Genomic DNA, 43,758 nt, shown 5'->3' with positions numbered 1-43,758 from the left:
ACGGACGAGATCTGCATTACGAGGCCCCCACCTTGCTCCCGAAGGACCGGGATCGCCGCTTTGGAGACGTGGTAGACGCCCCAGAAGTTGGTCTCGAACTGGGCGCGGAAGTCTTCGTCGTCGGTGGTCTCGATCGGTGAGACGTTGGCGTAGCCGGCGTTGTTGACGATGACGTCCAGGCGGCCGAAGTGGCGGCGGGCGTCCGCGATCGCTGAACGGGCGGCTGGGGCGTCGGTGACATCCAGGCCGATCGTGCGGATGCGGTCGCCGTATTCCGCGAGGAGGTCCTCGAGCTGGGCTGGCTGGCGGGCGGTGGCGGCGACGAGGTCGCCGGCGTCGAGGGCGGCTCGGACGAGGGCGCGGCCTAGGCCACGTGAGGAGCCGGTGATGAACCAGGTCTGTTCCATGCCCTCCAGTACAACACCGTTCTCATATTCTCCACGCCGTGGGCCGCCAGATCAGGCCAGTTCGGCCCTCGGGCTCGTTGTAGTACCAGACGATCATCAAAGGGAGCGCTACGAGCTCGCTCCTACAACAAGTCAAGGCGCCCGGATAGGTCCCCAGTGGTTGCCGAGGTGGTTCAAACTGGAGCCGATCCAGCGACTCCAGGCCCAGCGTTCCCTAGATCGACTCCCATGTGAGGTGGTACATGACCGCGAAGCAAGAGCTGCCGACCGAGGGCGCCCTCGCTCGCTATGAGCGGAGCGTGATCGAACGCGTCAGGGACTTCAACGACCCGCGCCAGGAATGGCGACGGCTGTTCTCCGAGCTGCTGGGCACGTTCTTCCTGGTGCTGGTGGCGGCCGGCGCGGGCATGATGTCCCGCGCCTTTCCGGCGACGATCAGCCGCCAGGCAGCCGTGGTGGCACCCGGTCTGATGGTCATGGCCATCATCTTGTTCATGGGAAGGCTCTCAGGGGCGCACCTCAACCCAGCGGTGAGCATCGCCTTCGCCCTGCGCCGTGACTTCCCGTGGCGGCGGGTTCCTGGCTACATCCTGGTCCAGCTCGTCGGGGCAACTCTGGCGGCTCTTTTCCTCCGTGCGGTGATCAACGTCTCGGCCATCTACGGGTCCAACTACCCCGCCCACGGCTACTCGAACATGGCCGCCTTCTGGATGGAGGTGTTCTTGACCATAGGGCTGGTCAGCGTGATCCTGGGCACGGCTTCGGGCGCACAGAGCATCGGCGTCTTCGCTGCCTTCGGGGTGGGGGCCTACATCGCCCTCGCCGGGCTGTGGGGCAGTCCGATCTCGGGAGCTTCGATGAACCCGGCCCGCACCTTCGGGCCTGACCTGGTAGGCACGACCTTTACTGGTTACTGGGTCTACGTTGCGGGGCCGGCTGTCGGTGCGGTGCTCGCCGTTGGCATCGCCTACGTCCTGCGGGGCCGCGGCGGCGGCAAGTCCGGCGCTGGTGCAGCACAGGGCGATCTCTTCACCGAGGTGTACGAGTCGGGCAAGTCTTGACCGTCGGGCTCGACGCAGCCTCCGCCGTCAGCTGAACGTCTGCCGGTACCGGGTCGCACTTGTGCCCGTAGGCGAGCCCCCAAGAGGCCACTCCCGTGCCGGCGTCGATAATCCCTTGGGTCGTTTCACCGGCGGCGTCGGCTACCCGTCTTTCGCGGTCGGCTCGGAGCTCGGCGAGCTGTTGAACGTGTCGGCGTGGGCCCGGCCTGCGGTGTCGACGACGACCACTTGATCTCCATCTCCAGCTCCGTTTTCCCGTCCTCGAGCTCGATCTCCAGCTCAAACGTGACCTCATTCGCCACGTCCAGCTGAAGCTTCTCCCCGCCCCCTTGCAGCTCGAAGTCACCGCTGGATCCGAGCGCCTCAGCCACCTCCAAGAGCCGCGCCGCCGCCTCTTTGCGCGAGAGCAGCTCCTTCCTCTCGAACTTCATCTCCGCCATCGCATCTCCGTTCTCGTCGATTCGTCCTTCAGCTGCACCAACCGCCCAAGATCATGGCAACGTTCGAGAGAACTCGCTCGTGGGCACCCGCTCCTCAGGTCTCGGCTCCGGCAGTCTGTTGACCAGCATCGGCCGGTAGGAAGATCGAGACAACGAGGCCGCCGAGGCCGATCACGGCCAGAACGCCCATGGCGATCCCATAGGCCTGATGCCCTGACCCGAGATCGGCCACCAGAATCGTTCCGGCGATGGCCGTGCCGAAGGCGGACCCGAGGTTCGACACGCTCCGTGACAGTCCCGAGATCTCACCCTGTCGCTCCTCGGGGAAGCTGGACTGGACGACGTTTACCGACGGGGTCAGCATCACCCCGACCCCGAGGCCGATGAACAGGAGACCGGGCGTGAAGGCGTAGGCGCTCGGCGAGCCCTTGACCATCGCCACCAGGAAGAAGATCCCGATCACCGTGGTCGTGAAGCCGACCAGGATCAGGGTGCGCTGGGAGAACCTGTTGGCCAGCCGCTCCGCTGCCAGCGACGAGACCAGGATGCCGGCCGTGGCGGCGGTGAAGATGACGCCGGTCTGGATGGCGTCGTAGCCCCGCACGACCTGGAGATAGGCAGATACGACGAAGGCCGAGCCCAGCAGCACCGCCCACTGGACATTCTGGGTGATGAGGGCGAGGTTCGAGGTGTGGTTTCGGAAGAGGCCGGTCGACAGCAGCGGCTCTCTGCCGGCTGACTCGAGAGCCCGGACATGGTGGAAGAACCAGGCGAGGACCAGGGCGCCGACGACCAGCAGGACAGCCGTGATGACGAGGTGGTTCTCCGCCTCCAGGATGCCCATGACCAGGAGAACCAAGCCAGTGGCTGACAGGATCGCTCCGACGATGTCAAAGGGCCTGGTCGGGTCCGGCGCCACGGGATCTTCCATCCGGCGGCTCAGGATGACGATCACCACGATCACCGCAGCCTGGAAGATGAAGGCAGCTCGCCACGTGATTCCCGTGGTGATCACACCTCCGATCAATGGGCCCGCGGCCGCCCCCACGCCCCCCATACCGCTGATGACACCGAATGCGCGGGCACGGGACCGGAGATCCGTGAAGAACATCGTCGCCAGGATGTACACGGGAGGGATCAGGAGGGCCGTTCCGACACCCTCGAAGATCGAGTTGCCGAGGATGAGGGTGCCGAGTCCGGGCGAGAAGGCGCTGAGCAGAGCGCCAACTGCGTAGATGCTGAGGCCGAGGGTGAAGCACCGCTTGCGCCCCCACCGGTCGGTCAGTTTTCCACCCGGGATCATCAGGGCGGCCATGACCAGCAAGAAGACAGTGATCGCCGTCTGCACGCCCTTGACGGTCGTTCCCAGGTCCGAGCTGATGTCGTTGATCATCACGTTCATGTTGGAGCCGGCGAAGCTGCAGATGAACTGAGCCAAGGCCAGAGGAAGGAGGACTCCCTGCGCAGAACGAGACGTCCGTGCGGCGGCGATATCTTCACCCACCGCACACCTGCCGAGATGGGTGACCTCGGGGGCTCACGACCGATTCAGCCAATGCTCAATCGACTGTGAGCTGATCGTCCTCAGCCGCTCACCACCTTGGACTTGAGCTGGTCGAACTCTGCATCCGAGATGACCCCTCGCCTCTTCAGGTCCTCCAACTTGGCCAGTTCGTCCGCCGGCTCGGGACCATCGCCCTCGGTCACGGCGGTCTCCTTCACGTACTGGCGGAAGGCTGCGTCTTGAGCTTGCGCCGCCGCCAAGGCGCGCTCGTGCATCTTTCCGCCCCGGAAAATCAGGTACAGGAACACTCCGAGGTACGGCAGGATCAGGAGTCCCAAGGCCCAAGCCGCCTTGGCCCACCCGGAGAGGTCGGCGCTGCGGAAGAGATCGCTGAACACCACGATCAGCAACCAGATCCAGATGATCCAGAAGAAGAAGACCAGGAACGCCCAGAAGACCTGGCCGTCACCAAAGGTCGCCAACATCGCTCCCCCTTTAGTCGTGGCCACGGCCTCACCTCGAGGCACGACTGCCACTGCCACAAGATTGCCATAGATCTTGACGCCCGGCGGGGGGTCAAGGTCTATGTCAGACCCCGCCTCGGACGCCTCGGATCACGACGTCACTCTGGGCGTTCAGTTCGCGGCCGGATACCGTCGTTCCGGCGTCGGCTTAGGACGCCCAGCGTCCGGCCACCACTTGGGCGAGCTCGGCAATCGTGGAACGAGAGAAGACGTGGACCGCTCGTGCCGCTGGCGATAGGCCGAGCGCCTGACGTGGAAGCCGCACGCGCAGCGCCCCGGGTCTGGACTCGAACACCAGCGGCGGATCCATCTTCATTGCCTCGCCGTCCACCCCGATCTCGACCGGTCCGCCGGAGTCCACCTGGAACCGCGGAGTGGTCCACTCGAACCAGCCCGGAAACCTCCGGACCTGCCCCGCTGCCTCGAGGGCCACGAAGCGGCTCGCGTCGCGGGCGTCCGAGATCCGAGCGGCGACGACTCCAAGTGCGCCGAGGTCCATCCGCTCTCTCGTCCCCCGGCCCGCCAAGCTCGCGAGCTGGTACGGATTGTTGGAGACGAGGATCATGTGGGCGCTCGGGTAGCTCGTGCCGTCAGGCCCCGTGAAACGCAGATCCAGAGGCTCGGCGCTTGTCCCCAGCATCTCGGGGAGCATGGCCGCCGCCGTCTGCCGCTTGGCGTCGCGGTATTCGGGGGACTGCACAATCTTCGCATACAACCCCAGCGAGGCATTGTTCACGAAGATCCGACCGTTGACCACGGCCAGGTCGATGCGTTCCTCGACGCCGTCGGTGTAGGCATCCAGAGCCCCGATCACGTCGTTGCGGTCGAGGCCGAGGTCGAGCGCGAAGTGATTCCTGGTGCCTGCGGGGATGACGACGTGGGGAACGTCGTGGCGGATGGCGATGGTGGCCACGAGAGCTTGAGAGCCGTCCCCTCCCGCCATGCCTATTACGTCTGCACCTCGGGCAATCGCATCTTCAGCCAGCTGAATGAGGTCGTCGCCTCTCCCGAGAACGATCGGTTCGATCCCCCGCCGCTGGCACTCCTTCACCACATCGAACTTCTCCACCTTTCCCCCACCGGACCATGGATTCATGATCAGGACAGGGTGCCGCGGGGACGGAACCGGGCTCCTCGAAAGCGCGCGCTCGCGCATCGCCCTCGTGCTCCGGTGGAGGGCCACACGCGCCGTCGCTACCGAGACAAGGGCGAGGACTGCAACCGAGATCCAAGTGATGAGACTGAGATCCGCGACGATGAAGCCAGCGATGAGGAGGCCCGTGCCCGCAAGCCCTATCACCATGCCAACGGACCGGCTGACACCGCGCCGTGACACGATGTACCAGCCCGCCACGACGATGGACAGCAGCCCGATGAGGGTGATGACAACGCCTTGCCAGTTGGCCGCCGCTGCCACTGCAACGATCACGACCGCCGCCGTCAGGGCAATGAGGGCCAGGAGAGCGGCGAGGCGTTCTACCGGCTCAGCCCGTTCAAGATTTGCATCGCCCATGGTGACCTCCCCTGTGGGCCAGGTTACGGCTCCGGTAGTTGACCGGCTCAGGCAAGCCGGTCGAGCACTCGATTGCACGACGTCCGCCAATCCGGTCTTACGAGGGCGGCCGCGAGTGGGGGCCAAGAGGGTCACGACGCCGATTCGGACGGTCCCGACGAGGGTCACCGGAGTACGAGAAAGTCCCGCTGAGCAGGCACTTTCTCTAGCAGCCCCAACGGGATTCGAACCCGTGTCTCCACCTTGAGAGGTGGGAGCAGGCCAGCTCGCGGCATAGGCGATTCTGTCGTTTGCGCTGGTCAAGGGCCATTTCCATTTGACCGAGAGTGACTGTGAAAACCCGTTCGTGTCCACTCGTTAGGACACGCTCGGGACACAGCGACTGACTGCGTAGCTGCACTCATAGGTGCACTCGCCCATAACACCGCCGACAGTCCGCCTGAGACTCCCTACGTGTGTTTGGGTATCTGAAGCCAGCGGCGAAGCCCGGCGGCCTATGCCTGGCGGTCCATCGGATCTCTCACTTCGGCACCTCCAAGCGTTCCTTCAACCTCTGCAGGTTCGCCGGCATCTCGCTTTTCGCCTGGCGACGCACGATTAGTGGAACGAGCAGTTTGCCGATGCCATGTCCGGTGAAGTCGAGCTCGATCCTGACCCGCGCCGTTCGGCGCTCGTCGAGCGGCTCCACCGCCACATCGACGGTCGCCCTGACAGGGCCGTCGATCGCTCTCACACCCCATGTCCTCGGCGCGTCGAGGTGCGTGATCTCGGAGGTGACTGGCCGCTCGGCAAACCCGATCCGGCGAGTTGTGAGGCACCTTTGTCCGACGCCGTGGGGCGGCTCGCCCTCCATGTGACCGTCGACCACGTTGGCCTGCCACTCAGCGAAACGGGAGGGGTCGGTGACGTAGGCGAAGACTTCCTCCGGCGGGCGAGCGACCTCGATGCTTGTCGAGAGCGGGGCCAATCAGACCACCCCCGCGACCTGCTCGGCGAACCGCCCGAGGTAGAGCGGCCAACCCTGATCGCCGGCAACGCCCTGCCGTAGGCCCTCCCAGCCCTCGCCGTGGCGGTCGAGGTTGCGGTGCTCAAGCTCGACCCTGGTGCGCTCTGAGGTCTCGGCGATGAAGCGCACCTCGACCTCGCTGGCCCTGCCGGGGTCGGTCTCGATCTGCCACTGCGGGCTGATGTCCCAAGTGAAGGCGATGCGCTCAGGTGGCTCATAGGCGAGCACGCGCGCCCATTGGCACTCGCTCCCGTCGACGCCACGGTCGTAGACGCGACCACCAGCGCGAGGTTCGAACACTGACTCGGCGATGTCCACCGCGAGCATGTTGTGCTCGCGGGGCTTGATCTTGTCGAACTGCTTGGTGAAGACGCGGAATGCACGCTCGATCGGCGCCTCAACCAGGACCTCTGTCCGAATCGAGGTCTGCTCTGCCTGGGTGGTCATCCATCCTCCTCTGTGGATTGCTCAACGAGTTGCTTGTAGGTCGTGAGGGCCTGGGTCCAGAAGCGGTCGAGCTGGGCGCGAAGCTCACCGAGCCCACCCGGGTCGAGCCGGTAGACCCGGCGCGCTCCCACGGGCCGGTCAACGACAAGGCCCGCGCCCTTCAAGACCTTGAGGTGCTGCGAGACCGCCGGCCGGCTGACCGGGAGCTCTTGGGCGAGCTCGCCGACGGCCTGAGGGCGGGCGGCAAGACGCTCGAAGATCGCCCGCCTGGTCGGGTCCCCAAGCGCCGCCCATTGGTCGATCTCGTAAGTTGACACTAACGGTAAGTTAATGCTTACAGCAATCGCCCGTCAAGCCAGTCGTTCACGAGAGGAGTGCACAGGGCGGGCGGCTCCGGGCGGCCGTCGGTAGGTCGCCATCGGAGCTTCGGTTGGCTCTGAGGGAACTCCTCGTTTAGCCAGCAGTTCGAAGGCCTTCCTCTCGAGCACTCTGGGCGACGTCACCTTGGCCACAACGGGAGCGGCGATGATGCCGGCTCGGGGTGATTCCTCAATGCCGCCCGACGGCGGCCCTGCGGGACTGGGCGGCAACAGCAACAGCAACAGCAAACATGATCAAACAATCGTTTGACAATTGTAGGATGGCGCCTACACTCACCCTTGTGGGTGACCGACGTGCCAAGAGCGCCATGTTCGACGCCTTCGCCGACACGGCGAAGGCCATGGCCAGTGGACGACGCGCCGAGCTCGTGGACGTCTTGGCCCAGGGTGAGCGTTCGGTGGACGAGCTGGCCGGCGAGATCGGGCAGAGCGTCGCCAACACCTCGCACCACCTGCATGTCCTCGCCGGATCTGGTCTCCTGGTAAGCCGCAGGGAGGGCACGAGGATCATCTACAGCTTGGCGAGCGAGCGGGTGAGCGAGCTGTGGGCAGCCATGCGCAATGTCGCGAGTGCCCACATGGCCGGCCTCGACCGCCTGGCGGAGTCCTACCTGGGCGACCGCGCCCAACTCGAGGCGGTGACGAGGCGAGAGCTCGCTCGTCGGCTCGAGGAAGTCGTGGTCGTCGATGTCCGGCCACCACTGGAGTACGAGGCCGGTCACATTCCGGGAGCTCGATCCGTCCCAGTGAGCGAGCTCCGCCGCCGGCTCCGGATCCTCCCCAAAGACGTCGAGGTGGTCGCATACTGCCGAGGGCGTTACTGCGTCTATGCCGACGACGCCGTACGGGCGCTCCGCCGGCGCGGCTACGACGCTCGGCGCTTGGAGGACGGCTTCCCGGAGTGGCGCAGGGCCGGTCTGCCCGTGGCCAGCGGGGCAGAGGCTGGGGGGAAAGGACGATCACGCCTATGACGGAAGATCTGCTCGTCGAACCGCAGGCCCTCAGGGCCGAGGTGCGCCACAAGTACCGGCAGGTAGCCGAGGCACCGGGCGGTAGCTACCACTTCCACACGGGCCGGAGTCTCGCCGCACGTCTCGGTTATGAGCGATCCGCGGTCGACGACCTGCCCGATTCGGCCGTCGAGTCCTTCGCGGGGGTGGGGAACCCCTTCTCCCTGCGGTCGCTGGACCCCGGAGAGCGGGTCGTCGACGTCGGCTCAGGCGCCGGCCTCGACTCGTTCGTCGCCCGCGCCCAAGTGGGGCCGGCCGGACAGGTAATTGGCGTGGACATGACGGCAGAGATGCTCGAAAAGTCCCGCCGGATAGCTGGCTCGCTCGATGTCGAGAACGTCGAGTTTCGCGAGGGCCTGGCTGAGGCCCTGCCCGTTGAGGACGGCTGGGCTGACGTCGTCATCTCCAACGGGGTGATCAACCTGTGCCCCGACAAGCGGGCCGTGTTGTCGGAGATCCAAAGGGTCCTTCGCCCCGGGGGGTTGCTGCAGTTCGCCGACATCGCTAACGGTCGGCCCGTGCCCGAGGAGGCCTTACGCAACATCGACCTGTGGACTGGCTGAATTGCCGGCGGGCTGCCCCGTGCGGGCTGGCAGAAGATGCTCGAAGACAGCGGATTCGCCGAGGTGGTGATCGGCGACGGCGTCGACACCTTCGGCGGCGCCACCGGCGAGGACAAGGCGCGGACCTACGAGGTGTACGGCTACGCGTTCCTGGCCCGCAAGCCGGGTTGACCTGAACCTGAAATGCGATTGCTCCACATCCGACCGAACCAGAGGAGGACATGATGGCTGCTGACGACAAAGTGGTCCTTGGACTTGTGCATGCGGAGGACGACCCCGAGAGCGTGTTGATCTGCTACTTGCTCGGCGTCGAGGCGCTGCGAGCGGGCAAGCAGGCGCTCATGTGGCTGACTAAGGACGGCATCAAAGTCGCGACGGATGGTTTTGCTACCACGGTGAACGTTCCGAACGCGCCGTCCATCACCGAGCTGCACGCCGAGTACGTCGAGAAAGGCGGACTTTTCTACGTCTGTCCCGTGTGCGTGAAGACTCGCGGGATGGAGGACGCCACGTGGACCAAGGGAGCTGAGATCAAGGGCGCGCCGTCGTTGTATGAGTTCACTGAGGGCGGGGCGCTGACGTTCAACTACTGAGCCTCGGCGTGACGGGGACGTCTTCGTGGGCCTGAGCCCTGACCTAAGGAGACTGATGCTTTGCCGATCGAGCGCCGATGACGGGAACCCTTCGTATGCCATGTGGCGCTGGGAGATGGCCGAGGCCGCCGACGGGACCGAGGTGGGCGTCTCCTGCGACCTCCACCCCGTGACGTTCTGGCGCCGGCATCTCCTGGCCAAGGTCCACTCTCGCCAGCTCCGCCAGACTGAGGTTCAGGCGTCGCGTCTCTCGGATAGCTGGTATTGCAGCCAGCCGAACCTGAGCGAATGGCGTTCGAGACATGTCTGTCAGTAAGGACGCCGTGCAAATAACCCCGGTCGTTGACGAGGGCCTGGGCAATGCCTCCTACGTGGTCGATCTCGGAGACGGAAGAGCGCTGGTGGTCGACCCGTCGCGTGACCCTGGGCCATATCTCGGCGTGGCGACGGATCGCAGGCTCGTCGTCGCCTACGCCCTAGAGACTCATCTGCACGCCGACTTCGTGTCCGGCAGCCGCGAGCTGGCCGCCCGGGGTGCCCAGGTGCTCGTCCCCGCCGCTGGCGGGATCGAGTTCCCTCACCGCGGCCTCGGTGACGACGCCAAGCTCGATGTCGGGGGACTAACGGTGTCGGCGTTGTCCACTCCTGGGCACACGCCGGAGCACCTCTCCTACCTGGTCCTGGCCGGCGGCCAACCACTGGCGTTGTTCTCCGGAGGATCGCTTCTGGTGGGGGCGGTGGCCCGCACCGACCTGATAGCCCCTGAGTGCACGGAGGAGTTGGCCCGGAAGCTGTGGCGCTCGCTGCACGAGCGGATCCTCAGCCTGCCCGACGACCTTCCCGTCTACCCAACCCATGGGGCGGGGTCGTTCTGTTCGGCGCCGGCCGGCGCCGAGCGCACCACCACCATCGGCCGGGAGAAGGCGGCCAACCCGCTGCTCGCCGCCTCCGACGAGGATGCCTTCGTGAACCTGCTCCTCGGCGGGTTCGGCAGCTACCCGCCGTACTTCCTGAGATTGCGGGAGGTCAACCGCGCCGGCCCCACGGTCTACGGCGCCGAGCCGCCGGCGCTGGCCCGTCTGGACGTGAGCGACGTTCGCCGCCTGACCGACGACGGGGCCGTGATCGTCGACGTCCGCCCGGTAACCGCCTTCGCTGGCGGGCATGTCCCCGGGTCGTTGTCCATCCCCCTGCGCGACCAGTTCGCCACGTGGCTCGGTTGGCTGGTCGAGCCCGGTCGGCCACTCGTCTTCGTTCTCGACCAGGACCAGGATCGCGCCGAGGTCCTTCGCCAGGCTCTCAAGGTGGGCTACGAGCACTTCTCGGGCGAGCTGGCCGGAGGCATCGACGCGTGGGAGGCCGCTGACCTGCCGGTGGGCCGCATCCGGCTCGTGCCCGCCTCCGGAGTCACCGGCGCCGTCCTCGATGTCCGCCAGGATGCCGAGTACGCGACCGGGCACCTCCCCAGCGCCATCCACGTGGAGCTCGGCTCTCTATCCGGTACAGCCTTGTCGAAGGCGGGGCCGGTCACAGTGATGTGCGGGCACGGAGAGCGAGCCATGACTGCTGCCAGCATCCTCGCCGCCAACGGACGCCAGGGGCTGGCCGTGGCCCTGGGCGGACCGGACGACTGGGCCGAAGGTCCGGGTCGCCGCCTCGAGACCTCTCAATGAGAGCGGGGATGTCGGGGCCGGTGCGCCTCGGCCTCCGCGCCAACCTGGCCCAGTTCTCGCTCTTGGTCGGGGTGAACGCCCTGGTCGGTGGGATGATCGGCCAGGAACGCACGGTGCTGCCGCTCATCGGCACCCGGGTGTTCCATCTACACGCCTTCACCGCCGCGCTCACCTACATCGTCGCCTTCGGGGTGGTGAAGGCGGCCACTAACTTCGTCGCCGGCACCTTGTCGGACCGCACGGGGCGCAGGCCGGTCCTCATCGCCGGGTGGGTGGCTGCGCTCCCAGTGCCGTTCCTGTTGGCCTTCGGCCCGGGCTGGAGCTGGATCATCGTCGCCAACGTGCTCCTTGGGATCAACCAAGGACTGACGTGGTCGACCACGGTCATCATGAAGATCGACCTCGTCGGACCGAAGCAGCGCGGGCTGGCCATGGGTCTGAACGAGGCCGCCGGGTACGGGGCCGTGGCCGTCACCGCCCTCGCCACGGGGTTCATCGCCGCCCGCGCCGGACTGCGACCCGACCCATTCTTCCTAGGCATGGCATTCGCCGGGCTCGGCCTCGGCTTTTCCAGCCTCTTCGTCCGAGAGACCCATGCTTTCGCCCGCGCCGAGGCCCGCACGCATGTCGACACCTCCGCCCAGGCTCACGCCGGCCTGTCGACCAAGGAGGTGTTCTGGCTCACCAGCATCAAGGAAAAGGCGCTGTCGGCCGCGAGCCAAGCCGGGATGGTCAACAACCTGAACGACGGGCTCGCATGGGGAATCTTCCCGATCTTCTTCGCCCGAGGGGGCCTCACCATCGGCCGAATTGGCATCCTGGCCGCGCTCTACCCGGCGGTGTGGGGAGCGGGCCAGCTCGTCACCGGGGCCTTGTCAGATCGCTGCGGCCGCAAGTGGCTGATCGCGTCGGGCATGTGGGTCCAGGCGGCGGCCATAGGGTTCATCGCCGCTGTTCACGGCTTCTTGCCCTGGGCCGTGGGCGCCGTCCTCTTGGGCGTTGGCACCGCCATGGTCTACCCGACGCTGCTCGCGGCCATCGGTGACGTGGCCCATCCCAGCTGGCGAGCCTCGTCGGTGGGCGTCTACCGGCTGTGGCGCGACGCCGGCTTTGCCGTCGGCGCTCTCCTTGCCGGGGTCGTGGCTGACATGTTCGGGCTCGTCGCCTCGATCTGGGTGGTGGCCGCAATCACCGCGGTCTCGGGACTTGTTGTTGCGCTGCGGATGTACGAGACCTTGGCGGGCCGCCGCCGACCCGTTGGCTCCATGGCGGCATCGCCTTCGAGCGGCGCTGCGTCAATCAAATGACCGACGCGATAGCGAGGGAGCGCTCCCCTCATCGAAGGAGCTTGCTCAGCCCGAGCCGCCGCCGGCATTGCACACACAGAACTCGTTGCCCTCGGGGTCAGCCATCACCAGCCACCGGGTGCCGTGTTCCTGTCGGGCATCGCCCTCGAGCCGACGGGCGCCTAGACGCTCGAGGCGGGCAGCCTCGCTCTCGACATCGGGAGTCTCTATATCGAAGTGCACCCGGTTCTTGGTCACTTTGGCCTCGGGCACGGCCTGCAGCAAGAGCTTGGGAGGTCCAGGATCGCCCGGCATCAACAGCACATAGTTGCCGGCCGCTCCGATGTTCGTGTAGCCGAGGGCGGGTGCCCAGAACTCCGCAAGCTTGTCGGGATCTGCGCAGTCGAGCACGAGGCCAAGCGCGGTCTCTGCCATCGATCATCCCCATTCTGCTGGCGAGCGGTACGGAAACTCATCATGGCAGATCGTCGCCGTTCAGGGGCTTGGTTCCTCCATCGTTACCTCGCTCAGACACGGCGAAGTCAAGCTTAGAGAAGCGTTTCGGAGCGCCGCCTCCGCCGTCGTCGATCCGTGGCTCCGCGAGGCTGGTGAGCCCTGTATAGCTCTGCAGACAGTGTTGTCATCGTGGCTTCACGGAAACGCTGGTCGCCAACGAGAGGCGTGTGGCGAAGGCTCCGCCTGACACAAGCCAAGGATGACCCTGCCGAGCCTCGACGACGCCGTCGTTAACCCAGCCTGCTACCTCGACGAGTGCCCGCAGGCAGACGGCGGCCTGGTACCAGCGCTGCTCGTCGATGTTGATTGTCACATTGCTGTGCTGCTCATACAGGCGCACGAACCGTCGGGCGAGGCGACGGCCTGTGGCGCGGACCAAGGGACGCAACGGGCCGGAGACCGCTATCGGGGGCTCGGAGAGCAGGAGTGAAGTGAAGGCGACGTCGTACGTCCGCGGCGCGAGTACCGCTGCGCTCCAGTCGAGCACGGCCGGTTCGGCGTCGCCCTCAGCAAGGAGGTTGAACGGGTGGAGATCGCCGTGACAGACCACGTCCGGCGCCAATGGCGGCGGGTGATTGATGAGCCACCCGGCGGCGTCAGCGAGGTCGACGCGGCGGCAACGACCGGCCCACGTCCGCAGCCCGTGGAGCAGGCCAAGAACGGACGTGGCGACGTCAGGGACGTCGCGAAGCTGGTCGCGAACCGGCTCGGGGTCCAATGCGTGCAGCCGCGCCATCGAGATCGCCAGCGCGTCGGGAATTCGCCGCACCAACCGGGGCATGGCGGCGACGACCCCGATGCCGCCCAGACCGGACAACAATGGCGCCCCCCTCGCACGGTCCATGATCATGAACGCTCGGCCCACCCGGCTAACGGGGCCACTCCAGCCACGCACGGCTGGCGTGGGGAAGCCTTCCGCGGCTACCGCGGCCTGAACGATCGTCTCCTTGCGAGCCAGCCCGGCGTCGGGCATGACCCGGGCGACGAGGTCGCCGTCCCAGCCCGTCGGCGGGTTGAGCAGCGAGAAGGCAAGGAGTTCGGCCCAGAACCCGCCGCTCAGCCATTCGGGCGGGTTCGCATAGGCGAGCGTCGGCACGCCGGTCATCGCCTGAAGATCGGCCAACAACAGACCAGGGAGCTTAGGGTCACTAATAACGGTATTTACCGTAACGGTTATCCCCGGTAATGTCTAGGGTGATGCCTACCGCCGCCCCCGCCGGAGAGCTGACCATTGACGACCTCGCCCGCCAGGCCCAGCTGCCGGTGCGCACTATCCGCGAGTACCACACGATTCGCCTGCTGCCGCCGCCCCGCCGAGCCGGGCGCGTCGGGATCTACGGCCAAGACCATGCCCACCGGCTCGAACTCATCGCCCGCCTTCAGCGCCGTGGCTACTCCCTCGCTGGCATCCGAGACCTCCTCGAGGCGTGGGACGCCGGCACCAACCTGCCCGCCGTGCTGGGCGTCGAACCTGGGACCGCCGCGCTCGACGAGACACCGCTACGGCTCACACGTGCCGAGCTGTTTGCGCGGCTCCCGGGACTCACGACAGCGTCTGTACGCCGCGCGTGCTCGGTCGGGCTCGCCCAACCCGACGGGCCAGACCATTTCTTCGTCCGCAGTCCCGCGCTGCTCGTTCTGGCCGCCGACGCCGTTCACACCGGCCTCCAGCTCAGCGAAATATTCGACCTGATCGGTGTCCTCGGGGACGAGCTGACCACCCTCGCCGAAGCCATCGCCGATCTCCTGGTGAACGGCATCTGGCAGCCCCTCGTCGACGATGGGCGTCTCGAGGAGGTGGAGCAGTTCCTCCAGCGTGGACGGGTTCTGCTGCTCCAAGGGGTCGCTAGCACGCTGGCTGACCGACTCGGGTCGGCACTCCTCCATCGAGCCGGCGAAGCCCCGAGCGGTGACGCGCTCCGGGCGACCATCGAGCACATCCGCATCGGGGCCATCACTGACTCGGCCGGCAACATTCGACGCATCAATCAGACTGGCAGCCAGATCAAGATGGGCTCCGGAGCCTAACCATGAACTCGGCCGCTCGATCGAGGAGGCAATGAGGTGGCGAACCGCATCTCGCATCCCATCTTCGCCCGCTTCTATGCGCTGATCTCGGCAGGAGCCGAGAAGGCTGGCGCAGCCGAGCACCGCCGCGACGCGCTCGCCGGGCTGCGGGGGCGGGTGATCGAGGTCGGAGCAGGCAACGGACTCAACCTCGCGCATTACCCGCCCGAGGTGACTGAGGTGGTCGCCGTCGAGCCCGAGCCGTACCTGCGGCAACGGGCGGTCGAGGAGGCAGCTCAGGCTCCAGTGGCAGTCTCGGTCCTCGAGGGAGACAGCGACCACCTGCCGGCCGATGACGAGAGCTTCGATGCCGCAGTTGCATCGCTTGTCCTGTGCTCCGTTCCGGACCAGGCTCGTGCCGTTGCCGAGCTCTACCGAGTCGTCCGCCCGGGCGGGGAGCTGCGCTTCTACGAGCACATCCGGGCCGATTCCCCGGAGAGGGCCGGACTACAGGACCGCGTCGATCGGATCTGGTCGCTCTTCGGCGGCGGATGTCATCCCAATCGTGACACCGTATCGGTGATCGAGCGGGGTGGCTTTGACATAGAACGTCAACAGCGGTTCCTGTTCCAGCCCTGTTTCATCGCTAGACCCGTAGCTCCCCACGTCATCGGACTGGCCCGACGGCGTTGACGCTGAGCGCTCGCGTGATCGGTCGCGCGATCCATTCGGCTTAAGCCCAGCGCGATCTACGACCGCCGATAAGGCGATCGATGAGGGCTCTCGACACCGAAGAGCCACCGAGCTCAGCGTCCGATGCCGCGACCGAGGTCATGGCCGATACCGTGGCCGTCATCCACGCCGCCGCGAAGATGTACGAGCGACCTGGATGGTCTCCTGGCTACTGCTTGGCGTTCGATTCCGTCGAGGCGGTCTCGCTGGGCCTCGATGTCCAGTCGGAGGTCGTCGAGCCTTCGGCCCGAGCTCCGCTTGCGCTCTTGCGAATCTGAGAGGCTCTCGCCTCGCCGTTCCCGGCCTGCCTTCAGGTCTCCGATCGCCGTCTCACCGTCAGCGATCAGCCTGTCGAGGCGCTCGGCCTCCGGGGCGCCGTCGCGGTCCCAGCTGGCGCGTGCCTCCGCCTGCTTCTCGGACCAGGCTTCCGCCTCTTTCCGGTACGAGCGGCGCTCCCGCCACCCTCGGGCGTGCTCGGCCATCGATGATGACCACGCAGCACGGCGCTGAGTCTGGGCCAGCTCCCGGGCCGTCCGCCCAGCCTTTGTGTGCTCCCAGACACCTTCCCCGGCCCCCAGATCCCGACGAAGCTGGCGAACCTCGCGAAGGCGGGCGTTGACCGCGACGATCTCGAGCGACGGGTCCGGCGGAGCAGCGGCTTGTCGGGCCTGGTGGGTGGCCGACAGGCATGCACGGGAGAGGGCCACCGTTCGCGCGCCCTCGAGGTCGCGCCTGCCGGCCGCAGCCTCGACGGTAGGAGCGGCCACCGGGCTGGCGACGTCGGTCGCCCATCCCAATCGCCGCTCGGCAGACCACTCCCGGGCCAGGTCCTCGACGGCCTGGTCGAGGTTGTCGGCTACCAGGTAGGCGTGGGACGTCTCCTTGGCCCGGCTCATGGCCACGTAGGCCAGCTCACGGCCACCCCCGTCCACATAGAGGTGGGAGCGCTCAGTGGTCTGGCCCTGGCTGCGGTGGGCGGTGACGGCATAGCCGTGAGCCAGACGCTCAGCGGAGAGCTCCTCGCCGACGAAAGTCACTCGGCGCTCATCCTTCGTGCGAAGCGCGAGCCGTTCGCGCTCAACATCCACAGCCTGCACCGTGGCCCGCTCACTGGTTAGCACGGCCCCGTCGGCGCCGGGGGCGAGGATCACCACCTGGTCTCCCGCCCGGTAGGCACGCCCTCCGGGCGCCACCAGCTCGGTGCCTCTGAGCATGCCAGCCTCGGCCATGCGTTCCCTGGCTCTGTTGTTGAGTTCGTCAACGTTGGCGCGCCGCCAGGCCAACAACGCCGTCTCCTTGCCCTCTGCAAGGTCGGCGGCCCACGCGTCCACTGCCCGATCGAGGGCCTCGTCCGGCGATGCGGCCGCGACGACGCGCCCGTGTGTCCGATACCAGGACACCGCCTCCTCCACGTCACCAGCCCGCAGAGCGGCGAGGGCCTGGGATTCGGCGGGGTCGGTCTGGCGCAGGTTCTCATACAGGACCAGGACCTGGTCTCGGTGCCGGCTGACCAACGCCTCCAGAGCCCCGCCGGGGCCGACGCCGCCGAGCTGGCGATGGTCGCCCACCAGCACCACCTTGGCTCGGGCCGCCTCCACGTGAGCCAAGAGGCCGACCAGGTCGGGGTCGTCGGTCATGCCCACCTCGTCGAGCACGACCACGCTGTGATCGGAGAGCGACGTCCTCCCGTGCTCGAGGCGCCAGGTGAGGCTGGCCAGAGTCCTCGACTGGTCGATGCCCGCCTCGCGTCCCAAGTTGCGGGCGGCCTGCCCGGAGGTGGCGGTGCCGAGCACCTCGTAGCCGAAGGCCTCGAAGGCGTGCCGCACCATCGAGAGCATGGTGGTCTTGCCCGACCCGGCCACACCGAGGACCAGCTCCGCTCCCCGTCCCGAGGTGCAGATGGCGGTGACAGCGTCCTCCTGGGCCGCGGTGAGTTGGTAGCCCTGGCGGTGTTCGGCCGCCCGAATGGCGGTGACAGTCCGCTGGACCGAGACGGCGGGAGCATCGGACCGCGCCAGCTGGTCGGCGACCATGTCGGCGATGGCCTGCTCGGTTGCGAGGGTTGTGGCCGTAGACCACACCGGTTCCCTTGCTCCCCGCATCCCGACCAGCGGGATGGCCTCGGGGTCGGCCAGCGTCCGCTCCACCATCCGATCGAGCAGGGCAGGCTCCTGGCCGTACAAGTGGGGAGCCAGGGCCACGATCGCGTTCCGACGGGCGAAGACCTTGCGGGCGCCAAGCGCACCCTCGGGTGAGAGTGCCGCTGCCACGAGTTCCCGGATCTGGTTGGTGCTGGGAGGCGAGGTGAGCACCCGGGCGGCGGAGGCACGCTCCACGGAAGCCTCGAGCTCGGGAAGTGGAAAGCCGGCCTGCCGCAGTTCGGCTCGCCAGCGGGAGATCAACTCGCCCTCGGGCTCGTAGCGCTTGGCCCGGCGGGTGGTGCGCGCGGCCATGTTGCGGGCGCGGTAGCTGTCGTGGCCATGGGCCCTGACTTCTGCCTCGATTTCTGCCTTGCGCTTGGAGTGGACCTCCAGTACCTGCTCGGGAATCCCCGCGATGCGCCAGTGGCCCAGTCGCCCCGAGGGTCCAGGATCGGCCTCGATGCCATAGCCCAGCTCGGTAGCTACCCGAGCCGAGGCCACGCGGCCGACCATGGTCGCCGCGTGCAGGTGCTCTCTCCACGTGGTCGTGTCGGGAGCCTTGAAACCGCCGCGCTCGTCGAGCATCTCGACGACGTTGGCCAGCAGCACGTGATCGTGGGGGCAGGGATCACCGGCTCGGGACGTGGCATGACGGGAGTGGGCATAGATCAGACCCGAGGCAGGAGTCGGCATTGCTGCCCTGCCCCGCCGGCCACCCGCCTTGCGGGTCAGATCATCGAGATAGGACAGGGTGGCGTCTCGCTCGGCGTCCATGATGCGATGCATGTCGTCTGCCCTGCCCAGCACGCCCAGCTCGGCCACAGACTTGTGGGCCGAGACGACCAGCTCCATCCCAGGACGCGTCGTCCGCACCATCCGTGTCCCCGTGCTGGGGTCAGTGGCCCCGCCCGGTCCGTACATCGCCTCGTAGGCATCAGGCGTGACCGCGCCGAAGAGGCCGAGGCGATCGGCACCGGAGCCACCCCAGACAAGCGGCGTGTCGCCACGTGCCGCGTAGTAGTCGAGGGCCTGTCCGGGATGGTCGTCGGCCCTGTCCATGACCGTGGCGCGGTGGTAATCGACCGACTCGGCGCCCATCATCCGCATCCACGCCACGGCTCAGCTACCTCAACCGACCTGCCGTCGCGCAACCCTCGCGGTTGCAAACGTGTCGCTCACATCGAGGTTATGCCAGACGATAAGCACTGCTGTCTAGCAGGAATTCTCGAACGGATAGCAACGGTCATTTACGGTAACTCACGGTCACATCGGATCCAGCACCTAAGAGCACGAGTGAGTCGATCGACTTGATGCTGTGCTGACCTCATCGCTCAGGTGCCAACTGGAGTCGGCGAGAGCCGGCTCCAGGCGGCAGAAGGTGCGTCGAGGAACCTTCGCTGAGCAACCGAGCACCGGCGGCAACGCCCCCTTGGCTCGGCACCGTTCCTGAACTGGTTCCCCGCGATGGCATGCGGGCTCGGGGAGGTGTTAGGGGAACTCTGTCCTCAGGACCTCAGGCGCTGAGGTGGGCGCGTCGAAGCGCCGCCGCGTACTCGGTGGGATCACCCGGCAGCACCTCGAGATGAACCTTGGTCACCGACCCACTCGGCTCCAGATCGACCACTCGGGCCAGGAACGGGTCTTCGTCGTCCCCGGCCACAAGGATGGCCCCAGGGAGGACGATCGAGGGGTCGCGGGCATCCTCGAGCAGCGTCCACACGTGCCCTGTCTGGTCGTACTGCTGCACGTCGGCCGGCAAGTCGACGGCCACGAGCCCGCCGTTCGTGGGGGTCAAGCTCGCCCCCTGCGCTTGTGGGGATTGACGATGGGCTGGGACAGGATCGACATGAACCGGGCGGCCTCCGCTGGAGAAGCGTCCTCCAGCACCACATCGTAGTGCGGGGGGTCGAAGGTCGGGAGGAGGATGAGACCGGCCCTGAGCACGTCGGCGACAGTCGTGGTGGCGTAGGTGCTCCTGGTCGCAAGGTGCTCGGCGAGCAGGCGCTCAAGCGGCCATGCCTCCGTCACGGCCTCAACGGAGACGCAGGCCAATGGCTTGTCCCGCCAGGTGTAGACGGCCTGCTCGCGGCGGGCAGCTTGGAGGACCTTCTCGACTGTGACTGGCCCACCGCGAACAACCAACGTCGTCGACGTCGGCGGCGTCTCGTCGCGCACGTGTGGCTCGATCGGTTCCATAGCCGTCCTTCCCACTCAGAACCGGTACGCCCCTACCCTTTCTGGCCAGGCACCCACCCGACACACCCGCTACCCCGGAGGTCCGGCCGGCTCGCCGTGGCGCTTGCGGAGGTCGATCAACCCGGGAGCACCTCGGGGTACGTCTACCCTCGCCGCTCCCCTTCCCTGGTCAGCGCCACCATCGCTGACCGACACCAGCTCTCATGGACACCGGAAAATGAGCGGACCGGAGCGGAAAATATCCCTGGAGCGTAGACGCCGAGGGTAGAACCCAGGGTAGGTGGGTGGTTCACAATCACCGCCATGAAGACGAGCGGCAAAGCAACCTCACCGCAAGTCCTTCCGCCAGACAGTGATGTCGCCATGCAGTCACGCCGGCATGCGAACGCGCCCAGAGGTCAACCGGAGCGGGCAGAGCCGACAGCGGCCGGCCGTCGGCCCCAGCCGACGGACCGGGTGATCGCGGCGAGGCCGAGCGGCTCCAGCGTGACTGGCGATCCCACCTCGGCTTACAGCTGCCCTCGGCCGGACACCGGAATCGGGGGGTGTTCGCCGAGATCGACGGCGACCGAGGACACGCCTGCCCTGATGCCCCCTTCCCTGGTCACGGGCGGTCGTAGGCGTGTGGCAACCGCGTTCTCGTCCGTCTCCAGGACATGCCCGTCCTGGACAGCCTTCGGGAGGAATCGCGGTCAGGACAGGCTTGAGGGCAGGAGCCAGGGCAGGAGTTGGGGCAGGCCGGTGTGGATCATTTCGCGGAGACGAGACTCGACAACCTGAGAGGAGAGCCGATGTTCGTCTGTCTCGACGGGCCGACCAGGACGGGTCATGGTCCGTCCATTGGTCCAGAAGGTCCGGGCGTAGCCCGGCTTGTTCGTCGTGAGGTACGCCGTGGCTGCCGAGTCTGAGAGAACGGCCGCGGTCGCGCCGCTCCGCGGCGGAAAGCACCGTCATTCCCGTGGTGAGATCCGCCAGCTCGTCAAGGAGAACCGGTCGGAACGACCGATGACGCTTCCCGAGGCAGCAAGGTTTCTCAACGTCTCGGAGCGTTGGATGCGGCGCGCCGTCGCGCAGCGGTCCGTCCCCTTCATTAAGCTCGGCCGCCAGCTCCGCTTCCTACCCGAGGATCTTCGTTCCGTCCTGGAGGCGGGCAGGGTCGAGTCGGCTTCCCGTCCAGCGCGACGTTGACCCAGCGGGCGAGCCAGCCGTCGAAGCGTTGATGGACGGGCGCAGCTCGAGGATACGGAGGCGGAAGTGGGAACGAGCGGCAAGCGGAGGGGACAGCCGACCAGGCGCCGGCCGTCGGGAGCCATCAGCCAGCTTCCCTCGGGCAAGTGGCGGGCTCGCCACCTCGGACCCGATGGTCACCGGCACTCCGCGACCTTCACGACAAAGGCTGACGCAGATGCCTGGCTTGCTGCTCAACGCACGGACGAGGGGCGAGGCGCCTGGGTCGATCCCAGACTCGGCCGAGTGAGTCTCGCCGAGTGGGCGACCGATCGGCTCGAGCGTCGCAGTGACCTGCGGCCAACGACGCGGGCGAAGTATCGGCACCTGCTCGACCGCCACATCCTCCCGGTGTTGGGACGAACGGAGCTTGGCCGCCTGACGCCCTCGTCGGTCCGAAGTTGGTACATGGCCCTCCGGGCGGTGCACCAGGTGACGGCCGACGACGCCTACCGGCTCCTGCGAGCGATCCTCAACACAGCGGTGGCCGACGAGGTGATCGTCCGCAACCCATGCCAGGTCAAGGGAGCCGGGCAAGTGCATTCCCCCGAGCGACCCACCGGCACCGTGGCAGAGCTGGCCGCCGCCGTGCAGTCGGTGCCCGAGCGCTACCAGCTGGCTCTGCTGCTGACCGCCTGGTGTCAGCTGCGCCGAGGGGAAGTCCTCGGGCTACAGCGTCGGGATGTCGACCTACTTCATAGTTCGATCAGAGTGGAGCGCAGCTGGGCCGTCACGACCGAGGGAATGCAGGTGCTGGGCGACCCGAAGACAGAGAAGGGGACGCGCGTGCTGGCCGTGCCCTCACACGTGACCCCGCTACTGGCCGACCACCTGGACCGGTTGATAGACCCGAGCCCGGCTGCCTGGCTCTTTCCGGGAAGAGAGGAGCAGCCGATCACCCCGCGAACCCTCGACCGCATGTGGGAACGAGCGCGGCGAACGGTCGGGCGTCCCGACCTTCGGCTGCACGACGTCCGGCACTCCGGTCTCACGTGGGCGGCGGCGAGCGGCGCCAGCGTCGCCGAGCTGATGCACCGAGGCGGCCATGCCAGTCCCGCCGCGGCACTGCGCTACCAGCACGCCACGGCAGATCGCGATCGCGCCATCGCGGACGCCCTAGCCGCGCTGGCCGAGCCAACCGAGGCGACACCAATCGCGGCCGCCAAACGGTACGTGTCGAGATCCGTTAGGACACGTGGGGGACACGGCACCCGTTAGGGCGACCTCGACGAAGGTCGCCCGAAGGACAGAAAGGCCCCCTGACCTGGCACTTTCTCTAGCAGCCCCAACGGGATTCGAACCCGTGTCTCCACCTTGAGAGGGTGATGTCCTCGGCCTCTAGACGATGGGGCCGTGTTGGCGATCGTTGGCTCGGGGGGGAGGACTCGAACCCCCAATGGCAGGGCCAGAACCTGCAGTGTTGCCGATTACACCACCCCCGAACGGGCCGGGTTCAGGGTAGTCGATCGCAAGGGCATGGCGGCCCCGACGCCCGCCTCCTCAGGACGGGAGCCGGTCTCGAGCCGCCCGCAGGCGTTCGAGGGTGCGGTCCCGGCCGAGCAGGTGGAGCGACTCGAAGAGCGGGGGTCCCACCGTCCTGCCCGTCACCGCCACCCGGATCGGCGCCTGGGCCTTGCCCAGCTTGCGGCCGCGCTGCTCGGCGACGCCGAGGGTGGCGGCCCGGATCTCCTCGGCGGTCCACGGGCAGTCGGCATAGGCCGACAGGGCGGCGTCCAGGATGGGGCCCGCCTCGGCGTCGCGGGCGATCGCCCTGTCCCAGGACGCCTGCTCGATCGGGGGCTGCTCGAGAAAGAGGAAGTCCACCATGGCCGGCACCTCGGCGAGGGTCGCCACCCGCTCCTGGACGAGCGGCGCCATCTGCGAGAACACCACCGCGTCGAACGCCGACGGCGGCCACGGGCCAGACTCGAGCCAAGGCTGACACGCCTCGATGAAGCGCTCGACCCCCATGGCCCTGATGTACTCGCCGTTGAAGTGGGTGAGCTTGCGTACGTCGAAGAAGGCTGGCGACCGCGTCACGTCGGTCAGGCGGAAGTCGCGGACCATGACGTCCAAGCCCATGATCTCCTGACCGTCGGCTGGCCCCCACCCCAGTAGGGCCAGATAGTTGCGCATGGCGTCGGGCAGGTACCCCTGTTGCCGATAGTCCTCGAGGGCGACGGGATCGCGGCGCTTGGACAGCTTCTGGCGCTTCTCGTTCACGAGGACAGGCAGGTGGGCGAAGACCGGCAGGCGCGGTCCACCGAGCGCCTGCCACACCAGAATGGCCTTCGGCGTGTTGGGGAGGTGCTCCTCGCCACGGATCACGTGTGTCACGCCCATGTCCATGTCATCCACCGCGTTTGCCAGCACGAACAGCGGAGCCCCCGTCGACTTCACGACCACGAAATCCTCGATCGTCGCGTGCTGGAACACGACCTCGCCGCGCACCAGGTCCGAGACTGTCGTCGACCCCTCGTCGGGCGTGCGAAAGCGAAGCGCCCGCCCTGGGCCCGGACCAAGGCCCCGGTCACGGCAGAAGCCGTCGTAGCCCGGCGTGGCGCGACCCCGTGTCCGGGCCTCGACCACCTCCCGCGTGCAATCGCAGTAATAGACGTGGCCACCCGCCAACAGCTTGCCGATGGCGTCGGCGTAGAGGTGGCTGCGCTCGGACTGGAGGAACGGACCCTCGTCCCAGTCCAACCCCAGCCAGGCGAGGGCAACGGCAATCCCCTCGATCCACTCCTCCCGGTTGCGCTCGGTGTCGGTGTCCTCGATGCGCAGGATGAAGACACCGCCCTGCTGACGGGCGAAAAGCCAGTTGAACAGAGCAGTGCGTGCGCCTCCGACGTGGAAGTAGCCGGTCGGGGATGGTGCGAAGCGAACACGCGTCGGGTCGGACGTTCTGTCAGGGGTCATCTCTAACCCAACAATCTATTGGCGATCACAGCCCGCTGGATCTGATTGGTGCCCTCGTAGATCTGGGTGACTTTGGCGTCTCGCATGAAGCGCTCGACCGGAAAGTCCCGCGTATAGCCGTAGCCCCCCAGCAGCTGCACGGCGTCAGTGGTCACCGACATGGCGGTGTCAGAAGCGAAGCATTTTGCCATGGCTCCGGTCATGGAGAGCTGACCGTCCGGGTCGCCCTCGTCCACGAGCGCGCAGGCCTTGTAGACCAGACCGCGCGCCGCCTCCACCCGCGTCGCCATGTCGGCGACCATGAAGCGTAGAGCCTGCAGGTCGGCGATGGGCCGTCCGAACTGTCGCCGGTCGTGCAGGTAGCTCACAGCGTGGTCGATGGCACCCTGGGCGATACCGACCGCCTGGGCGCCGATCGTCGGCCGGCTGCGGTCGAGGGTGGCCATGGCGATGTAGAAGCCCGCACCCTCCTCGCCGACCCGGTTGGCCGCGGGGACGCGGACGTCATCGAGCGCCACCTCACCGGTCGGGCTCCCCCGCATCCCCATCTTCTCTTCCAGTCTCGGGACCTCCACGCCCAGGGCCCGCTCCACCACGAAGCAGGAGATGCCGCGGTGGCCCGCATCGGGATCGGTCTTGGCGAAGACGATGTAGAGGTCGGAGATGCCGGCGTTGGTCACCCAGAACTTGGTCCCGGTGATGACGTACGTGTCGCCATCGCGCACGGCCCGGGTGCTCATCGAAGCGACATCCGATCCGGCATCCGGCTCCGACAGGCAGTAGCTGGCCTGGGAGCGGCCCGACGCCACCTCGGGCAGATACCGGGCCTTGAGCTCCTCCGAGCCCCAGCGCATGATCGGTATCATCCCGAGCCTCGAGATGATGATCATCAGGCTCGTCGACGCGCAGACTCGAGCCAGCTCCTCGACCATGATCGCCTGGGTGACGTGGTCCGCCCCGCTGCCGCCGTGCTCGACCGGGAGCCCCAACGCCGGCAGGCCCATCCCGACGCAGTCTTCGAAGTTCTCCCACGGGAAGACCCCTCGGCGGTCGACGTCCGCCGCCCGCTTGGCGATCTTGTCCTCGCAGAACCGGCGCAGCGCGCCGCGAAACTCCTGTTGTGTACCCGAAAGGGTGATGGACTGCACGATCTCGATTCTCCCACCGGCGCCGCTCTCATGGGCGAGCGGACGGAGCTGGCCGCCCGGTTGTGGGGTCAGCGCTCGACGAGCGGCCGGCTCGTGCCGGGTCCGACCGGGGCCGGGTCTGCGTCAATGAGCTGCCGCCAGTCGTTCAGCCGGGCGGTGATCTGCGCTGGCGTCAGCCGCAGGGTGTCGTCCGGCACGCGGTCGCTCACCGCCCGCTGGGCCCAGTAGTCGTGCGCCGCAGCCTGGAACAACGGGCGCCGGTAGGCAACGAGATCGTCGGGCGCACCCCCCAGGAATCCCCACACCGCGAACGCCGCCTCCCAGTCGTGGATCACCGGAGCCCGGTCGAACAGGCTCGCCCGCCGAAGGGCGACCCCCAGGCAACCTGCCACCGCGTCCTCGAACTTCTCGCCCTCGCTCAGTACCAGCCGATCCTCGAAGCGCCCGGCGAGCATGAGCGCGTAGCCCTGATCGGGACCGGGTGTGCCCATCCACGCTCCGGACGGGTGGATCCCGCCCCGGATCTCGGCGGGGCGGTCGGCCTTCCACCGGCGGGGCGCGGGCAAGCGGAGCACCGGGCGGATTCGGTCCTCCGGCATGATCGGCACGTACTCGGGCTGCGTCATCCCGCCTCGTCCTCCGGCCGGCCTCCCGGGCCGGCTTCGTCCTCCGGCCGGCCTCCCGGGCCGGCATTGTGGACGAGACCGTAGACGATGGAGTCCACGAGGGCCTGCCAGCTGGCCTCGATGATGTTCTCCGACACCCCGATGGTCGACCAGGACCGCTCGCCGTCGGTGCTGTCGATGAGCACCCGGGTCACCGCGCCGGTGGCCTGGGCAGTGTCCAGGACCCGGACGCGATAGTCGGTCAGGTGCAATCGGGCCAGGCCGGGCAGGCGCGGGCCGATGGCATTCCGCAACGCAGCGTCGAGGGCGTGCACCGGCCCGTTCCCCTCGGCGGTGGCGACGATGCGCTCGCCGGCCACGTGCACCTTGACGGTCGCCTCGGTCGTCATGCTCTCGAAGCTCGGTGGCCCGAGATCGACCCGGTCAGCCGACCCGGCGGACGCCGTCGGCCCGGCATCCCGCTGTGCCGTCTGGTCGGGCCGGTGCTCGGTGATCACCCGGAACGACTCCACGTCGAAGAACGACTGCCGCCAGCCTGTCGCCTGGCGCATGAGCAGCTCGAGCGAGCCGTCGGCCGCCTCGAAGTGGTAGCCCTGGTGCTCCAGGCGCTTCAGGGTGTCGAGGACCTCGCCCAGTGCGACGCCGTCGAGGTTGAGGCCCAGCTCGGCCGCTTTGATGCTGAGCGTCGAGCGCCCGGCCAGCTCACTGACGACGAACCGGGTACCGTTCCCCACCGAATCGGGCGACACGTGCTCGTAAGCGTCCGATCGACGGGCGATGGCGCTGACGTGCAGGCCGGCCTTGTGCGCGAACGCCGACGCGCCCACGTAGGGCTGCTGCGGGTCGGGCGTGATGTTCACCAGCTCGGCGACGTGGTGGGACGCGGCGGTGAGTCGCTCGAGGCGATCGAGCGGGATCGTCTGCACACCCATCTTGAGGGCCAGGTTGGGAACGACGGCGCTGAGATCGGCGTTGCCGACGCGCTCGCCGTAGCCGTTGATGCAACCCTGCACCTGGGTGGCGCCCGCTCGCACCGCACCGAGCGAGTTGGCGACCGCGCAGCCACCGTCGTTGTGGACGTGGATGCCGATCTTGGCCCCGGTGCGCGAGGCGACCTCGGCGACCACGCGCTCGACGTCGTGGGGCAGAGTGCCGCCGTTGGTGTCGCAGAGGACCAGGGCCTCGGCTCCCGCCTGCTGCGCGGCCTCGATCACACCCAGGCTGAAGCCCGGATCGGCCCGGTACCCGTCGAAGAAGTGCTCCGCGTCCAGGAACACCCGCAGGCCCGCTTGCCGCAGGAGCTCGACGGAGTCGGCGGCCATGGCGATGCCCTCGTCCAGCGACGTCCGCAGCGCCTCGGTGACGTGATAGTCCCAGGCCTTGGCGACGATGCAGACCACTCCCGTCCCCGCTTCGACGAGCTGGCGCAGGGACGGATCGGTGTCCGCCCGAGCTCCCGGGCGCCGGGTGGAGCCGAACGCCACCAGGGTGCTCGTGGCCAGCCCCAGCTCGTCGGGCGCCCGGCGAAAGAACTCCTCGTCCTTGGGGTTGGCCCCCGGGTAGCCACCCTCGATGTAGTGGACGCCAAGGTGATCGAGCTGCTGGGCCACCCTCAGCTTGTCGTCCACGCTCAGCGACAAGCCCTCCTGCTGGCTGCCGTCGCGCAGCGTCGTGTCGTAGATGTCGACCGCCGCGGGCGGCACGGGCGGGCGCTCAGCCGACATGGTCGAGCCAGTCCTTGTACCGGTCGATCTCGCCTCGCACGGTGGCGAAATAGGTCTCTTGGATGCTCCGGGTCATCGGCCCGGGACGTCCGTCGCCCACGGACCGGTCGTCCACCGAGGAGATCGGGACCACCTCGGCGGCCGTCCCCGTGAGAAAGGCCTCCTCCGCGGTGTACAGGTCACTGCGATGGAGGGTACTCACCCCGACCTCATAGCCGAGGTCGCGGGCGATCGTCACCACCGAGGCCTGGGTGATGCCCTCCAGGGCGCCGTCGCTGGGCGGAGGGGTCAGGAGGCGGCCCCCTTTGACAACGAACAGGTTCTCCCCCGAGCACTCGCTGACATGTCCCCGCGGCGACAGCATGACCGCTTCGTCGTAGCCGGCCTTGAGGGCTTCGACCTTTGCCATGGACGAGTTGATGTACATGCCCGTCGCCTTGACCGCGGTGGGAATGGCGTTGGGATCGTGACGCAGCCAGGTGCTGATCTTGACCCGCACCCCCGAGGCCACGCCCTCTTCGCCCAGATAGCTGCCCCACGGCCAGACCGCGATGGCGACGTTGACCTCTGAGGGCAGCGGATTGAGACCCATCTCGCCGTAGCCGAGGTAGGCGATGGGACGGATGTAGCAGGACTCGAGCCCGTTCACCTGCACGGTCTGCTTGGTCGCGGCGACCAGCTCCTCGTGGTTGTAGGGGATGTCGATGAGGAAGACCTTGGCAGAGCCCAATAGGCGGGTGATGTGCTCGCCAAGGCGGAACACCGCGGGTCCCCTGGGCGTGGCGTAGGCGCGGATCCCCTCGAAGACACCGGATCCGTAGTGGAGGCTGTGGGTGAGGACGTGGATCTTGGCCTGATCCCAGTCGACCATCTCGCCGTCCATCCAGATCTTCTCGCTCGGTGTGATCGGCATGGCTACACCCTCTCTGCGATGGCATCGCCGATCTCGGCGGTGGTTCCCAAGGTCGCTCCTGTGGAGGCGGACTCGGACAGTTGGTCGAGCACCGCCTTGCTGATGCGGGCGGCGGCATCGGCCTCGCCCAGGTGGTCCAGCATCATCGCCGCAGAGCGGATGGCCGCCAGCGGGTTGGCCCGACCGGTGCCGGCGATGTCGTGGGCCGCGCCGTGGACCGGCTCGAACAGCGAGGGGCCGGTGCGCGCCGGGTTGAGATTGGCCGAGGCGGCCAGGCCGATCCCGCCGGCCACGGCGCCGGCGAGGTCGGTGATGATGTCGCCGAACAGGTTGTCGGTGACCACCACGTCGTAGCGTTGCGAGTCCTCCACCAGATAGATGCAGGCCGCGTCCACGTGGTTGTAGGCCGTGTCCACTCCGGGGAACTCGGCGCTCACCTCGTCGAAGGTGCGCTGCCACAGGTCGCCGGAGAAGGTGAGGACGTTGGTCTTGTGCACCAGAGTGAGGTGGTGCCGGGGCCGGCGCTGGGCCAGATCGAAAGCGAAGCGCACGCACCTCTCGGCGCCGAAGCGGGTGTTGACCGACCCCTGGGTCGCCACCTCGAGTGGTCCACCACGACGGAGGAAGCCGCCCTCTCCGGCGTAGGTGCCCTCGGTGTTCTCCCTGACCACGACGAGATCGATCGGGCCTCGAGCGGTCCCGGGCAGGCCGATGAAGGGCCGCAGGTTGACATAGAGGTCGAGCTCGAAGCGCATCCGGAGCAGCAGTCCCCGCTCGAGCGCACCCGGTGGCACGTCGCGGCTGCCCAACGGGGGCCCGACGGCGCCGAGGAAGACGGCGTCGAGGCTGCGAAGCTCGTCCAGCACGCTGTCGGGCAGGGCCTCACCCGTACGCAGGTACCGCGCTGCCCCCAGGTCGTAGTCGACCGTGTCCAGCCGCACGCCGACGGCGGACACGACCTTCATGGCCTCGGCGACGACTTCCGGCCCGATACCGTCGCCGCCTATGAGGCCCACCTTGTGTGGGGTCAACTTTGCTCCCGAGAAAATGAAAAACCGCCCACTGCGTGGACGGTCGACGAGGCACACACCGGAGGGTGTGCGCCTACGGAATGATCGATACCTGGGTGGCGGTCACAGCGAAGCAAGTGTCGCCCAGCAGCGATCACCCGTCAACCCGGTTGCCTTGGGCTGGGCTGGACGGCGGGGCTGCCCTTGCCGATAGCCTCGACCGGGTGAGCGAGACACACCTCACTCCAAAGACCTACGAGCGGCTCCAAGCCGAGCTCGACGACCTGACCAGCCGGGGCCGGGTGGAGATCGCCCGGGCTATCGAGGCGGCCCGGGCCCTGGGGGACCTGTCCGAGAACGCCGACTACCACGCGGCCAAGGACAGCCAGGGAAAGATGGAGAACCGCATCCGTCAGCTCCAGGTCCTCCTCGGCTCTGCGGTCATCGTCGACGGCTCCAGTGCCGACGGCGCTGTCACCGCCGGCGCCGTGGTAAGCCTGCGCTACGAGGGCGACGAGAGCGTCGAGCGCTACCTCGTCGGCTCCATCGAGGAACGCCGGGACGACGCCTCGGTGGTCTCGCCCGGCTCGCCCCTCGGGCAGGCTCTGATGGGGCACCGGCCGGGCGACACCGTGGAGTACAAGGCCCCGGGCGGCACCCTCAAGGTCACCATCGTCGACCTCGGCGGCTGAACAGCGCGCGGCGGCGGAGCCCCCGCCGCTCGGGGTTGGCTGCAGCGGCGGAGGGCGGGGACGAGCCCCGCCCGGGGCGGCGAAGCGGCCAGGGACAGAGCGATCGGTGACGACTGCGCCGCGCGGCCCGACCCGTATCCTCTCTGGTGGTGAACGGAGACCTCGACCCACCGCTGTTACCGCCCGGGAGACGGGTGACGCTGCCGGGGAGGGGAACGACGTTCGTCCGGGAGCTGGCGGGGCCGCCAGGCGCGCAGACGGTGATTCTGCTCCACGGCTGGACGGTGACGGCCGACCTCAACTGGTTCGCAACCTACGCCCCATTGGCGAGGCGGTTCCGCGTGCTGGCGCTCGACCAGCGGGGCCACGGCCGGGGTATCCGGTCGTGGCGACCCTTTCGCCTGGAGGACTGCGCCGACGACGTGGCGGCCCTCGCCCAGGTCACGGGGACGGATCAGGCCATCATCGTCGGCTACTCGATGGGCGGCCCGGTGGCCCAGCTGGTCTGGCGCCGACACCCCGAGCTGGTCGAAGGGTTGGTGCTGTGCGCGACCAGCGCCCGGTTCGTGCGGGACCCCGGCGAGCGCCTGCTCTTCGCCAGCATGATGGGGCTGTCGGTGGCCGCCCGCCTGGCCCCAGCCGGACTGTCCCGTCAGGTCGCCGGCTCTTTCACCCGACGCCGACTCGACGGCACGAGCCTTGGCTGGGCCGTCGCCGAGCTCGACCGCAACGACCCGGCGGCCGTGCTCCAGGCCGGCGCCGCCATCGGTAGCTACGACGCCCAGGCCTGGATCGGCTCGATCGACGTGCCCACCGCCGTCATCCTCACCACTGAGGACCGCGTCGTGGACCCCCTCCATCAGGCCTCCCTCGCCAGCGCCATCCCCGGAGCGACGGTGCATCCGGTGGTAGGCGATCACGGGGTGTGCGCCGCTCAGCCGCGGGCGTTCGTGCCCACGCTCGTCGAGGCCTGCGAGCTGGTGGCCCGTCGGGCCAGCCAGCCCACCGCCGCTCCGTAGCGGACCGACCCCTCGGGCCGCGCCCGTCACCGGGGCTACCCCATTTGGGTCGTTTTGGGTAGCCGCTAGGGGAGGATCTGGGCGACGGAGCGGCGAATCCCAAGTGTCGTGCACCGCAGCCGAGAGGCGGACGAGCCGGGTCGCGGGGTGGCCCGGACCCGGCTGACCTCGCCTCGCTCGTGATCGACTCCCCTCCGAGGTTCGTCGAGCCGGACAGAGACCGTACGGCCCACAGGGGGCGGGGTCGATCACTCACACTGGCCGAGTCACTGGAGTGGGCCCTCGAGTCCCATTCACCATCGATCCGCGTCCTCGCTCGGACGACGCTCACGGTCGACTCCTGGTCCATGTCCGTCCGGGGGCCAGTCGGCGCCGCCCGACGACGCGCCACGGCGGCGCCGCTGGCGACGCGTCCACCGGCACCCGACCCGCACTCAGGCGCCGTGCACTGGGGCATGTCCGACCTGCTCCGGCTGGCGCCGCTGCGGGCGCTGGTGGGGTGCGCGCTGGCCCTCATGGTGCTGGGAACCGCGGCGGCGATCAACCGCTTCCCGGTTGGCGCGCCAGCGGCGTATGTGGGCCGCCTCGCTCCGACCCACGTCGTCGTCGTCGACCCGCCTCCGTCACCGCCACCTCCTCCCGCGCCAGCAGCGCCACCGACCACCGCCCCCGCCCCTGCCCTGGCCGTCTCGGCCACCCCGTCGACCACCACGACCACCGTGCGACCCAAGCCCCCGGTGCTCTCCCGCGCGGCGACGGCGGGCGGCGTGTGGGCGGCGCTGCGCCAGTGCGAGTCGGGCGGCAACTACCAGGAGAACACCGGCAACGGCTTCTACGGCGCCTACCAGTTCGTCTGGTCGACGTGGTCGAGCATGGGCTATCCGGGTCGGCCCGACCAGGAGCCACCGGCGATGCAGGACCAGGCGGCGCAGCGGCTACAGGCCCGCAGCGGGTGGGGCCAGTGGCCCGCCTGCAGCCGCAAGCTCGGGCTCAGCTGACCGTCAGGACGTCCAGCCGGCCGCGTCCTCCACCTGGCGGGCGGCGTCGACGACGGCGACGCCGTACCTCCGCCCTGGCGCCCGGGTCGTCCGTTCCACCGGGCCCGACACCGAGACGGCCGCCACCACGCGCGCGCCCCGATGCACGGGCGCACTGACCGACGCCACCCCCTTCTCGCGCTCCTCGACGCTCTCGATCCAACCCCGCCGGTTGACGCGGGGATCGTCGCGCAGCACGGCCCCCGCCGAGCCGCGGTCCATCGGCAGGGCGGCGCCGACGGCCACGATGGTGCGCAGGCTGTGGGGCGATTCCAGGGAGGCGACGCAGAGTCGGGCCTCACCCGCGGCCACGTACAGCTGTGCGCTCTCGCCCGTGCGGTCCCTGAGCACCTCGAGGGCGGGCCGGGCGGTCACCGCCAGCGGTGGGCCGGCCAGGGCCGCCGCCCCCAGCTCGGTGAGACGCGGCCCCAGGCAGAAGCGACCGTCGACGTCGCGCTCCACCAGGCCGTGGCGACCCAGGGCCAGAGCCAGCCGGTGGGCCGTCGCCCGGGTCAACCCGGTGGTGTCGACCAGCTGGTTGAGCGTCGCCGGCCGAGGCTCGAGGGCGGCGAGGATGGCAACCGCCTTGTCGAGGACGCCGACGCCGCTTACACTCTCTTCCATATAGCGAGAACAATATCTCAATATATGAGACAGAGACAACGGGGGCAGCAGTGGCAAAGACGCTGAGCGAGAAGGTCTGGGACCGCCACGTGGTGCGGGCGGCCGAAGGAGAGCCCGACCTGCTGTACGTCGACCTGCACCTGGTGCACGAGGTGACGTCGCCACAGGCGTTCGACGGGCTGCGGCTCGCGGAGCGACCCGTCCGCCGCCCGGACCTGACGCTGGCGACAGCCGACCACAACGTGCCGACGCTCGACATCGACCGTCCCGTCGCCGACCCCATCTCCGCCCGTCAACTCGAGGTGCTGGCCGCCAACTGCGAGGAGTTCGGGATCACGCTGTACCCGATGGGCGACGCCAACCAGGGCATCGTCCACGTCATCGGTCCCGAGCAGGGCATCACCCAACCGGGCATGACGATCGTGTGCGGCGACAGCCACACCTCGACGCACGGCGCCTTCGGCGCGCTGGCCTTCGGCATCGGGACCAGCGAGGTCGAGCACGTGCTCGCCACCCAGACGCTCCCCCAGCCCCGCCCGGGGACCATGGCCGTGAGAGTTGAGGGCGTCCTGCCCTCCGGCGTCGTCGCCAAGGACGTCATCCTCGGCATCATCGGCCTCATCGGCACGGGGGGCGGCATCGGCCACGTCATCGAGTACCAGGGGTCGGCCATCCGCTCGCTATCGATGGAGGGGCGCATGACGGTGTGCAACATGAGCATCGAAGCGGGCGCCCGGGCGGGGATGATCGCCCCCGACGACACGACCTTCGCCTACCTGGACGGTCGCCGCCACGCGCCCGAGGGACCAGCCTGGGAGTCCGCCCTCGACGACTGGCGCAGCCTGGCCAGCGACCCCGGCGCCCCCTTCGATCGCGTGGTGGACATCGACGCCGCCTCCCTCATGCCCCACGTGTCCTGGGGGACCAACCCCGCCCAGGTGGCAGCCATCGACGGCGCCGTTCCCGACCCGCAGAGCTACTCGCGACCAGCCGAGCAGGAGTCGGCGGCTCGGGCCCTCGGCTACATGGGCCTCACGGCGGGAACCCCCCTCAGAGATATTGCCGTGGACACCGTGTTCATCGGATCGTGCACCAACGCCCGTCTCGAGGACCTACGCGCCGCCGCCTCGGTGCTGGACGGGCGCCGCGTGCGCGACGGGATGCGGGCCCTGGTCGTGCCCGGCTCCCGGCGGGTCAAGGCCGACGCCGAGGCCGAAGGCCTGGACCGGGTCTTCTCCGCCGCCGGGTTCGAGTGGCGCGAGGCGGGATGCTCGATGTGCCTGGCCATGAACCCCGACAAGCTCAGCCCGGGCGAGCGGTGCGCCTCGACGTCCAACCGCAACTTCGAGGGCCGTCAGGGTCGGGGCGGGCGCACCCATCTGGTCTCACCGGCCGTGGCCGCGGCCACGGCGGTGGCCGGCCACTTCGCCACCCCGAACGACCTCAGCTGAGCGAGAGAGAGCGAGAGAGAGGACCAGTCCCATGGAACCCGTACGCGTCGTCGCCGGTACCGCCGTCCCTCTGGCCCGGAGCGACGTCGACACCGACCAGATCATCCCCAGCGACTGGCTCAAGCGGGTCGAGCGCACGGGGTTCGGGGCGGGGCTGTTCGCCGAGTGGCGCGACGACCGCGACTTCGTGCTCAATCGGCCCGAGCACGCCGGCGCCACCATCCTCGTGGCCGGGGCCAACTTCGGTACCGGCTCGTCCCGGGAGCACGCCGTCTGGGCGCTGCAGGACTACGGGTTCCGGGCCGTGGTGTCATCCCGGTTCGCGGATATCTTTCGCAACAACTGCACCAAGGGAGGGCTGGTGCCGGCCGAGATCGATCCCGACGCCGGCCAGGCGCTGCTCGCCGCCGTCGCCGCTGACCCCGCCCTCGAGCTCACCGTCGACGTCGAGCGGCGGACCGTGTCGGCCCCCGCCGCCGGCATCGAGGCCCCCTTCGTCCTCGACGACTTCACCCGCGATCGGCTGCTGGCGGGGATGGACGACATCGACCTGACCATGCGCCACGACGACGCCATCGCCACCTACGAGGGTCGGCGCCCGGCCTGGCTGCCGCGGACGCGGACCGCCTAGGCCTAAGGGCCCGTCGGGCTGGTTGCTGCGCCGGCGCCGCTGCTGTTGGTCGTCGGCGCCTGGAGCACCGTCACTTCTCCGACCCGCCAGCCGCCGCTGACCTTGTTGAGGCTGAGGACGATCCGCAGCTCGTCGGCCTGGGGGGCGTTGAACTTGTTGTTGACGATGGTCTGGTCGACGACGGCGTACACGCTGGCGTTGTTGCCGCTGGCCGACTGGACGTAGAGCGAGCTGATCTGCCCCCGGCTGGCCGCCTTGCTGGCCTCCAGCTGCTGACGGATCTGGGGACCAAAGAACTGCTGGGCCTGCTTGGCGAAGTCGCCCGTGGCGTAGCTCGTGATCCTGGCGAAGTCGGAGTTGATGGTGCGGGAATCGAAGTTGGTGAGGGCGATCAGGAAGTTCTGCCCCGTCCGCTGGGCGGCAGCCCGATTGCCGGCCTGGACCCGCTCACCGTTCCACCAGATGCCGAACAGGATGGCGAAGGCGGTGCCGAGAACGGCGATGACGGCCAGCACCCGCACCAGCCACCGGGGCGCTCCGGTGCTGGGCCGGCGGGCGCGGTCAGCCCGGCGGCCGCGGCCAGCTCGGCGGCCGGCTCCCTCGGCGGCCTCCTCCGTGACGACGACGTAGGGATCGGTACGGGTGTCGCCGGTGGTCGTCCCGTTCGTCGGCTCCGGCTGTATCTCGGGCTCGGTGTCGGTCCACTGCGCCCCGTCCTCGAGCTCGTCGGCGTCCCGAGCCCGGCGGGATGGCCGAATCCCACCGACGGTCCGCACGCCGCGTACGCCTCGCTCGCTCATCTGGCCCTCCACCGCAGATGCGTCACGAGCACGGCACCGTGTGCCTGAGCCCGACCATCGTGCGTCGTGAGTTGTGATCCGGTCGGCTGCAGCTCACGCCGTCTGGTGTTCGCCGTACGAGCGGCAGAATCCTGCCCCCGGCCCGCCCGCGCCACTGCCATCAGGCCTCCCGGCGCCGGCGATGGCCAAGGAGACCGAACCCTGTGACCAGGAACAACGCCATCAGTGCGGGCCCGAGGATGACGAGTCCCGAGCCACCAGCCGCCGTATGGGCTGGCCTCGTGTAGGCGGCCGGCACCGCGTTCGGATCGCCCGTCTCGTTGCCCCGCACCCGGGACTCGCTCGTGGGGGGCGGAATGACGGTGCTGCCTCCAGTCGGCTGGAAGCCAGGCTGCGTTGCTGGTCCCGCCCCGGGCCCGAACTCGGTGTCGCAGCCCGCCCCTGGCTTGACGGGTGGCAGCTCATGGTGCGGGTTGTAGGAGACCGCGCTGGGCTGGGCCGGAGGAAGGATGAGGTAGGTCCGCAGCCAGTTCTGGGGGTGGTTGGGATCGCCCGGGTACAGGCCCTTGGTGGTCCCCAGGGGCGAGAGGGCGTCGACGGGGCCGAAGAACTCCTGGTTGGTGGCCAGGGCGGTGTCCAGGTTGTTCAGGTTGGCCGGCTCGGCCGTGTTGGCCGTGATCCGGCCGAAGTCGTGGAGAAGGCAGGCCAGGTTGGGCTCGTTGTTGGCGATGAGCCCGCCCAGGGTCTGTCCGAGGCGGATGCCGTTGGCGAACAGGTGGACGGTGTCGAAGCGGTGGTCGGCGAGGACCTGGCTCAGCACGACGGTGTTGGCGATGGCCTGTTGCAGCTGAGGCCCGTCGTTGCCCACCGCGTTGAGGATCGGGGGGGAATTGGCGAGCAGGGCCTGGAACTGGGACTGGTAGTTCAGGAACTCCTGGGAAAAGGCGAGACTGCTCTGGGTGAAGGTGCGGAGGTCCTGACCGCGGCCCGCCAGGGTGACCGCGAGCTCGTGGACCGCCGTGGTGAGGTCCTGCTTGGGGATGGCGTTGAACAGCGTGTCGGCGATGTTGATGATGTCGCCCACGTTGGGTGGCGTCCCGACCGCGGCCACTGGCACCGTGGCCCCGCTCGCCAGCGCAGGTGCGGTGCCCCCGCGCTGGGGGACGAAGTCGACGGACTGCTCACCGAGGGGATTGGCTCGGATGACGCTGGCGGCCACGTCGCCGGGGAGACTCTTGCCCGGGTCCAGTGACACGGCCACCGTCACCGAATGGTTGCCGGGGTTGAGCTTCACCGAATCGACCGTGCCGACCGTGACCCCGTTGCTGGTGGCCGTCAGCCCCTTGATCAGACCGGCCGTGTCCGGCAGCACGGTCTTCACGGTGGTCCGGGTGGCGAAGGGATCGCGCAGCAGGACGAACGTCCCGTAGACGGTGAGCCCCAGGCTCACGGTGAGGAAGGCGACGAGGTTGAGGATGACGCGGCGGGAGGTCATGACTGCGGAGGCCCCGGAACGTTGTGGCAGGAGGAGGCCGGGTCGTTCGGTTGCTCGCCTCCTCCGGGAACGCCACAGACGATGACGTCGTTGAGGACCTGGCCGAACTTGTTCTTGATGCCTCCAGAGACGTTGATGTTGTGCTGCGACGTGTACTGGAGCAGCTGGCCCAGGTCGAACTGTCGGTCGGCCACGGCCTGGGTGACCGAGCGTAGGGCGCTGAACTGGTTGTCGATCTGGGGCAGGTAGGTGTTGAGAATGCCGAGGCTCTGCTCCGACAGGTTGCTCAGCGAGGACAGCAGATCGGCGAACCGGTTGGCCTGGTCGTTGAGCACACCGGTGGTCTGGGCGAGGTTGGCGATGGACTGGACCTGGGACTGCGCGGCGGGGGCCTCGACGGAGCTGAACTGATCGAGGTTGTTGACCAGGGTCTGGATGGTCTGGGTCTGGCCCGCGTAGCCGGCCGTGACGTTCGTCAGGTCATCGATGAGCCGGTGCAGGGTCGGGCCCTGGCCACCAAAGGCCTGCGCACCCTCGTGGATCAACGAGGCCAACTGGTTGGCGGACAGGCCGGCGAAGACGTCGGTGCCGGACTTGATCAGCTGCTCGAGTCCGGGCACGTCGCGCGTCTGGGTGATCGTCGACCCGTCGGCCAGCAGCGGGGCGTGGGGGTCCTTGGTGTTCGGCACGAGCTGCACGATGTTCTGGCCCAGCAGCGAGTCCTGGGTCACCTCGACGGTCACATCGGCAGGCACCTTGGCCGACCGGTTGAACGTGAGCCCGAGCCGGGCTTGGCCACCCTGGACGCTGGTGGACGTGACGTGCCCGATGATGACGTCGGCCATCTCCACCGGCGTGCCGCTGGTGGTGGCCTCGATATCGGGGAAGGTCGCGCTGGCCGACACCATGTCCGAGCCGCTCGTCGCGCAGCTGCTGAGCCCGGCGGCCAGACCCAGGACGACGACGCCCGCAGCGATTTGCCGTCGGCTTCGCCTCCCCGGGCGGGGCCCCATCCCCGCCCTCCTCCGAGCGGCGGGGACCCCAACCCCGCCGCCGGCCGTGCGGCGGCCCCTTCCGCTGAGGGCGGCGGCAACGCGGCCCACCATCACAGACCCCCCAGCAGACCGCCGCTGCTGCCGGGCGCGCTCTGACGATTGGGCATCGGCGGGAGTAACGGGGGCACGGTGAGCGAGGGCGAGGCTGGCGGAGCGGAGCTGGCACCCGGTGCCGGGGAGGCGGCGGACGGGGCGGGGCCCTGCGAGGTCTGAGCGCGCTGGCCGGGAGTCAGCCCGGGGATGGCGTTGACACCGGCCCCGAACAGCGCCGCCGGCGAGCAGCCGGGCCCCGACTGCTGGTTGAGGATGCACGGGACGGCGTTCAGAATGGGGTCGAAGTAGTGCGTGCCGACCTGGCTGCAGTTGTCGAGAGTCGCGCTCCTGATGCCCTTGGCCTCCAGCCGCCGGCAAACTCCGGACAGGCGGTCGCGAATGCGCGACTCGATCAGCGACGAGGTGGTGTTGGGGTCACTCTGGGCGTTGAGCCGCAGCCAGTTGGCCTGGGGGTCGTAGGCGCGCTGGGCGGCGGCGAACAGGTTGACGGAGGCCGCGTTGGCCTGGTCGAGTGAGGAGAGGTTGCGGTCGAGGGTGCGGGCCGCCGTGGTGAGGACCCCGATGTCGTCATGTAGACCGGCCAGGTTGGGCGAGAGCAGGTCGGCGACCTGGGCGCTGGCGTTGTTGAGCTGCGTGATCGTGTCGCCGAGGGTCTGGCCGCCGTTCTGGATGAGGACGGCCGAGACGGTGTTGTAGTCCTGGATCAGCTGGGTGATGGTCTGGGTCCGCGTGTCGAGGGCGCCGGTCAGCTGGGCGAGGGAGCCGTTCAGCTGCCCCAGGTCGTTGCCCTTGTCGGCCAGCAGCTGGAGAGTGCCGGCGGCGTTGTGGATCAGGTCGTTGAGCCGGGCCCCGTTGCCACCCAGCACCTGGGCCAGGTTCGTCGTCAGGTCGGCCGCTCCGTTGGGGTTGATGGCCCCCAGGAACTTCTTGAGCCCGGCGAGGACCTCGTCGGCGGAGACGGGAACGGTCGTCCGGGACAGCGGGATGAGCGAGCCATCGGTCAGCTGAGGCCCACCCGTGTACGAGGGCGAGAACTGGACGTAGCGCTCGCCGAGCAGGGACTGACCGACGACAGCGGCGTTGGCGCCGGCCGGGATCCGGTAGGTGTCGTTCACCCGCATCGTCACGAGGACGTGGTCGGCCTGGTTCTGGACCGAGCTGACCGTGCCCACGTTCACGCCGAGCATCGTCACCGGCGAGCTGGGGTACAGATCGATTCCGTTGGAGAAGTCGGCCTTGACGATGTAGCTCGAGGTCCCCCCTGACGAGCAGGCGCTGGCCACCACGGCGAGGACGCCGAGCAGGGCGATCGCCGCCCCGCCCCGCAGAGAGCGGCGACGAAGCCTGGGGCGCACGGTGAGCCACCCGGTCCGCATCAGTGTCCTCCCGTGAGCGGGCCCACGATGTCCTGGAGGGACTGGGCGTTGGCGCTCGGACCGCTCGTGGAAGAGCCACCCGCGGCGGGAATCCCTCCCGACGGTGGCGAGGGCGGACCGGGCGGCGACGACGACGCGGGGAAGGGTCCGCCGGCGGGCACCGGGCCCGTCGCCGGCTGGGGCGTGCACTGGAACGAGCCGTTGGGGTGCTCGGCCGGGTCGGGTCCGAGGATGGCACTCAGGGCCTGGTCGAAGTCGCCACAGGAGCCGAAGACGGCGTCCTGTCCGGCGGACCCGGGTAGCTGGGTGAAGATGTTGGCCCAGTTCGGGTTGTTGGCACTGTTGGCGCCGGAGACGCCGATCGAGCTGTAAGCCTGCACCGTGTCACCGAGGTCGGCCACCGCCTCTGCCAGGTCGTTCTGGTGGCTGCCGACGATGCCGAGGTCGGTGTGGAGCTCGGCCAGGATCGAGTCGAGCTTGCCGCGGTTGGCGCCCACGAGCGCTGAAGTCTGGATCGCCATCTGCTCGCTCTGGTTCAACAGGTTGGAAAGGGCGTCCTTGCGTTGAGCCAGTCCGTTGACGACGATGCCCAGGTTGTCGACGATCGACACCAGCTGCTGGTCACGGTTGGCGAGCGTGCCGGTCACCGTCTTGGCCGAGTCGATGAGATTGCTCACGGTGCCCGAGCGCTGGTTGACCGTGCCGAGAAAGCGGTTGAGCCCGTCGGCGATCGTGGCGACCTCGCCCTGCTTGCCCTGGGTCACGCTGGCCAGGTCCTGGATCAGCTTGTTGAGCGAGGTGGCGTCGCTCTGCTCGAGCACGGGAGCGGACTCGTTCTGCAGGTCGAGCAGCTGGGTCGGGGTGGTCGTCTTGCTGATCAGGCCACCTGAAGCCATCAGGTGGGCCCAGTCGTGGCCGGGGTCGATGCGGATGTCCTTCTTGCCCAGCAGGGTCTCGACATAGACGTCGGCTGAGGAGTCCGTCGGGATCTGCACGCCGTGGTTGATCTGCATCTTCACGTCGGCCGCGTTGCCGGCCAGCTTGACCGAGTCGACCTCGCCCACCACCACTCCGGCCAGGAGGACGCTGTCGCCGGACTGCATGCCTGCGGTATCGGCGAAGCGGGCGGAGATCGGATAGCGGTCCTTCACGATGTCTGAGTTGAGGCCGATGGCGGCGGCGGTCACGGCCAGGATCACCACGATGGCGATGGCGCCGATGACCTTGGGGTTGCGCTCGGTGAAGGACTTGGGGCCCCGCCGCAGATTGAGGTTGCGCCAGAACGGTTCCTTGACGAAGGCCATCAGCCCGCCCTGCCGGATGCAGCGAAGCCAGTGATGTTGGACACACTCGGTCCGCCCGCCGATGTGCTCCCCGTCGGCGCGGCCGGTGCCCCCGCCGAGCCGCCTGCGGACGAGGGCAGGGGGTTTCCAGAGGTGGGTTGGGACGGGTTGCTGATCTGGGGCTGCTCGTAGCCGCAGTCGGAGGGTGTGCCCGGGCCACCCTCGTTGGCCAGGCAGCTGTAGATCACCCGCACCGCGAACCACTGGCCGTAGGAGGCGATGTTCGAGTAGCCCTGGAGGCCGGCGGGGAGGGTGGTGAGGTCCTTCTCGAGATCGGTGTGGTGCTGAGACAGCACGTCGGCGATGCCCTGGAGGTTGTTGACGGCCTGGTCGATGCTGCCGCGGTTGGTGGAGAGCAGGTTCTTGAACTGGGCGGCCAGCTGTGAGAACTCGACCACCGCGGTGTCCAGGTCGGAGTTGCGGGCCACGAGGCTCTGGGACAGCGCGTTCAGGTTGTTGACCAGCGCGCCGAGGTCTCCGCTCCGTTGGGCCAGCGCCGTGAGGACCGTGTTGAAGTTGTCGATCACGGCACCGACCTGCTGGTTGAGGTTGCCCAGGGTGTCCGAGACGGTCGCCGTGTTGCCGAGCAACTGGGTGACCTGGTCCTGGTTGCCCTCAAGGGCGCTGACCATGGCCTGCACGAACAGGTTTCCCTCTTGAGGGTTGATCGCCCTGACGAACGGGCCCAGGGCGTTGAGGAAGGCGTCGATGTCGGCATCCGATACGGCCTGGTTCAGCGGGATCGTGGAGCCGGACCGCATCATGGGCCCCGTCGACCCTGGATAGACGTAGAGGTACTTCTCCCCGAGGACGTTGCGGTAGCGGAGGCCAACCTGGGTGCTCGACCGCAGGGGTGTCGTCTTGTCGACGCTGAAGGTCACCACCGCATGCCCATGGTCGGTGGTGACCTTGCTCACCTGTCCGACCTTGACGCCCGCCACCTTCACGTCGTCGGTGGGGAACAGCCCCGTGACGTCGGGAAGGTTGGCCCTGTAGCTGACCTGGTGGGAGAAGAAGCTCAGGTTCCCCACCTCCTTGGCCAGGATGGCGAGCAGGACGACGCAGATGGCGGCGAAGATGCCCACCTTGATCGCGACTCTGGTCAGGGAGCCCCGCAGCTTGAGCCTCATCGCCCGATCACCCCGTTGACGACGCTCCCCACGCTGGCCCGCTGAGGCACCTGGGGCTGGGCCAGGCCGGAGATGGCGGACGTGGCCATCTGACCGGCGACGGGCGACGCCGAGGGCGCCCCGGCCGAGGTCGAGCCGGTCGCGCTGGCGCCAGGAGAGCAGTCGAACTGCGGTCCGAGCGCAGCTTGGAGAGGCTGCAGCTGCTGCTGGAGCTGGGGTGGGGTCCCGGCGGGAGCGACAAGGCTGCAGACCAACTTGTCGATGTCGCTGAAGCTGGTGAAGACCTTGAAGTAGGCGAACCTGCTCCCATCGGCGAGCTGCTCGGAGCTGGCACCCTTGGCGAACTTGAGCGTGTAGCGGTAGAGGCCGTGGATGAGGTCGGAGATGTCGGACTGGCGGGCCAGCAGCACCCGCACCACGTTGTCGCCCTGGCCGAGGAGGATGTTGATGTCGGGCCGGTAGACCGACAGCAGCTGGGCCAGGTTGTCGGCGAGGGGCTTCAAGGTGGTGAGGAAGGCCTGGTAGGTGCCCTCGGCCTGGTTGAACACGGGCAGGCCCACGTTGTTGTTGGCGGCGATGGCGTTCAGGTTCGACGCCGTGGGGGTGAAGGCGGCCTGGAAGCGGCTGAAGGCGTCCAGGGCGGTCACCTGGGCGTTGATGGTGGTGGAGAACAGGTCGGCCAGCTGGGTGCCGGTGTCGATGCTCTGGGCGATGGTCTCGCCCAGGTTCTGCGAGGCCACGGTCAGCTCGGAGATGATGGTCTGCACGTCGGCGGGGTCGATGGCGTTGAACAGCGGCACCGTGGCGTTGATGAAGTCCTGCACCTGGTCGGTGGTGGCGGTGTGGGTGATCTGGCCCCCCGAGCTCAGGTAGGGCCCGGCCTGGCCGTTGGGGAAGTCGAGGTTCATGATCTCCGAGCCGAACACGCTCTGGGGCTCGAGGGTGGCGCTGGCGTCGGCGGGGACCTTGAAGCCGGGGTTGATCGAGAAGCGCACCTTCACCTGGCGGTCGACGAGGGACCAGTCCTTGATCTTGCCCACCTGCACCCCCCGGTAGTCCACCTCCGAGCCGGGGTGCACGTTCTGGCCCAGGTGGGAGAAGGTGGCGCTGAGCGGATAGGCGCTCGAGAAGAAGTCGTAGGCCCCGCCCACCGCCCGGTACACCACCGCCAGGGTGGCCACGATGACGGCGATCACGAGCACCAGCCGCGGACCCGGCCTCATCTTCCGGTTCACCCGATCCCTGCGCCCGGAGTCCGCGGCCATAGATCAGACCTGGATACCCGCAGCCTCCAACGACCAACACGTCATCGACGTGCCTCTTGTCACAGTGAGGTGTGACCGAGCGGAAGCGAGGCGGGCCGGTCCCAGCAGGTTCCTCTGATCTCCCGACCTCCCTCGATCCGCTCGGGATCGACGACAGAGGCTCAATCCTGGCCGACGAGTCGAACCGCGGCGGCGCGGCTGTCGACGTTGAGCTTCCTGA

General features: G+C 68.3%; 42 protein-coding genes and 2 tRNA genes. 15 read left to right on the top strand and 29 right to left on the bottom strand.

What is annotated here, in order from left to right:
• On the bottom strand, window positions 1-407 hold a 407-nt coding region (locus tag VGF64_01935), incomplete at its 3' end, for an SDR family NAD(P)-dependent oxidoreductase (GenBank protein HEY1633488.1).
• Between the two features lie 242 nt (window positions 408-649).
• On the opposite strand from VGF64_01935, the gene VGF64_01930 reads away from it, so the two are divergent.
• Complete coding sequence (locus tag VGF64_01930) at window positions 650-1,468, top strand: aquaporin (GenBank protein ID HEY1633487.1); 819 nt, start codon at window positions 650-652, stop codon at window positions 1,466-1,468.
• Window positions 1,469-1,593: 125 nt separating this feature from the next.
• Here the strand turns inward: VGF64_01930 and VGF64_01925 are convergent, their stop codons facing one another.
• From VGF64_01925 to VGF64_01895, 7 genes are all read right to left on the bottom strand, one after another.
• A complete protein-coding gene (locus VGF64_01925) occupies window positions 1,594-1,899 on the bottom strand; it encodes an amphi-Trp domain-containing protein (protein ID HEY1633486.1) in 306 nt (101 codons plus the stop codon).
• Window positions 1,900-2,002: 103 nt separating this feature from the next.
• Window positions 2,003-3,412: an MFS transporter gene (locus tag VGF64_01920; protein HEY1633485.1), complete on the bottom strand. Its 1,410-nt coding sequence runs from the start codon at window positions 3,410-3,412 to the stop codon at window positions 2,003-2,005.
• A gap of 80 nt (window positions 3,413-3,492) precedes the next feature.
• Entirely contained in the window at window positions 3,493-3,921 is a 429-nt protein-coding gene (locus tag VGF64_01915; GenBank protein HEY1633484.1) for an SHOCT domain-containing protein, read from the bottom strand.
• Between the two features lie 163 nt (window positions 3,922-4,084).
• Entirely contained in the window at window positions 4,085-5,449 is a 1,365-nt protein-coding gene (locus VGF64_01910) for a diacylglycerol kinase family protein (protein ID HEY1633483.1), read from the bottom strand.
• Window positions 5,450-5,969: 520 nt separating this feature from the next.
• Window positions 5,970-6,416, bottom strand: a complete 447-nt coding sequence (locus tag VGF64_01905) for an SRPBCC family protein (protein ID HEY1633482.1) — start codon at window positions 6,414-6,416, stop codon at window positions 5,970-5,972.
• The gene (locus VGF64_01900) at window positions 6,417-6,902 is read right to left on the bottom strand and encodes an SRPBCC family protein (protein ID HEY1633481.1); all 486 of its coding nucleotides are present in this window, start codon (window positions 6,900-6,902) and stop codon (window positions 6,417-6,419) included.
• On the bottom strand, window positions 6,899-7,219 hold the full coding sequence (locus VGF64_01895; GenBank protein HEY1633480.1) for a metalloregulator ArsR/SmtB family transcription factor: 321 nt from the start codon (window positions 7,217-7,219) through the stop codon (window positions 6,899-6,901). The genes VGF64_01900 and VGF64_01895 overlap by 4 nt, the downstream gene beginning before the upstream one ends.
• Before the next feature lie 344 nt (window positions 7,220-7,563).
• Here VGF64_01895 and VGF64_01890 point away from each other — a divergent pair, with 344 nt between their 5' ends.
• The 6 genes from VGF64_01890 (at window position 7,564) to VGF64_01865 (ending at window position 12,428) form a co-directional block, all read left to right on the top strand.
• On the top strand, window positions 7,564-8,253 hold the full coding sequence (locus tag VGF64_01890; protein ID HEY1633479.1) for a metalloregulator ArsR/SmtB family transcription factor: 690 nt from the start codon (window positions 7,564-7,566) through the stop codon (window positions 8,251-8,253).
• Window positions 8,250-8,855 (top strand): methyltransferase domain-containing protein, encoded by a 606-nt coding sequence (locus VGF64_01885; GenBank protein ID HEY1633478.1) that lies wholly within the window; start codon window positions 8,250-8,252, stop codon window positions 8,853-8,855. Before VGF64_01890 ends, VGF64_01885 begins: the two co-directional genes overlap by 4 nt.
• Window positions 8,856-8,891: 36 nt before the next feature.
• Window positions 8,892-9,026: a hypothetical protein gene (locus tag VGF64_01880; GenBank protein ID HEY1633477.1), complete on the top strand. Its 135-nt coding sequence runs from the start codon at window positions 8,892-8,894 to the stop codon at window positions 9,024-9,026.
• A 53-nt stretch (window positions 9,027-9,079) separates the two neighbouring features.
• Complete coding sequence (locus VGF64_01875; protein ID HEY1633476.1) at window positions 9,080-9,448, top strand: DsrE family protein; 369 nt, start codon at window positions 9,080-9,082, stop codon at window positions 9,446-9,448.
• A 302-nt stretch (window positions 9,449-9,750) separates the two neighbouring features.
• The gene (locus VGF64_01870) at window positions 9,751-11,121 is read left to right on the top strand and encodes an MBL fold metallo-hydrolase (protein ID HEY1633475.1); all 1,371 of its coding nucleotides are present in this window, start codon (window positions 9,751-9,753) and stop codon (window positions 11,119-11,121) included.
• A gap of 8 nt (window positions 11,122-11,129) precedes the next feature.
• Window positions 11,130-12,428 (top strand): MFS transporter, encoded by a 1,299-nt coding sequence (locus VGF64_01865; protein ID HEY1633474.1) that lies wholly within the window; start codon window positions 11,130-11,132, stop codon window positions 12,426-12,428.
• 45 nt (window positions 12,429-12,473) lie between these two features.
• On the opposite strand, the gene VGF64_01860 is transcribed toward VGF64_01865, so the two are convergent.
• Window positions 12,474-12,842, bottom strand: a complete 369-nt coding sequence (locus VGF64_01860; GenBank protein HEY1633473.1) for a VOC family protein — start codon at window positions 12,840-12,842, stop codon at window positions 12,474-12,476.
• A 205-nt stretch (window positions 12,843-13,047) separates the two neighbouring features.
• The gene (locus VGF64_01855) at window positions 13,048-14,028 is read right to left on the bottom strand and encodes a phosphotransferase (protein HEY1633472.1); all 981 of its coding nucleotides are present in this window, start codon (window positions 14,026-14,028) and stop codon (window positions 13,048-13,050) included.
• A 92-nt stretch (window positions 14,029-14,120) separates the two neighbouring features.
• Here VGF64_01855 and VGF64_01850 point away from each other — a divergent pair, with 92 nt between their 5' ends.
• Both VGF64_01850 and VGF64_01845 read left to right on the top strand, forming a co-directional pair.
• Window positions 14,121-14,951: a MerR family transcriptional regulator gene (locus tag VGF64_01850; protein ID HEY1633471.1), complete on the top strand. Its 831-nt coding sequence runs from the start codon at window positions 14,121-14,123 to the stop codon at window positions 14,949-14,951.
• Window positions 14,952-14,987: 36 nt separating this feature from the next.
• Window positions 14,988-15,623: a class I SAM-dependent methyltransferase gene (locus VGF64_01845; GenBank protein HEY1633470.1), complete on the top strand. Its 636-nt coding sequence runs from the start codon at window positions 14,988-14,990 to the stop codon at window positions 15,621-15,623.
• Window positions 15,624-15,736: 113 nt separating this feature from the next.
• Here VGF64_01845 and mobF read toward each other — a convergent pair whose 3' ends face one another.
• From mobF to VGF64_01830, 3 genes are all read right to left on the bottom strand, one after another.
• The gene (gene mobF, locus VGF64_01840; GenBank protein ID HEY1633469.1) at window positions 15,737-18,910 is read right to left on the bottom strand and encodes a MobF family relaxase; all 3,174 of its coding nucleotides are present in this window, start codon (window positions 18,908-18,910) and stop codon (window positions 15,737-15,739) included.
• A gap of 406 nt (window positions 18,911-19,316) precedes the next feature.
• Window positions 19,317-19,598 (bottom strand): hypothetical protein, encoded by a 282-nt coding sequence (locus tag VGF64_01835; protein ID HEY1633468.1) that lies wholly within the window; start codon window positions 19,596-19,598, stop codon window positions 19,317-19,319.
• Window positions 19,595-19,999, bottom strand: a complete 405-nt coding sequence (locus tag VGF64_01830; protein ID HEY1633467.1) for a hypothetical protein — start codon at window positions 19,997-19,999, stop codon at window positions 19,595-19,597. Before VGF64_01830 ends, VGF64_01835 begins: the two co-directional genes overlap by 4 nt.
• A 1,473-nt stretch (window positions 20,000-21,472) precedes the next feature.
• Between VGF64_01830 and VGF64_01825 the strand changes: the two genes are divergently transcribed.
• Window positions 21,473-22,444 carry a site-specific integrase gene (locus tag VGF64_01825; GenBank protein HEY1633466.1) on the top strand — a complete coding sequence of 324 codons (972 nt, stop codon included), beginning with the start codon at window positions 21,473-21,475 and terminating at the stop codon, window positions 22,442-22,444.
• Window positions 22,445-22,506: 62 nt separating this feature from the next.
• On the opposite strand, the gene VGF64_01820 is transcribed toward VGF64_01825, so the two are convergent.
• From VGF64_01820 to VGF64_01785, 8 genes are all read right to left on the bottom strand, one after another.
• Window positions 22,507-22,579, bottom strand: a tRNA-Glu gene (locus VGF64_01820).
• A 14-nt stretch (window positions 22,580-22,593) separates the two neighbouring features.
• Window positions 22,594-22,668: transfer RNA gene (locus VGF64_01815), tRNA-Gln, on the bottom strand.
• A 58-nt stretch (window positions 22,669-22,726) separates the two neighbouring features.
• Complete coding sequence (gene gltX / locus VGF64_01810; GenBank protein ID HEY1633465.1) at window positions 22,727-24,145, bottom strand: glutamate--tRNA ligase; 1,419 nt, start codon at window positions 24,143-24,145, stop codon at window positions 22,727-22,729.
• Window positions 24,146-24,147: 2 nt separating this feature from the next.
• On the bottom strand, window positions 24,148-25,293 hold the full coding sequence (locus VGF64_01805) for an acyl-CoA dehydrogenase family protein (protein ID HEY1633464.1): 1,146 nt from the start codon (window positions 25,291-25,293) through the stop codon (window positions 24,148-24,150).
• Window positions 25,294-25,361: 68 nt separating this feature from the next.
• Window positions 25,362-25,919: a hypothetical protein gene (locus tag VGF64_01800; GenBank protein HEY1633463.1), complete on the bottom strand. Its 558-nt coding sequence runs from the start codon at window positions 25,917-25,919 to the stop codon at window positions 25,362-25,364.
• The gene (gene cimA, locus VGF64_01795) at window positions 25,916-27,643 is read right to left on the bottom strand and encodes a citramalate synthase (GenBank protein HEY1633462.1); all 1,728 of its coding nucleotides are present in this window, start codon (window positions 27,641-27,643) and stop codon (window positions 25,916-25,918) included. Before cimA ends, VGF64_01800 begins: the two co-directional genes overlap by 4 nt.
• Window positions 27,633-28,556: a branched-chain amino acid transaminase gene (locus VGF64_01790; protein ID HEY1633461.1), complete on the bottom strand. Its 924-nt coding sequence runs from the start codon at window positions 28,554-28,556 to the stop codon at window positions 27,633-27,635. Before VGF64_01790 ends, cimA begins: the two co-directional genes overlap by 11 nt.
• 2 nt (window positions 28,557-28,558) lie before the next feature.
• Window positions 28,559-29,587 (bottom strand): 3-isopropylmalate dehydrogenase, encoded by a 1,029-nt coding sequence (locus VGF64_01785; GenBank protein HEY1633460.1) that lies wholly within the window; start codon window positions 29,585-29,587, stop codon window positions 28,559-28,561.
• Window positions 29,588-29,790: 203 nt separating this feature from the next.
• Here VGF64_01785 and greA point away from each other — a divergent pair, with 203 nt between their 5' ends.
• The 3 genes from greA (at window position 29,791) to VGF64_01770 (ending at window position 32,275) form a co-directional block, all read left to right on the top strand.
• On the top strand, window positions 29,791-30,258 hold the full coding sequence (gene greA, locus VGF64_01780) for a transcription elongation factor GreA (protein ID HEY1633459.1): 468 nt from the start codon (window positions 29,791-29,793) through the stop codon (window positions 30,256-30,258).
• Window positions 30,259-30,407: 149 nt separating this feature from the next.
• The gene (locus tag VGF64_01775; protein HEY1633458.1) at window positions 30,408-31,277 is read left to right on the top strand and encodes an alpha/beta fold hydrolase; all 870 of its coding nucleotides are present in this window, start codon (window positions 30,408-30,410) and stop codon (window positions 31,275-31,277) included.
• A gap of 347 nt (window positions 31,278-31,624) precedes the next feature.
• Window positions 31,625-32,275 (top strand): transglycosylase family protein, encoded by a 651-nt coding sequence (locus VGF64_01770; protein ID HEY1633457.1) that lies wholly within the window; start codon window positions 31,625-31,627, stop codon window positions 32,273-32,275.
• A gap of 3 nt (window positions 32,276-32,278) precedes the next feature.
• On the opposite strand, the gene VGF64_01765 is transcribed toward VGF64_01770, so the two are convergent.
• Entirely contained in the window at window positions 32,279-32,938 is a 660-nt protein-coding gene (locus VGF64_01765) for a helix-turn-helix domain-containing protein (protein ID HEY1633456.1), read from the bottom strand.
• Between the two features lie 50 nt (window positions 32,939-32,988).
• Between VGF64_01765 and leuC the strand changes: the two genes are divergently transcribed.
• Window positions 32,989-34,389, top strand: a complete 1,401-nt coding sequence (gene leuC / locus VGF64_01760; protein ID HEY1633455.1) for a 3-isopropylmalate dehydratase large subunit — start codon at window positions 32,989-32,991, stop codon at window positions 34,387-34,389.
• A 31-nt stretch (window positions 34,390-34,420) separates the two neighbouring features.
• Window positions 34,421-35,020, top strand: coding sequence for a 3-isopropylmalate dehydratase small subunit (gene leuD / locus VGF64_01755; GenBank protein ID HEY1633454.1), 600 nt, complete (start codon window positions 34,421-34,423; stop codon window positions 35,018-35,020).
• Between the two features lie 2 nt (window positions 35,021-35,022).
• Here leuD and VGF64_01750 read toward each other — a convergent pair whose 3' ends face one another.
• From VGF64_01750 to VGF64_01720, 7 genes are all read right to left on the bottom strand, one after another.
• Window positions 35,023-35,820, bottom strand: a complete 798-nt coding sequence (locus VGF64_01750) for a hypothetical protein (GenBank protein HEY1633453.1) — start codon at window positions 35,818-35,820, stop codon at window positions 35,023-35,025.
• Between the two features lie 160 nt (window positions 35,821-35,980).
• Window positions 35,981-37,315, bottom strand: coding sequence for an MlaD family protein (locus tag VGF64_01745; protein ID HEY1633452.1), 1,335 nt, complete (start codon window positions 37,313-37,315; stop codon window positions 35,981-35,983).
• On the bottom strand, window positions 37,312-38,328 hold the full coding sequence (locus tag VGF64_01740; GenBank protein ID HEY1633451.1) for an MCE family protein: 1,017 nt from the start codon (window positions 38,326-38,328) through the stop codon (window positions 37,312-37,314). Before VGF64_01740 ends, VGF64_01745 begins: the two co-directional genes overlap by 4 nt.
• Window positions 38,329-38,420: 92 nt before the next feature.
• Entirely contained in the window at window positions 38,421-39,800 is a 1,380-nt protein-coding gene (locus tag VGF64_01735) for an MCE family protein (protein ID HEY1633450.1), read from the bottom strand.
• Window positions 39,800-41,104 carry an MCE family protein gene (locus VGF64_01730; protein HEY1633449.1) on the bottom strand — a complete coding sequence of 435 codons (1,305 nt, stop codon included), beginning with the start codon at window positions 41,102-41,104 and terminating at the stop codon, window positions 39,800-39,802. The genes VGF64_01735 and VGF64_01730 overlap by 1 nt, the downstream gene beginning before the upstream one ends.
• On the bottom strand, window positions 41,104-42,273 hold the full coding sequence (locus VGF64_01725) for an MlaD family protein (protein ID HEY1633448.1): 1,170 nt from the start codon (window positions 42,271-42,273) through the stop codon (window positions 41,104-41,106). The genes VGF64_01730 and VGF64_01725 overlap by 1 nt, the downstream gene beginning before the upstream one ends.
• On the bottom strand, window positions 42,270-43,496 hold the full coding sequence (locus tag VGF64_01720; GenBank protein ID HEY1633447.1) for an MlaD family protein: 1,227 nt from the start codon (window positions 43,494-43,496) through the stop codon (window positions 42,270-42,272). Before VGF64_01720 ends, VGF64_01725 begins: the two co-directional genes overlap by 4 nt.
• Window positions 43,497-43,758: the final 262 nt, after the last annotated feature.

Source organism: Acidimicrobiales bacterium (assembly GCA_036491125.1).
Classification (GTDB): Bacteria; Actinomycetota; Acidimicrobiia; order Acidimicrobiales; family AC-9; genus AC-9.
The sequence above is the reverse complement of the archived record's forward strand: the minus strand, read 5'-3'. Positions and strand labels throughout refer to the sequence as shown.

What these genes read in the sequence shown, in the direction of transcription:
- VGF64_01930 (HEY1633487.1), top strand. Translation starts at nt 650, where the DNA reads ATGACCGCGAAGCAAGAGCTGCCGACCGAGGGCGCCCTCGCTCGCTAT.
- VGF64_01925 (HEY1633486.1), bottom strand. Translation starts at nt 1,899, where the DNA reads ATGAAGTTCGAGAGGAAGGAGCTGCTCTCGCGCAAAGAGGCGGCGGCG.
- VGF64_01910 (HEY1633483.1), bottom strand. Translation starts at nt 5,449, where the DNA reads ATGGGCGATGCAAATCTTGAACGGGCTGAGCCGGTAGAACGCCTCGCC.
- VGF64_01900 (HEY1633481.1), bottom strand. Translation starts at nt 6,902, where the DNA reads ATGACCACCCAGGCAGAGCAGACCTCGATTCGGACAGAGGTCCTGGTT.
- VGF64_01885 (HEY1633478.1), top strand. Translation starts at nt 8,250, where the DNA reads ATGACGGAAGATCTGCTCGTCGAACCGCAGGCCCTCAGGGCCGAGGTG.
- VGF64_01880 (HEY1633477.1), top strand. Translation starts at nt 8,892, where the DNA reads ATGCTCGAAGACAGCGGATTCGCCGAGGTGGTGATCGGCGACGGCGTC.
- VGF64_01875 (HEY1633476.1), top strand. Translation starts at nt 9,080, where the DNA reads ATGGCTGCTGACGACAAAGTGGTCCTTGGACTTGTGCATGCGGAGGAC.
- VGF64_01870 (HEY1633475.1), top strand. Translation starts at nt 9,751, where the DNA reads ATGTCTGTCAGTAAGGACGCCGTGCAAATAACCCCGGTCGTTGACGAG.
- VGF64_01865 (HEY1633474.1), top strand. Translation starts at nt 11,130, where the DNA reads ATGTCGGGGCCGGTGCGCCTCGGCCTCCGCGCCAACCTGGCCCAGTTC.
- VGF64_01860 (HEY1633473.1), bottom strand. Translation starts at nt 12,842, where the DNA reads ATGGCAGAGACCGCGCTTGGCCTCGTGCTCGACTGCGCAGATCCCGAC.
- VGF64_01855 (HEY1633472.1), bottom strand. Translation starts at nt 14,028, where the DNA reads ATGACCGGCGTGCCGACGCTCGCCTATGCGAACCCGCCCGAATGGCTG.
- VGF64_01850 (HEY1633471.1), top strand. Translation starts at nt 14,121, where the DNA reads ATGCCTACCGCCGCCCCCGCCGGAGAGCTGACCATTGACGACCTCGCC.
- mobF (HEY1633469.1), bottom strand. Translation starts at nt 18,910, where the DNA reads ATGCGGATGATGGGCGCCGAGTCGGTCGATTACCACCGCGCCACGGTC.
- VGF64_01830 (HEY1633467.1), bottom strand. Translation starts at nt 19,999, where the DNA reads ATGGAACCGATCGAGCCACACGTGCGCGACGAGACGCCGCCGACGTCG.
- gltX (HEY1633465.1), bottom strand. Translation starts at nt 24,145, where the DNA reads ATGACCCCTGACAGAACGTCCGACCCGACGCGTGTTCGCTTCGCACCA.
- VGF64_01800 (HEY1633463.1), bottom strand. Translation starts at nt 25,919, where the DNA reads ATGACGCAGCCCGAGTACGTGCCGATCATGCCGGAGGACCGAATCCGC.
- cimA (HEY1633462.1), bottom strand. Translation starts at nt 27,643, where the DNA reads ATGTCGGCTGAGCGCCCGCCCGTGCCGCCCGCGGCGGTCGACATCTAC.
- VGF64_01790 (HEY1633461.1), bottom strand. Translation starts at nt 28,556, where the DNA reads ATGCCGATCACACCGAGCGAGAAGATCTGGATGGACGGCGAGATGGTC.
- VGF64_01770 (HEY1633457.1), top strand. Translation starts at nt 31,625, where the DNA reads ATGTCCGTCCGGGGGCCAGTCGGCGCCGCCCGACGACGCGCCACGGCG.
- VGF64_01765 (HEY1633456.1), bottom strand. Translation starts at nt 32,938, where the DNA reads ATGGAAGAGAGTGTAAGCGGCGTCGGCGTCCTCGACAAGGCGGTTGCC.
- leuD (HEY1633454.1), top strand. Translation starts at nt 34,421, where the DNA reads ATGGAACCCGTACGCGTCGTCGCCGGTACCGCCGTCCCTCTGGCCCGG.
- VGF64_01750 (HEY1633453.1), bottom strand. Translation starts at nt 35,820, where the DNA reads ATGAGCGAGCGAGGCGTACGCGGCGTGCGGACCGTCGGTGGGATTCGG.
- VGF64_01745 (HEY1633452.1), bottom strand. Translation starts at nt 37,315, where the DNA reads ATGACCTCCCGCCGCGTCATCCTCAACCTCGTCGCCTTCCTCACCGTG.
- VGF64_01740 (HEY1633451.1), bottom strand. Translation starts at nt 38,328, where the DNA reads ATGGGGCCCCGCCCGGGGAGGCGAAGCCGACGGCAAATCGCTGCGGGC.
- VGF64_01735 (HEY1633450.1), bottom strand. Translation starts at nt 39,800, where the DNA reads ATGCGGACCGGGTGGCTCACCGTGCGCCCCAGGCTTCGTCGCCGCTCT.
- VGF64_01730 (HEY1633449.1), bottom strand. Translation starts at nt 41,104, where the DNA reads ATGGCCTTCGTCAAGGAACCGTTCTGGCGCAACCTCAATCTGCGGCGG.
- VGF64_01725 (HEY1633448.1), bottom strand. Translation starts at nt 42,273, where the DNA reads ATGAGGCTCAAGCTGCGGGGCTCCCTGACCAGAGTCGCGATCAAGGTG.
- VGF64_01720 (HEY1633447.1), bottom strand. Translation starts at nt 43,496, where the DNA reads ATGAGGCCGGGTCCGCGGCTGGTGCTCGTGATCGCCGTCATCGTGGCC.